This is a genomic window from Pseudomonas sp. R2-60-08W (genome assembly GCF_003852335.1).
In the GTDB taxonomy this organism is placed as follows: domain Bacteria; phylum Pseudomonadota; class Gammaproteobacteria; order Pseudomonadales; family Pseudomonadaceae; genus Aquipseudomonas.
Window position 1 is genome coordinate 5,796,726 of sequence record NZ_CP027731.1, and the last position, 42,131, is coordinate 5,838,856.

Annotated in this window: 40 protein-coding genes and 1 pseudogene (1 of these 41 only partly in view); 12 read left to right on the forward strand and 29 right to left on the reverse strand. The window is 59.7% G+C overall.

Translation table 11 applies throughout. The annotated features are described in order from the left end of the window. The 6 genes from C4J90_RS26620 to hflK (C4J90_RS26645) form a co-directional block, all read right to left on the reverse strand. On the reverse strand, positions 1 to 751 hold the 5' portion of the coding sequence (locus C4J90_RS26620; protein WP_124415967.1) for a DUF692 domain-containing protein. 95 nt of this gene lie to the left of the window's left edge; the window shows 751 of its 846 coding nt (coding positions 1-751); it begins with the start codon at positions 749 to 751; the stop codon falls past the left edge of the window. Between the two features lie 63 nt (positions 752 to 814). Next, a complete protein-coding gene (locus C4J90_RS26625; protein ID WP_124365055.1) occupies positions 815 to 1,066 on the reverse strand; it encodes a hypothetical protein in 252 nt (83 codons plus the stop codon). 116 nt (positions 1,067 to 1,182) lie between these two features. Then, positions 1,183 to 3,069 carry a cation-translocating P-type ATPase gene (locus tag C4J90_RS26630; RefSeq protein ID WP_124421157.1) on the reverse strand — a complete coding sequence of 629 codons (1,887 nt, stop codon included), beginning with the start codon at positions 3,067 to 3,069 and terminating at the stop codon, positions 1,183 to 1,185. Continuing rightward, positions 3,066 to 4,091 carry a protease modulator HflK gene (gene hflK, locus C4J90_RS26635; protein WP_124421158.1) on the reverse strand — a complete coding sequence of 342 codons (1,026 nt, stop codon included), beginning with the start codon at positions 4,089 to 4,091 and terminating at the stop codon, positions 3,066 to 3,068. The genes C4J90_RS26630 and hflK (C4J90_RS26635) overlap by 4 nt, the downstream gene beginning before the upstream one ends. Further along, on the reverse strand, positions 4,088 to 5,080 hold the full coding sequence (gene hflC, locus C4J90_RS26640; protein WP_164487628.1) for a protease modulator HflC: 993 nt from the start codon (positions 5,078 to 5,080) through the stop codon (positions 4,088 to 4,090). Before hflC ends, hflK (C4J90_RS26635) begins: the two co-directional genes overlap by 4 nt. Before the next feature lie 9 nt (positions 5,081 to 5,089). Beyond that, positions 5,090 to 6,994 (reverse strand): protease modulator HflK, encoded by a 1,905-nt coding sequence (gene hflK, locus C4J90_RS26645; protein WP_124421159.1) that lies wholly within the window; start codon positions 6,992 to 6,994, stop codon positions 5,090 to 5,092. A gap of 311 nt (positions 6,995 to 7,305) precedes the next feature. Between hflK (C4J90_RS26645) and C4J90_RS26650 the strand changes: the two genes are divergently transcribed. The 8 genes and pseudogenes from C4J90_RS26650 to C4J90_RS27275 form a co-directional block, all read left to right on the forward strand. Beyond that, on the forward strand, positions 7,306 to 7,929 hold the full coding sequence (locus C4J90_RS26650) for a CDP-alcohol phosphatidyltransferase family protein (RefSeq protein ID WP_124421160.1): 624 nt from the start codon (positions 7,306 to 7,308) through the stop codon (positions 7,927 to 7,929). 11 nt (positions 7,930 to 7,940) lie between these two features. Continuing rightward, positions 7,941 to 9,689, forward strand: coding sequence for a bifunctional alpha/beta hydrolase/class I SAM-dependent methyltransferase (locus tag C4J90_RS26655; RefSeq protein WP_124421161.1), 1,749 nt, complete (start codon positions 7,941 to 7,943; stop codon positions 9,687 to 9,689). 2 nt (positions 9,690 to 9,691) lie between these two features. Beyond that, a complete protein-coding gene (locus tag C4J90_RS26660; RefSeq protein ID WP_124421162.1) occupies positions 9,692 to 10,990 on the forward strand; it encodes a phosphatase PAP2/dual specificity phosphatase family protein in 1,299 nt (432 codons plus the stop codon). Then, complete coding sequence (locus C4J90_RS26665) at positions 10,980 to 11,423, forward strand: hypothetical protein (protein WP_124365063.1); 444 nt, start codon at positions 10,980 to 10,982, stop codon at positions 11,421 to 11,423. Before C4J90_RS26660 ends, C4J90_RS26665 begins: the two co-directional genes overlap by 11 nt. A 9-nt stretch (positions 11,424 to 11,432) precedes the next feature. Beyond that, positions 11,433 to 12,053, forward strand: a complete 621-nt coding sequence (locus C4J90_RS26670; protein ID WP_124365064.1) for a 1-acyl-sn-glycerol-3-phosphate acyltransferase — start codon at positions 11,433 to 11,435, stop codon at positions 12,051 to 12,053. A 1-nt stretch (position 12,054) separates the two neighbouring features. Continuing rightward, positions 12,055 to 12,987: a phosphatidate cytidylyltransferase gene (locus tag C4J90_RS26675; protein ID WP_124365065.1), complete on the forward strand. Its 933-nt coding sequence runs from the start codon at positions 12,055 to 12,057 to the stop codon at positions 12,985 to 12,987. A gap of 137 nt (positions 12,988 to 13,124) precedes the next feature. Further along, complete coding sequence (locus C4J90_RS26680; RefSeq protein ID WP_124421163.1) at positions 13,125 to 14,273, forward strand: DDE-type integrase/transposase/recombinase; 1,149 nt, start codon at positions 13,125 to 13,127, stop codon at positions 14,271 to 14,273. Between the two features lie 202 nt (positions 14,274 to 14,475). Continuing rightward, positions 14,476 to 14,616: pseudogene (locus tag C4J90_RS27275) on the forward strand (alpha/beta fold hydrolase); the annotation flags it as partial. 14 nt (positions 14,617 to 14,630) lie between these two features. Here C4J90_RS27275 and C4J90_RS26690 read toward each other — a convergent pair. Then, positions 14,631 to 15,203 (reverse strand): TetR/AcrR family transcriptional regulator, encoded by a 573-nt coding sequence (locus C4J90_RS26690; protein ID WP_124421164.1) that lies wholly within the window; start codon positions 15,201 to 15,203, stop codon positions 14,631 to 14,633. Between the two features lie 101 nt (positions 15,204 to 15,304). Here C4J90_RS26690 and C4J90_RS26695 point away from each other — a divergent pair, with 101 nt between their 5' ends. Further along, a complete protein-coding gene (locus tag C4J90_RS26695) occupies positions 15,305 to 16,741 on the forward strand; it encodes an amidase (RefSeq protein ID WP_124421165.1) in 1,437 nt (478 codons plus the stop codon). 106 nt (positions 16,742 to 16,847) lie between these two features. Here C4J90_RS26695 and C4J90_RS26700 read toward each other — a convergent pair whose 3' ends face one another. From C4J90_RS26700 to mnmG, 17 genes are all read right to left on the reverse strand, one after another. Next, a complete protein-coding gene (locus tag C4J90_RS26700; protein ID WP_124365068.1) occupies positions 16,848 to 17,207 on the reverse strand; it encodes a hypothetical protein in 360 nt (119 codons plus the stop codon). A gap of 85 nt (positions 17,208 to 17,292) precedes the next feature. Next, the gene (gene glmS, locus C4J90_RS26705; protein WP_124415975.1) at positions 17,293 to 19,125 is read right to left on the reverse strand and encodes a glutamine--fructose-6-phosphate transaminase (isomerizing); all 1,833 of its coding nucleotides are present in this window, start codon (positions 19,123 to 19,125) and stop codon (positions 17,293 to 17,295) included. 10 nt (positions 19,126 to 19,135) lie between these two features. Continuing rightward, positions 19,136 to 19,903 (reverse strand): DeoR/GlpR family DNA-binding transcription regulator, encoded by a 768-nt coding sequence (locus C4J90_RS26710; RefSeq protein ID WP_124365070.1) that lies wholly within the window; start codon positions 19,901 to 19,903, stop codon positions 19,136 to 19,138. A 227-nt stretch (positions 19,904 to 20,130) separates the two neighbouring features. Continuing rightward, a complete protein-coding gene (glmU, locus tag C4J90_RS26720; protein WP_124421166.1) occupies positions 20,131 to 21,498 on the reverse strand; it encodes a bifunctional UDP-N-acetylglucosamine diphosphorylase/glucosamine-1-phosphate N-acetyltransferase GlmU in 1,368 nt (455 codons plus the stop codon). Positions 21,499 to 21,620: 122 nt separating this feature from the next. Beyond that, positions 21,621 to 22,037, reverse strand: a complete 417-nt coding sequence (locus C4J90_RS26725; protein WP_015886644.1) for a F0F1 ATP synthase subunit epsilon — start codon at positions 22,035 to 22,037, stop codon at positions 21,621 to 21,623. 44 nt (positions 22,038 to 22,081) lie between these two features. Next, the gene (gene atpD / locus C4J90_RS26730; protein WP_017135118.1) at positions 22,082 to 23,458 is read right to left on the reverse strand and encodes a F0F1 ATP synthase subunit beta; all 1,377 of its coding nucleotides are present in this window, start codon (positions 23,456 to 23,458) and stop codon (positions 22,082 to 22,084) included. A gap of 27 nt (positions 23,459 to 23,485) precedes the next feature. After that, on the reverse strand, positions 23,486 to 24,346 hold the full coding sequence (gene atpG, locus C4J90_RS26735) for a F0F1 ATP synthase subunit gamma (protein WP_034139931.1): 861 nt from the start codon (positions 24,344 to 24,346) through the stop codon (positions 23,486 to 23,488). A 50-nt stretch (positions 24,347 to 24,396) separates the two neighbouring features. After that, positions 24,397 to 25,941: a F0F1 ATP synthase subunit alpha gene (gene atpA / locus C4J90_RS26740; protein WP_003177064.1), complete on the reverse strand. Its 1,545-nt coding sequence runs from the start codon at positions 25,939 to 25,941 to the stop codon at positions 24,397 to 24,399. A gap of 21 nt (positions 25,942 to 25,962) precedes the next feature. Continuing rightward, positions 25,963 to 26,499 carry a F0F1 ATP synthase subunit delta gene (locus C4J90_RS26745; RefSeq protein WP_124368914.1) on the reverse strand — a complete coding sequence of 179 codons (537 nt, stop codon included), beginning with the start codon at positions 26,497 to 26,499 and terminating at the stop codon, positions 25,963 to 25,965. Positions 26,500 to 26,511: 12 nt separating this feature from the next. Next, positions 26,512 to 26,982 carry a F0F1 ATP synthase subunit B gene (locus tag C4J90_RS26750; protein WP_003177066.1) on the reverse strand — a complete coding sequence of 157 codons (471 nt, stop codon included), beginning with the start codon at positions 26,980 to 26,982 and terminating at the stop codon, positions 26,512 to 26,514. 56 nt (positions 26,983 to 27,038) lie between these two features. After that, positions 27,039 to 27,296: a F0F1 ATP synthase subunit C gene (gene atpE, locus C4J90_RS26755; RefSeq protein ID WP_002555987.1), complete on the reverse strand. Its 258-nt coding sequence runs from the start codon at positions 27,294 to 27,296 to the stop codon at positions 27,039 to 27,041. A 133-nt stretch (positions 27,297 to 27,429) separates the two neighbouring features. Continuing rightward, positions 27,430 to 28,299: a F0F1 ATP synthase subunit A gene (atpB, locus tag C4J90_RS26760; RefSeq protein WP_057725770.1), complete on the reverse strand. Its 870-nt coding sequence runs from the start codon at positions 28,297 to 28,299 to the stop codon at positions 27,430 to 27,432. A gap of 16 nt (positions 28,300 to 28,315) precedes the next feature. After that, positions 28,316 to 28,723, reverse strand: a complete 408-nt coding sequence (locus tag C4J90_RS26765) for a F0F1 ATP synthase subunit I (RefSeq protein ID WP_043048220.1) — start codon at positions 28,721 to 28,723, stop codon at positions 28,316 to 28,318. Between the two features lie 160 nt (positions 28,724 to 28,883). Continuing rightward, the gene (locus C4J90_RS26770; protein ID WP_124365074.1) at positions 28,884 to 29,756 is read right to left on the reverse strand and encodes a ParB/RepB/Spo0J family partition protein; all 873 of its coding nucleotides are present in this window, start codon (positions 29,754 to 29,756) and stop codon (positions 28,884 to 28,886) included. Positions 29,757 to 29,765: 9 nt separating this feature from the next. Beyond that, the gene (locus C4J90_RS26775; RefSeq protein ID WP_057725767.1) at positions 29,766 to 30,563 is read right to left on the reverse strand and encodes a ParA family protein; all 798 of its coding nucleotides are present in this window, start codon (positions 30,561 to 30,563) and stop codon (positions 29,766 to 29,768) included. A gap of 18 nt (positions 30,564 to 30,581) precedes the next feature. Further along, entirely contained in the window at positions 30,582 to 31,226 is a 645-nt protein-coding gene (rsmG, locus tag C4J90_RS26780) for a 16S rRNA (guanine(527)-N(7))-methyltransferase RsmG (protein WP_124365075.1), read from the reverse strand. Further along, complete coding sequence (mnmG, locus tag C4J90_RS26785; RefSeq protein ID WP_124421167.1) at positions 31,223 to 33,115, reverse strand: tRNA uridine-5-carboxymethylaminomethyl(34) synthesis enzyme MnmG; 1,893 nt, start codon at positions 33,113 to 33,115, stop codon at positions 31,223 to 31,225. The genes rsmG and mnmG overlap by 4 nt, the downstream gene beginning before the upstream one ends. Positions 33,116 to 33,634: 519 nt before the next feature. Here mnmG and C4J90_RS26790 point away from each other — a divergent pair. From C4J90_RS26790 to C4J90_RS26800, 3 genes are all read left to right on the forward strand, one after another. Then, positions 33,635 to 34,141 carry a sigma-70 family RNA polymerase sigma factor gene (locus tag C4J90_RS26790; RefSeq protein ID WP_124421168.1) on the forward strand — a complete coding sequence of 169 codons (507 nt, stop codon included), beginning with the start codon at positions 33,635 to 33,637 and terminating at the stop codon, positions 34,139 to 34,141. Then, positions 34,141 to 35,085, forward strand: coding sequence for a FecR domain-containing protein (locus tag C4J90_RS26795; RefSeq protein WP_124421169.1), 945 nt, complete (start codon positions 34,141 to 34,143; stop codon positions 35,083 to 35,085). The genes C4J90_RS26790 and C4J90_RS26795 overlap by 1 nt, the downstream gene beginning before the upstream one ends. Positions 35,086 to 35,278: 193 nt before the next feature. Then, positions 35,279 to 37,609, forward strand: a complete 2,331-nt coding sequence (locus C4J90_RS26800; RefSeq protein WP_372237512.1) for a TonB-dependent siderophore receptor — start codon at positions 35,279 to 35,281, stop codon at positions 37,607 to 37,609. An 8-nt stretch (positions 37,610 to 37,617) separates the two neighbouring features. Here C4J90_RS26800 and mnmE read toward each other — a convergent pair whose 3' ends face one another. The 5 genes from mnmE to rpmH all read right to left on the reverse strand — a co-directional run bounded on the left by mnmE (position 37,618) and on the right by rpmH (position 41,546). Further along, complete coding sequence (gene mnmE / locus C4J90_RS26805; RefSeq protein WP_124421171.1) at positions 37,618 to 38,988, reverse strand: tRNA uridine-5-carboxymethylaminomethyl(34) synthesis GTPase MnmE; 1,371 nt, start codon at positions 38,986 to 38,988, stop codon at positions 37,618 to 37,620. Positions 38,989 to 39,067: 79 nt separating this feature from the next. Next, on the reverse strand, positions 39,068 to 40,750 hold the full coding sequence (gene yidC, locus C4J90_RS26810; RefSeq protein WP_124421172.1) for a membrane protein insertase YidC: 1,683 nt from the start codon (positions 40,748 to 40,750) through the stop codon (positions 39,068 to 39,070). A 2-nt stretch (positions 40,751 to 40,752) separates the two neighbouring features. Continuing rightward, positions 40,753 to 40,998 carry a membrane protein insertion efficiency factor YidD gene (yidD, locus tag C4J90_RS26815; protein WP_003213574.1) on the reverse strand — a complete coding sequence of 82 codons (246 nt, stop codon included), beginning with the start codon at positions 40,996 to 40,998 and terminating at the stop codon, positions 40,753 to 40,755. Further along, positions 40,991 to 41,398, reverse strand: a complete 408-nt coding sequence (gene rnpA, locus C4J90_RS26820; RefSeq protein WP_372237513.1) for a ribonuclease P protein component — start codon at positions 41,396 to 41,398, stop codon at positions 40,991 to 40,993. Before rnpA ends, yidD begins: the two co-directional genes overlap by 8 nt. A gap of 13 nt (positions 41,399 to 41,411) precedes the next feature. After that, on the reverse strand, positions 41,412 to 41,546 hold the full coding sequence (gene rpmH / locus C4J90_RS26825; RefSeq protein WP_003213577.1) for a 50S ribosomal protein L34: 135 nt from the start codon (positions 41,544 to 41,546) through the stop codon (positions 41,412 to 41,414). Positions 41,547 to 42,131 lie beyond the last annotated feature (585 nt).

Consider the following 42,131-nt stretch of genomic DNA (forward strand, 5'->3'; position numbering starts at 1 on the left):
CGTCGCGCTCCAACAGCGTCGAGACCGGCCCCAGATGTTCCAGCGTGCGCTGATAGAGCGCCCACACCGGATCGCACACCGGCTGATCGTGGGTATCGACCACGTAGTCGCCGTAGTCCCTATGCCCCGCCAGATGCAGCTGGCGAATGCTTTCAGGCGGCAGGTTGCGAATGAACGTCCAGGCATCGAATCCGTGATTACGCGAGCTGACGTACACATTGTTCACGTCCAGCAGCAATTGGCATCCGGTCAGATGCGCCAGGGCATTGAGAAATTGCCACTCAGTGAATTCATCGGCCTTGGAGCGCACATAGCTGGAGACGTTTTCCAGCACCAGCGGGCGTTGCAACACGTCCTGCACCTGAAGCACGCGACCGGCCACGTGGTACAGGCTTTCTTCGGTGTACGGCAGGGGCAGCAGGTCATGCAACTGGTGTGCGCTGCCACGGCTCCAGCACAGGTGATCGGAAATCCAGGCTGGCTGGATGCGCTCGGCCAGGGCCTTTATCTGCTTGAGATAAGCGGTGTCGATGGCATGGGGCCCGCCGATCGATAACGACACGCCGTGCATCACCAAGGGGTAGCGTTCGGCTATGGCGTCCAGGTAATACAAGGCCTTGCCGCCCTGCACCAGATAATTCTCGGAGATCACTTCGAACCAATCCACTGCAGGGGATTGGGCAAGGATCTGTTCATAGTATTCGTGACGCAAACCCAGGCCGTAACCCAGGGAGGGAAGAGAACGGGTCATCATGCGCTCCTGGAAAGTGTCCGCAGCGGCGCGAGGTCCGCTGCGGTTGCACTCGCGTGTCGGTTACTCGCCGACTTTGCCACCGGCCTTGTCGCACTCAGCCTTGGTCATGGCCTTGAAGCCGTGGCCCTTGCACTCCGCCTGGCCTTTGCAGGCGTTTTCAGCGGTTTTGCAATCGTTCATGCCTTTGCAGGACGTGACACCGTAGCAATGAACCGGAGCGTCGGCGGCCTGTACCTGGGTGGCGACGCCGGCAAACATGGAGGCCGCAGCGATAGCCAGGGCAGCACCGGAAACGGCGTGTTTGATATTCATTGTGTAGTCCTCATCGGTCAGTGGTGATGCCGGTCTGAGCGGATTGCCCAGTCTCGACACACCACTAGAGTGAGGCGCCCTTTTAGCGTTACAGCCCGGTACGAAGTTTTCTGAAATTATTCGTCAAGCTTCAACAGCGGCTCCTGAAAACGCAGCAATCGCCCGGCGTTACCCAGTACCAGCAAGGTGCTGAGGTTATGCAACACCGCTGCGATCATGGCCCCGGCGGCGCCCAGCCAGCCGAAGGCGGCGAACACCACGATGGCCAGCGTCCAGCCGAGGCCGATGATCACATTCACCTGCAAGGTGTGTCGGCACTGGCGGCTCAAGCGCACGCAGGTGCCCAGGCGGCGCAGGTCGCTGCCGATCAACACCACGTCTGCCGAGGCCAGCGCGATATCGGCACCGCCCGCGCCCATCGCCACGCCGACCACACCGGCTTTGAGGGCAAGGGAGTCGTTGATGCCATCCCCCACCACCATCGGCCGGAAACCGCTGCCGATCTCCCCCAGCACACGGTTGAGTTTGTCTTCCGGCAGCGCTTGGGCCTGGACCTCAGCGATGCCCACATTCACGGCCAGGCTGTCGGCCACGCTCTGGCGGTCGCCGGTGAGCAGCAACTGGCGACCCAGCCCCAGCTCGCGCAGTTCCTGCAGGGCCTGGCGCGCCTCGGGTTTGACGCTATCGGCCAGCAGCAGCCAGGCCAGGAACTGTCCGTTCAGCGCCAGCCCGGCAATCGGGCCGTCATGGTTGGGCACGGCGGTCGTGGCGATAGCCAGTTGCTCGAACAGTTCGGGACGGCCCAGCGCCGCTTCGCCCTGTTCAGTGTGCGCAACGACACCGAGTCCCTGGCGCTCGCGAATATCGGTCAGCACCACGCGCTGTTGCTGTGTCGCCAACCCCGCCAATGCACGGCTGACCGGATGGCTGCTGGCCGCACCGAGGCTGGCCGCCAGGTTGAGCAAGGCCTGGCGATCGGTAGACGCGGTTTCGATGGACTGCAGGCGCAAGGTGCCGAAGGTCAAGGTACCGGTCTTATCGATAACCAGTGAAGTAAGGTCCGCCAGCTCTTCCAGAAACGCCGAGCTGCGAATCAGAATGCCGTGCCGTGCGGCGACCGCGATCCCGGCAATTGCGGTAGCCGGCGCCGACAACACCAACGCACACGGGCACGCCGCCACCAGCACGGCCAGCATCGCCTGGGCGTCGTTGGTGACGAACCAGGTGACCGCCGCCAACAACAGCACCAACACCATGTAGCTACCGGCATAACGCTCCAGCAACCGGGTGATCGGTGGCTTGGAACGTTCGGCGTTCTGCATCAGCGCAATCACTTTGCCCAGGGTCGACTCATTGCCCGTGCGCGTCACTTCAAGGCGCAGCAGGCCGTCCAGGTTGATCGCCCCGCCAAACACCTGCACGCCCACGCTGGCTTCCAACGGTACCGATTCACCGGTGATCGGCGCCGTGTCCAGGCTGGCCTGGCCCAACAGCACCACGCCGTCGGCCGGCACGCGGTCGCCGGCGCGCACTTCGACCACATCGCCGGTGTTCAACGTGCCGTTATCCACTTCCACAATGCTGCCGTCAGCCTGCACCCGGCGCGCATGGCTGCGCGTGAGTTTACCCAGCGCGTGGATCGCTTCCTGGGAACCGATCACGCTGCGCTCTTCAAGCACATGCCCGAAAATCATGATGATCGGCAGCAGCGCTGCGGTCAGCAGATCGCCGGTGGCCCAGGCGCCGATCATCGCCAGCGCGATCAATTGGTCAGTGATGCCATGCAGGCTGGGATAGCGCAGGCTGTACCAGGCCGAACGCATCACCGGCACGGCCACCAGCAGCGAGGCCACACCGAGCAGCAGTTGGCTGACCCCGCTCTGGTCCGCCGCCAGCCAGCGCCATACCAGGCCCAATACCAGTAAACCCAGGGCCAGCATGGCCAGGGTCAATTGCCGGGCGGCGCTGCGCTGCTCGGCGGAGGTCAGCATGGGTGCGCTCATTGCTCGGCTCCCTGAATGATCAGACGGGAGTCGTCTTTAGGATCGACGGTGGTCACCGAGCCGGCCTGGCCCAGAATCTTCGGCAGGCGCTCGCGGTACAGGCGCAGCAACAGGCCCGGGTCTCGGACTTGCGCCAGGCTGGTGACGGCAGCGGTCTGCGCCTGGGCATTGGCCAGGCGTTCACTGGCTTGGGCATGGGCGACTTGCACCTGGCGGTCAGCCTCCTGGTTGGCGGTCTGGGTGAGTTTTTCCGCATCGGTACGCGCGTTGGCCACCGCCTTGTCGGCTTGTTGACTGGCGGTGAGTACCGCATTGAAAGCGTTCACCGCCGGGCCCGGCAGGCTCGATTGCACATCGACCCGTGTCACTTCGATGCCCAGGCCCAACCCGCTGGCAGTCAACTGCGCCAAGCGCTTATTGATGCCTTGCACCAGGTCGCCGCGCAGTTTTTCGCGGCGCTCGGCGGCGCCGTTGTCGGCGCCGATCAGCTCGGGGCGCGCGACCAGGATGGTGTCCAGGTCCCGCGCCGCCGTCAGGGCCACCGCGCTGCGGGTCACCAAGCGGTCCAACGCCGGCAGCACATGCTCGCCCTGCAACACAAAGGCATAGGGCTCGGTGACCTTGTAGAACACCCGCACATCCAACTGCACGATCCCGGCATCGCCGGTCAGCAAATAGCCAGAACCGGCCAGCGTATCGCTCAGGGGTGTGGCGAAACTGGCCACGCGGTCAGCCTGCACGGCCGCCTCAGAACGCAACAGGTTCTCCACCCGACGCTCGATCACCCGGTCTGCCGCCGGCAACAGCACCACCTGCTCGAACGGTTGCGGCCAGGCCAGCAGCAGCCCGGCGTTCTGAATCCGGTCGAGGGCGCCGAAGTGCAGCACCATGGCGCGGTTCTGCGGGTCGATCTGGCGCACATTGGAAAACGCCCAGGCCAGCGCCGCCAACACGGTGACCGCGTACAGCGCCAGGAACGTCAGGCGCCCGGCTTGGATCCAGGGGCTGTCACGCTCGCTCATGGCTGCACATCCTTGGGTCCATCCACCAGCGCGCGGAACGGCGCGGCATCGGTGCGCAGGATGATTTTGGTGCCCGGCGTCACCACGGTGCCCAAGGTATCCAGCGAGCGCAGCAGGTTGTACAGCTGCGGATTACCCGCGTAGGCGCGTCCATAAATCTGCGCTGCTTCAACCCGCGATTGCGCTTCGATATCAGCGGCTTTCACCGTGGCATCGGCTTGCATGATCCGTGCATCACGTTCGGCCGCCGAGCGGATCTGCGCCGCCTCACGCTTGCCCACGGCGGTGCGCTCGGTGGCGATGGTTTCACGTTCGGCGCGCATGCGGTCGACCGTGGCGGTGAGGGTCACCGACGGCAACGTCAGCCGTTCGACACCGACCTGGGCGACGCGTACGCCATAGGTGGCCAGCAATTGCTGATCGATCTGCTGGCGCAGTTGGGCTTCGAAATCGGCGATGCGCACCTGGTTGGCGTCGGTATTGATCAGGCTGGACAGGTCAAAACTGGCCGCCGTGGTTTCCAGCGCCGAACCGACGAAGGTACGGATCTGCCGCGCCGCTTCATCCGGCTGGTTCTGCACCGCGCGCATGAAGCGTTGCACATTGTCGGTATCGCCCTGCACCTGCCACGCTACGTAGGCCTGCACGATGATCCGCAGGCCATCGCGGGTGCCCACATCCTGCAACCCGCTGGAGGTGGTGCGCAGGCGCAGGTCAACCGGAATCGCCGCTTCAAACGGCGCCGGCCAGCGCCAGCCCAGGCCCGGTTTCAGCAGCACCCGCACAGGGTTGCCGAAACGGGTAATCACCGTGGCCTCGCCGGAGCGCACCTGCACCAGGCTCGCCGCCGCGATGGCAAACAGCACCAGCACTGCCGCCCAGGCCATACGCCGCCAGGGGAAAGGGCTGTCTGCCTGTTCATCGCCATGATGGTGATGGTGGCCGTGATGATGGTGATGACCGTGATCGTGAGAATGAGCGCTCAACAGACAGACTCCTTATTGAACGGCTTTACGCGGCACCGAGGGATCGGCCGGTAAGGTAAAAGATCGCAGATCGATCGTCGGCGCACTGTCGGCGCCCAGGCGATGATCCAGAATAAGCAGTTTGGCGTGGGCCAGGCCCTGGCTGAGCTGGCCCAGGTACTGTTCCAACACGAAAGCCCGGCCCGCTGCGGCGTAGGCTTTTTGTTCGGCAACGAAGCGCAGGTTGGCCGCCTGGGCACCGGCATTCACTTCGCGCGCGGTGGCCTGGGCCTGGTTGCGGGCGGTGCTGGCCTGCAGCAACGCCTGGTTGGTCTGCTCGCTGGCCGCGCCACGCTCGCGAGCGATCAATGCCTGGGCACCGATCTGCGCGGCTTGCACGCCGTGATAGGCGTTGGCGGCGCCGGCCGGTGGGTGGATCGCTTCGACGACCGTGGCGAGAATTTCAACACCGCTGTCGAGCTTTTGCAGGTCTGCTTGTACGCTGCGGCCGATTTCGTCGGCAAGGCGGGTGCGTTGTTCGCCGAGCAATTCATCGAGGGTGCGTGAGGCAAAGTCATGCACCAGGATGCGGCTGGCGGTGCTGCGGATCAGGGTCGGGACATCGGCGCTGTTGTAGGTGGCAGCCAGTGCGGCCTGGTCCGTCAGGCCGATGCGGTAGACGAACCGCACGTCCATGTTGACGATCTGGAAGCTCTGTTTGTCGCCACTGCTGCTGGCGATGACTTGGGACTTGTCATTCACATGGCTGGCGTCCCACAAGCGATTGGCGATCAGCGGCGCCGGGCCTTCGGCGGCGGCCAGCTCGGGCGCGGCGCTTTCGCTGACGCTGGTCGCCAGCTCGTGCACCACGCCGTTCTCCACGTTCAACACGCGGCCCAGGGGCCAGGGCAACCCAACGTGCAAGCCCGGGCCGAACACTTCGACCGGTTTACCGAAACGCTCATAAATCCCACGGCCCTGCAGAGGGACTTCATGCACGCCGGTCAGCGCCCAGCCTACCGCCAGCACCACCAGCAGCACCGGCAGGAACGCGCGACGCATGTAGGTAAATGCCCAAATCTGGCGCAGGTCGATGCCGAAACGATTGTGCAGTTCATGCTGCAAAGCTTGCAGCGGCTGCGGCGGCCAGCGCAGCAGGCCTGCGACCACACTCTGCGCCATCAGGCGCGGTTCCAGACGCGGCTGGCGTGGGCTGAACAGTGACAGCACGCCGCGCAGCACAAATTCCAGCGCCACCAGCGCAGGCAACAGGCCGATCAGCGTCGCCAGCCGCAGCGGCCACACCGATTGCGCGCCAGCAAACAACAGGCACAGCGCACTGATCACCAGGCAGGTGATCGCCACCCGGCTCAATTGCGCCAGTTGCGCAGCTTCCGGCCATTGCACGGCGGTTTCCTGGGCCATGCGCCGCTCGAACACCAGCAAACCGAACGCCAGCGCCAAGCCCAGCGCCGCGCCGATGCTGGCGGATTGACCGACGGCGGCAGCGGGCAGCGCCAGGTTCCAGAATTCGATAACGCTGACCAGCGCCAGCAACGACCAACCGCACAGCCACAACACAGGCGCGCCGATCTGCTTGCCAATGCGCTCCACCAGACGACCGTAGCGGCCCGTATCGGCCACCGCCGCTTCAACCGCAGGTTCTTCCAACGCCTGGGCACGCCAGTCGGCGACCCACCACGCCGACTGCAACCCGGCGACCAGGACGAGCAAGGCCGACGAGCAATTGATCAACACCACCGGCCAGATCGAGACCGGTGCAAACAGCGCCACAAATAACGCCAGCACCCAACCGGTGACGGCCAAGGCTGTCAGGCTGATACCGGCTTGGCGCAATCGACGGGCATGGAACAGCCCCTGCTGAAAACGCGGCAGGCCCTCAACCGAAGCGCCGTCAGCTTCTAGATCCACTTGCATCCACTCAACGCCCGCTTGTACATAATTCGTTACGATATAACACGCGGCGTGAAATTTTTGTTCGCTTTTGGCTACAACGCAGATCCCCTGTGGCAGGGGGCTTGCTCCCGATAACGGTGGGTCAGCAGTACATGTATCAACTGACCCAAAGCCATCGGGAGCAAGCCCCCTCCCACATTTGATCTTTGTTGTTCCAAAGATCGTGACTAAACCCCCATAAACAGGCGGCATCACTGGTACGCGCCCAAATTAATCGGCACACTCCAGAACAGTTTTTTCGCGGCTCCACGGACAGGGAAGCGCCCTCCTTCATGATCTCCATCTATCAGCTCAAACCGCGGTTCCAAAACCTGCTGCGGCCCCTCGTGCAGCGCCTTTATGACAACGGCACCACCGCCAACCAGATCACCGTGCTGGCCGGCGTGATTTCCGTGTTAGTGGGCCTGCTGATTGCCAGCTTCGCCCAGCACTTGTGGCTGTTCGCGCTGATCCCGCTGTGGATGATTGCGCGCATGGGCCTGAATGCCGTCGACGGCATGCTCGCGCGCGAGTTCGGCCAGCAATCACGCCTGGGCGCATACCTCAATGAACTGTGCGACGTGATCGCCGACAGCGCGCTGATCCTGCCGTTTGCGCTGATCCCCGACGTCAGCCTGGCGCCCGTGCTGTTGGTGACGCTGCTCGCAGTGTTCAGCGAATACGCCGGTGTGCTGGGGCCGATGGTGGGCGCATCGCGCCGCTATGACGGGCCGATGGGCAAAAGCGATCGGGCGTTCGTACTCGGGGTGTTGGCCACCGGCGTGGCGTTGGGCTGGTTCGGCGCCGGCTGGGTCGACACGGTGATGTGGCTGGTCGCCGCGCTGCTGGCCTACACCCTGGTCAACCGGGTGCGTCAGGGCCTCAAGGAACACTCAGACACCTCACCGATTGCATAAGGATGCTTGCGATGCGCGAACAGCAACCACACAGCTTCAGCACCCATGACGGCGTCGAGCTGTTTTACCGGCACTGGCCGGCCACGGCAGGCGCCGGGCCGCGCAAGGCGATTATGTTGTTCCATCGCGGTCATGAGCACTCAGGGCGTATCGCGCACTTGGTGGACGAACTGAACCTGCCGGACGTTGACTTCTTCGCCTGGGACGCCCGTGGTCACGGCCAATCCCCCGGCGAGCGCGGTGACAGCCCCAGCTTCGCCACCAGCGCCCGCGATGTGCAGACTTTCTGCGACCACATCGGCGCCACCTACGGCATCGAAGAGGAAAACGTCGCGGTCATCGCCCAAAGCGTCGGCGCGGTGATCGCGGCCACCTGGGTGCATGACTACGCACCGAAGATCCGCGCCCTGGTACTCGCCTCCCCTGCCTTCAAGGTCAAGCTGTACGTGCCCTTCGCACGCCCGGGCCTGGCCCTGATGCGCAAGTTTCGCGGCAACTTTTTCGTCAACAGCTACGTCAAGGCCAAGTTTCTCAGCCATGACCCGGAGCGCGTGGCGTCCTACGACAGCGATCCGCTGATCACCAAAGCCATCTCGGTAAATGTGCTGCTGGGCCTGTACGAAGCGGCCGACCGGGTGGTCGCCGATGCCCAGGCCATCCAGGTGCCGACCCAGTTGCTGGTCTCCGGCTCCGACTTCGTGGTGCACCGTAAGCCCCAGCAGCAGTTTTTCGACCGTCTCGGCAGCCTGAAAAAAGAGCTGCATATTCTCCCGGGTTTCTTTCACGACACCCTTGGCGAACGTGACCGCGCCCTGGCCATCAACAGCGCCAGGCGCTTTATCCTGCAAAACTTTGCGCAGCCGCTGGACCGCGCCTCGCTGCTGGACGCCGACAAACTGGGCGCCACCTGCGCCGAATCCGAAGCCCTCGCCGCACCACTGCCGCGCAATTCCCTGCGCGATCTGTACTGGCGCATGACCCGCGCCAGCATGGGCCTGGGCAAGAACCTGTCGGAGGGGGTGAAACTGGGCTTCGACACCGGCTTCGATTCCGGCAGCACTCTGGATTACGTATACCGCAACACGCCCACTGGCAAAGGCGCGCTGGGGCGGATGATCGACACCAATTACCTCAACTCCATCGGCTGGCGCGGCATTCGCCAGCGCAAGCTGAACGTCGAAGAACTGCTACGCCTGGCCATGGCCAGGTTGCGTGCCGATGAGCGCGAAGTGCGCATCGTCGATATCGCTGCTGGCCATGGTCGTTACATTCTGGAAGCTTTGCAGGGTGTGTCGCCGCTACCGGAATCGATCCTGCTGCGCGACTACAGCGACATCAACGTGCGCGACGGTGGCGCCTTGATCCGTGAAAAGGGCCTGGACGATATCGCCCAGTTCATCAAAGCCGATGCATTCGATCGGGCGAACCTGGCCGCGCTGGAGCCGAAACCGACGCTGGCGGTGGTGTCCGGGCTGTATGAATTGTTTGCCGATAACGCCATGGTCGGCGGTTCGCTGGCGGGCCTCGCCGAAGCGGTGGAGCCGGGCGGTTATCTGGTCTACACCGGCCAGCCGTGGCACCCGCAGCTGGAGCTGATCGCCCGCGCCTTGACCAGCCACCGCCAGGGCCAGGCCTGGGTGATGCGTCGACGCAGCCAGGCGGAAATGGACCAACTGGTGGAGGCTGCGGGCTTTCGCAAGATCACCCAGCGTGTGGATGAGTGGGGTATTTTCACCGTGTCCCTGGCACAGAAGATCTGAGCATGCGCGAACCCGGCTTGTTCAAACCGGCGCTGCTGTGGCTGCTGCTGTTGGCGCCGCTGTTTTTCAGCACCTACGGCTTCGCTACTTGGGTCACCAACCAGCGCAGCGATGTGGGCACGCTGGTGTTCGGCTGGGAAACCCATATGCCGTTTTGGGCCTGGACCATCGTGCCCTATTGGTCCATCGACTTGCTCTACGGGTTCTCGCTGTTGCTGCCGAGCACCCGCCACGAACTCAAGCAGCATGCCCTGCGCCTGCTGACGGCCCAGGTGATAGCTGTCAGTTGCTTCCTGATCTGGCCGCTGCGCTTCACCTTCGAACGGCCGGAACTGGATGGCGTGTTCGGCTGGTTGTTTGCCGTGCTGGCCGGCTTCGACAAGCCCTTCAACCAGGCGCCCTCACTGCATATCGCGCTGCTGGTGATCCTGTGGGTGATGTACCAGCGGCATACCCAAGGTTTTTGGCGCTGGGTGGTGCACGGCTGGTTTGCGCTGATCGGTATTTCCGTACTGACCACTTATCAACATCACTTTGTCGACTTACCCACAGGCGCCCTCGCGGGGTGGTTGTGCGTGTGGTTATGGCCGCTGGAACACGCCAGCCCGCTGCTCAATGCCCGACTTACGCGCGACTCTAAACGCCGTTGGCTGGGTGCGCGCTACGCCCTTGGCGCGCTGGCGCTGATGCTGCTCGCGCTGGCTTTGGGCGGTTGGGGGTTATGGTTGCTATGGCCGGCGGTGTCCCTCGCGCTGGTCGCAGCCAATTACTGGCTGCTGGGTGCCGAGGGCTTTCAGAAACGCAACAATGGCCAGCTGACGCCTGCTGCGCGTTGGCTGTATGCGCCTTATCTGGTCGCCGCCTGGATCAATTCGCGGCTGTGGACACGCCGGCATCCACAGCCTGAGCTGATTGTGGATAACGTCTGGCTGGGGCGAATTCCTACATCGAGCGAGCAGCAGTCTTTCAAGGCCATCGTCGATCTCTGCGCCGAATTGCCGATTAATCCACAGGGTCGTAGCTATCACTGCATTCCTGTTGTGGACTTGATCGCGCCCACCTCCGCCGAATGCCTGCAAGCCGCCAAGGCCATCGAACGCCTGCGCTTGGACGGCCCGTTGCTGGTGTGCTGCGCCCTGGGCTACTCGCGCAGCGCCACGGCCATTGCCGCCTGGCTGTTGCACAGCGGACGCGCGACGACGGTGGATCAAGCGCTGGCTATTATTCGTACAGCGCGGGCCCGTGTGGTCCTGCATCCCGCACATCGTCTCGCCTTGGAGGGTTTGCCCCATGCCTGCTGATATGGAACTGCAAGTCGTCGCCAGCCTGCTGCGCCGTGGCCGTTCGCTGGATCAGTTATCCACAGGCCTCACAGTGGCCGGCGTGTTGTTCGGTGTGGCCCAACTGTTGATGGCGAGTGTTTCCACGGTCTGCCTGCTGCTGGCCTTGTGGATGATCATCCTGGGCCTTGTGCAAAAATACTGGGCCCTGCGCGTTGCGTTCGACGCCGATCTGTTTGCCCTGCTCGCTCGCGACGTCGAGCGCACCGCAGACCTTGACCAAGCCCTGCAGACCCTTGGCCTGCAATCGGCCAAGCGCGCCGGCCGGCCTTGGGCCGAACGCCGTCGTGGCGCCCTCAAATTGCTGCGCAAACAGGCCTGGCTGCTCGGCGCGCAAGCGCTGCTGACCCTGGCCGTGCTGCTTGCCAGCCCTTGGCTACCTTTCGCCGAATAAGGAATTCCCATGTTCGAACCCGTGGTCGCCACACTGATTACTTCCATGGCCCGCACCGTCACCGGCGCCCGCAGCCTGTGGTTGGGCTGCGCGCCCGTGCCGGTGCAGCGCATCTACTTCGCCAACCACAGCAGCCACGGCGACTTCGTGCTGGTGTGGGCGTCGCTACCGCAAAACCTGCGCAAATTCACCCGCCCTGTGGCCGGCAGCGATTACTGGAATAAAAGCGCGCTGCGCCGCTACATCATCAACCGCGTGTTCAACGGCGTACTGATTGATCGCGAGCGCAAAGAGCCTGTGGATAACCCTTTGCAGCCAATGCTTGCTGCGTTGGAAGGCGGCGACTCGCTGATCATCTTTCCTGAAGGCACGCGCAATCTGGAGGACGGCTTGCTGCCGTTCAAGAGCGGTCTCTACCACTTGGCAAACAGTTACCCACAGGCCGAGCTGATCCCGGTATGGATAGCCAACCTTAACCGCGTCATGCCCAAGGGCCGTGTGTTGCCATTGCCATTGTTATGCACAACTAGCTTCGGCGCTCCGCTGCAATTGGAAGAAGGCGAAGACAAAGCCGCGTTCCTTGCCCGTACCCGCGACGCCCTGCTCGCCCTTGCCCCGGAGCATTCCTGAGATGGATAGCCAGACCTTGATGTTATTCGGCGGGATCGGCGCAATTCTGGTCACCGCCTCGCTGATCGGCCTGATCCTGAAGTTGCGCACCCGTGGCAATCCCAACGCGGTGATCGACAACCTCAACGCCCGCATCAACGCCTGGTGGGTGATGGTGGTGGTGATCGGTGTCGCCTTCTGGCTCGGCACCGGCGCAGTGATCCTGCTGTTCTATGCGGTGTCCTTCTATGCCTTGCGCGAATTTCTCACCCTCACTCCGACCCGGCGCAGCGACTACCCGGCCCTGGTAGCGGCGTTCTACCTCGCCCTCCCGCTGCAGTACGTGCTGATCTACGCCGACTGGTACGGACTATTCTCGATCTTCATCCCGGTCTACGTGTTCCTGCTGCTGCCGATACTCGCCTCCCTGGGCGGCGACAGCACTCACTTCCTGGAGCGCGCATCCAAGGTGCAATGGGGCCTGATGATCGCGGTGTTCTGCGTGTCGTTCGTGCCGGCGTTGCTGACCCTGGACATCCCCGGCTATGAAGGCCGCAACCTGCTGCTGATCGCCTACCTGGTGATCGTGGTGCAACTGTCGGACGTGTTGCAGTACGTGTGCGGCAAGCTGTTCGGCAAACACAAGATCGCGCCCAACCTCTCGCCGTCCAAAACCGTGGAAGGTTTTGTCGGCGGCATCCTGCTGTCCTCTCTGATCGGTGCCGCGCTGTGGTGGACCACGCCGTTCAATCCCTGGCAGTCGTTTTTGATCGCGCTGTTGATCAACCTGCTGGGCTTTGCCGGCGGGATCGTGATGTCGGCGATCAAGCGCGATCGCGGCGTGAAGGATTGGGGGCACATGATCGAAGGGCACGGCGGCATGCTGGATCGGCTGGATTCGGTGTGCTTTGCGGCGCCGATCTTCTTCCACCTGGTGCGGTACTGGTGGACCTGACCTACCCCTTTCTCAAAACCAATGAAGATCAAACTGTGGGAGGGGGCTTGCCCCGGTACAAACCGGGGACATCGTTTACATTTCTAACCGGGGACATGGTTTACAGGTTAATACGCATGATCAGGAGGTAACTGATCATGCCCTGGAACCAAGAGTCTCCGATGAATCAACGAATCAGACTGGTCGCTGACTGGCTTTCTGGTAATTACACCAAAAGCCAGCTGGCGCGCCGCTTTAACGTAAGTCGGCCTACCGTCGACAAATGGATCGGCCGGCACAATGGCGATTTAAAGTCGTTAGCCGAACTGTCCCGACGCCCTCACAACAGCCCCAATAAAACCGACGATGAAATCCTGGCCCGTGTGGTGGCGATGAAGGAGGCGCACGATAAATGGGGTCCGAAGAAGCTTCTCGAGCTATTGCGACTTGAAGATCCCTCCATCGCCTGGCCTTCCCCAAGTACAGCAGGCCAATGGCTTGATCGACTTGGGCTCGTCCAAAAGCGGCGCTTCAAGCGCAGACACGGTACTTCCCCTGTAGTAATGCGCGAGGCCAACGAACCTAACCAGACGTGGTGCGCCGACTACAAAGGGCAATTCAAAATGCATAACGCGCAGATGTGCTTCCCTTTGACCATCACAGACCACGCTTCCCGGATGATTTTGGCGTGCAGGGCTCATTCAAAGATCAAGACTGAACCTGTTAAACAAGCCTTTGAGAGACTGTTTCAGGAGTACGGCATGCCCGAAGTTATTCGGTCGGACAACGGTGTTCCGTTTGCCTCTCCTGGCCTGGCAAGAATATCCACGCTGGCAGTTTGGTGGATACGTCTGGGCATCTATCCGGAGCGCACCATGCCAGGAAGACCGGCCCAAAATGGTCGCCATGAGCGGATGCACCGTAGCTTGAAACTGGAGCTGCCCTTAGGAGAAAACCTAATCGAGCAGCAGCTTTTGCTAGAGCACTTCAGGCATGAGTTCAATTACGTGCGCCCTCATGAAGCGCTCAGTATGAAGCGTCCAGGGGACGTGTATGTGCCGTCTACCCGGATTTACCCAGGATGCTTGCCGGATGTGGAGTATCCGTCCGAAATGAAGGTTCGAAGCGTCAGACAGGACGGGTCGATCAAGTGGAACGGCAAGTTGGTATTTATCAGCGAGGCGCTGTCAGGGGAGCAGATAGGGCTTAAAGAGGCTGAGGATGATGTTTGGGATTTGTACTTGTGTGATTATCCCCTGGGAAGGCTTGGGCGAGGTATGACCCGCGTCCAAGCCTCAAATGTGTAAACGATGTCCCCGGTTTCAGATGTAAACGATGTCTACGGTTCTACACCCTCCCACATTGGTTTTGTGGTGCTTTCCGGGTTTAGGCAAAGTCGGATCCTGGTCACTTGAAACACAGTTCATAAACCGTGCTTCCATGCTTGGCCTATTGCGGCTGGGTTCGGTTGATCCCAGGATTCAGCCAGCACCCTTATGGAGTCGAATCATGTTTGCTGGTTTCCAGAAACAACAGCGCCAGGTCAATGGCCTGAACATCAGCTTTCGCGTCGGTGGATCCGGCCCCGCGCTGTTGCTGTTGAATGGTCACCCTCAGACCCACGTTATCTGGCACAAGGTCGCCGAACGTACCTATCGCCTCCGTCACGATCCCAGGCGCCGGTTGACCATTTCGGTCAAGCGCTCGCCGACTCGCTCAATCCCTTTGTTTTGCGCCACCACCTGGGCACCCTCCATGAGCAAGGTCAGTTCCTCGGCCACCTGCTCCGGCTCGCTCAATGCCATGGCGGTGCAGAGGGCAAGCAGCCGCGCGAATTGCCGTTGCTTGTGCGCCTGGATCAGCAACCGGGGGGGGTGCTCAGCCTCGGGCAACTCGGCCAGGGTGTTGGTGAACGGGCAGCCCCGGTAATCCGAGCATTGCAGGTCAGTCACGATGAACTCAACAAAGCCCAGCAGTTGCTTGCGCGGTGAATCCGGGTGCTCCGATGCCAGTCGGTCGAAGACATCGCCATAGCTTTCAGTAAGCTGCTCAAGCCATTCCAGCACCAGCGCATCCTTGTTCTCGAAATGCCGGTAGACGGTCATTTTCGTCGAGGCCGCCCGCTCGGCGATGGCGTCCATGCTGACCCGCGTAATCCCTTGCTCCCTGAACAACACCGTCGCAGCATCGATGATGCGTTCCCGGGGCGGCAGTTGGGGTGTCCGTTGTGGGCGCATGAATAATCTCCGCTTGACATCGATACCTGTAAGTATCGCATGATACTGATAGGTATCGTCAGATACCATCCAGTATCGATCATACTCAATGGGAGACTGCCATGCACCTGTCCGACTACGCTGTTCACGATGCCACGGGCCTGAGTCAACTGATCCAGGCCAAACAGGTCAGCCCAAGCGAGGTGCGTGCGGCGGCCTTCCACGCCATCGAGGCCCTCAATCCGCAAATTAATGCACTGGTTGAAACCTGGAACAATGAGCCTGCCCCCCACGCCGGTGTGTTTTCAGGCGTGCCGGTGGTGATCAAGGACCTGGGCATTACTGCCAAGGGGCGTCGCAACGAACTGGGCAGCGCGTTGGCACTCGGCTGCACCGCCGAAGGCGATTCACAGCTCATGAGCCGCTTGCGTTTCGCCGGACTTGTGCCGCTTGGCCGAACCACCACACCGGAGTTCGCTGCAAGCACCACCACCGAAAGCCGACTTTATGGACCCACCCGTAATCCCTGGAATGTAGAACGAAGCGCCGGAGGCTCAAGTGGCGGTTCGGCAGCCGCCGTCGCGGCCGGCATGGTACCCATCGCTCACGCAACCGATGGCGGCGGCTCCATCCGGGTACCTGCCTCGCTGTGTGGCCTGTTCGGCTTGAAACCCAGCCGCGGGCGAGTGCCCATGGGGCCGGACGTGGATGAAGTCTGGAGCGGCCTTGCGGTGCACGGCGTACTGACACGCTCGGTGCGTGACAGTGCGGCCCTGCTGGACGCTGTGCATGGCAGCGCAGTCGGTGACCCGTTCCACATTGCGTCGCCGCCGACCAGCTTTCTGGAACAATCCCGGCTTGAGCCCCACGCATTGCGTATCGGTGTGCACACTCGCCCGCTCAATGGTCAAGCGCTGCACCCAGCGGTGCAAATCGCATTGGAGCAGACGATGCGACATCTCGAGGCGCTTGGGCACCAGGTCGAGGAAGTCGAGCCGGATATTGGCGTGAGCTGGGAGGCTTTTGTCGAGCTGAATGGGCGCTTCTGGTCGTCCAATACCGCCGCCTGGATCGACGCCATTGCAGCCGCAACCGGACGTAGTATCGATGCTGAACACCTTGAGCCCGCTACCTTGGCGCTGTACCGATACGGCAAGACGCTAAGTGCCACCGAACTGTTGGGTGCGTTGCACGAACGCAATATTGTCGCCCGAACGCTCGGCGGCTTTTTCGAGGATTACGATCTGCTGCTGTCACCGACCTTGCCAGGCTTGGCACCGATGATCGGTCAATACAATGCACAGCAAGCGCATCTGGACGGACGAGGCTGGATGAACCATGTGTTCAACCAGTCACCGTTCACCGCGCTGGCGAATGTCACCGGCGCGCCGGCTATGTCGGTTCCGCTGTCACAAGACCCTCAAACCGGTTTGCCTATTGGCATGCAGTTCATGGGCAAGTTCGGCGCTGAGGGCGTGTTGCTGGGGTTGGCTGGGCAGCTTGAACGTGAGTGTGCGTGGGCCGGTCGGCGGCCGGGCGTGTGGGCGGGTAAGCTCTGATAGAGGCTCGAACGGGCGCGGTAATAGGTGGCGTTCTCAGGTTTTTCGCGAGCAAGCTCGCTCCTACAGTAAATGCGGTGCAGCCTAGCCGTGTACTACGGGCTCTTTAAGCAGTGATCTCGACATAGCTAGACTCTCCGCCTCCTGTCGCACCCGATAGCCAGCCCCAAACAAAACTCAGCGTCGTGCGCCCGGCGTGATCCACGCCTACCGTGCCACGAGACCACCCAGCAAGCAGTTCCCCTTCCAGGGTCAGGCACTGATACAGCAGCTCGATGGTATCTGGACCGGTCACCCGTCCGACTTGAGTACCCAGGCGAATCCGGCCCCCCTGGTAAGTGCTCGAAATCGCGTCATCTTCGACTTGGTAGTGAAATACGGTGCCGGTGCCGGACAGTCCCTGAGCGTTGTCGGCGACTACAAACCGGCGATTGTGCAGACGTGCGTAGACAGTAGGATTTTGCATCAGTCGACATCCTTGAATTGAGCGAATTCAAAACGTAAAAAAGGGGCTGTTGAAAACAGCCCCTTTTTGGGTACGTCAGTGAGGCTTACTCCACCGTCACCGACTTCGCCAGGTTGCGCGGCTGGTCAACGTCGGTGCCTTTAAGCACAGCAACGTAGTACGACAGCAACTGCAGCGGGATGGTGTAGAGGATCGGCGACAGGGTGTCGTGGATGTGCGGCATGTTGATCACGTGAGTGCCTTCACCGTTGGTCATGCCTGCCTTTTCGTCGGCAAACACGATCAGTTGGCCGCCGCGGGCGCGGACTTCCTGCAGATTGGACTTGAGCTTTTCCAGCAGTTCGTTGTTCGGCGCCACGGTGACCACCGGCATGTCGTCATCCACCAGGGCCAACGGGCCGTGTTTCAGCTCGCCAGCTGGATAGGCTTCGGCGTGGATGTACGAGATTTCCTTGAGTTTGAGCGAACCTTCCATCGCTACCGGGTACTGCGCGCCACGGCCGAGGAACAGGGTGTGGTTTTTGTCGGCAAACAGCTCGGCGACTTTTTCCACGGTGCTGTCCATGGCCAGGGCTTCACCCAGGCGGGTCGGCAGGCGGCGCAGTTCTTCCACCAGGGTGGCTTCAATGCCTTCGGCCAGGGTGCCGCGCACTTGGCCGAGGGACAAGGTCAGCAGCAACAGGCCAACCAGCTGGGTGGTGAAGGCTTTGGTCGACGCTACGCCGATTTCGCGACCGGCCTGGGTCAGCAGGGTCAGGTCGGATTCACGCACAAGGGAGCTGATGCTGACGTTGCAGATTGCCAGGCTGGCGAGGAAGCCTAGCTCTTTGGCATTGCGCAGGGCAGCCAGAGTGTCGGCGGTTTCGCCGGACTGGGAGATGGTCACGAACAGGGTGTCTGGCTGCACCACCACCTTGCGGTAGCGGAATTCGCTGGCGACTTCGACCTGGCACGGGATGCCGGCCAGTTCTTCCAGCCAGTAACGCGCAACCATGCCGGCGTGGTAGCTGGTGCCGCAGGCGACGATCTGCACGTTGCGCACTTTGGCGAACAGCTCGGCGGCTTGTGGGCCGAAGGCGTTGACCAATACTTGGTTCTGGCTCAGGCGACCTTCCAGGGTGCGCTGCACCACAGACGGCTGCTCGTGGATTTCCTTGAGCATGAAGTGGCGGAACTCGCCCTTGTCGGCGGCTTCGGCACCGTCGCGGTATTGCACAGCTTCGCGCTCGACGGACTGACCGTTCACGTCCCAGATCTGCACGCTTTCACGGCGGATGTCGGCGATGTCGCCTTCTTCCAGGTACATGAAGCGGTCGGTGACCTGGCGCAGGGCGAGTTGGTCGGAGGCCAGGAAGTTTTCCCCCAGGCCCAGGCCGATCACCAATGGGCTGCCGCTGCGTGCGGCAACCAGGCGGTCAGGCTGGCTGGCGCTGATCACGGCCAGGCCGTAGGCGCCGTGCAGTTCCTTGACCGTGGCCTTGAGGGCGGTGGTCAGGTCGCTGTGGTCCTTGAGCTTGTGGTTGAGCAGATGGGCGATAACTTCAGTGTCGGTGTCCGACGTGAACACATAGCCCAGGCCCTTGAGTTGTTCGCGCAGCACTTCGTGGTTTTCGATGATGCCGTTGTGCACCACCGCCAGGTCACCCGAGAAGTGTGGGTGAGCGTTACGCTCGCACGGCGCACCGTGGGTGGCCCAACGGGTGTGGGCGATGCCCAGGCGCCCAACCAGCGGCTCGCCGGCCAGGGCCTGGTCCAACTCGCTGACTTTGCCCGGACGGCGCATGCGCTCAAGCTTGCCAGCATTGGTGAAGACGGCCACACCGGCGCTGTCATAGCCGCGGTACTCCAGGCGCTTGAGGCCTTCGAGCAGGATGGGAGTTACGTTACGTTCGGCGACTGCGCCAACAATTCCACACATGGTATTTCTCCTAGATGACTGCCGCGCATATCAGCGTAATGCCGCGGGCTTGGATCTGGTCGCGGGCCTCAAGCGGCAGGCGATCATCGGTGATAAGGGTATGGACGCTGCTCCAGGGCAGTTCCAGGTTGGGAATCTTGCGGCCGATCTTGTCGGATTCGACCATCACCACCACTTCGCGGGCGACCTCGGCCATGACGCGGCTCAGGCCCAATAACTCGTTGAACGTGGTGGTACCGCGCTGCAGATCGATGCCGTCGGCGCCGATGAACAGTTGGTCGAAATCGTAGGAGCGCAGCACCTGCTCGGCGACCTGGCCCTGGAACGAATCCGAATGCGGGTCCCAGGTGCCGCCGGTCATCAGCAGCACCGGTTCATGCTCCAGCTCGCTCAAGGCGCGGGCCACGTTCAGGGAATTGGTCATGACCACCAGGCCGGGTTGATGGCCCAGTTCAGGGATCATCGCGGCGGTGGTGCTGCCGCTGTCGATGATGATGCGCGCGTGCTCACGCAACCGCGCCACGGCCGCACGGGCGATGGCGCGCTTGTAGGCAGAGACCGGTTGAGCCGCGTCGCCCACCAGCTCATGAGGCATGGTGATCGCGCCACCGTAGCGGCGCAGAAGCAGGCCATTGCTTTCGAGGGCGGCCAGGTCCTTGCGGATGGTCACCTCCGAAGTTTCGAAACGCTTGGCCAGTTCGTCCACGCTGACTTCGCCCTGTTCATTGAGCAAGGTCAGGATATTGTGGCGACGTTGGGGGGTATTTCGTTTCGACATGGCGATGGTAAGTTTCGGTTCGAAAGATAACGAAGGCAATCAAAACCTATTCGGAACTCATCGTCAAGCGTTTGGAAGAGATTCTTCAGACGACACGAGCAAATGTGGGAGGGGGCTTGCTCCCGATTGCGGCAGATCAGTCAACTTTTACATCGACTGGACCACCGCTATCGGGGGCAAGCCCCCTCCCACATTTGGATATCACTGCTGAGGGAGCAGTGGATAACTCAGGTCTTGTTGATTTTGACCGGGCGCTTCCAGCCGTCGATGTTGCGTTGGCGGGCGCGGGCGACTGCCAGTTGGGACTTATCCACATCCTGATTGATGGTTGAGCCCGCAGCGGTGTTGGAACCATCACGGATAGTGACGGGTGCGACCAGCGAGTTGTTGGAGCCGATAAATACGTCTTCACCAATGGTGGTCTGGTGCTTATTGGCGCCGTCGTAGTTACAGGTAATCGTGCCCGCGCCAACGTTGGTGCGTGCACCGATCACTGCATCGCCCAAGTAGGTAAGGTGCCCGGCCTTGGCGCCTTCGCCCAGGTGAGCATTTTTCAGCTCCACGAAGTTACCCACATGGGCCTTGGCTTCCAGCACGCTGCCAGGACGCAGCCGCGCAAACGGACCCGCATCGCTGCCCTCGCCCATTACCGCGCCGTCGATATGGCTGTTGGCCTTGACCACGACACCTTTGCGCAGCGTGCTGTCCTTGATCACGCAGTTCGGGCCGATCACTACGTCGTCTTCGATGATCACACGGCCTTCGAGGATCACATTGATGTCGATCAGTACGTCGCGGCCCACCGTCACTTCACCGCGTACGTCGAAACGCGCCGGGTCACGCAGGGTCACGCCCTGGGCCATCAGGCGGCGCCCTTCACGCAGCTGATAGTGGCGCTCCAACTCGGCCAATTGCTTACGGTCATTGGCGCCCTGCACTTCCATCGGGTCGTGGGGCTGCTCGGTGGCGACCACCAGGCCGTCACTGACCGCCATCTCGATGACGTCAGTAAGGTAGTACTCGCCTTGGGCATTGTTGTTGGACAGGCGGCTCATCCAGTCGGCGAGGCGATTGGCTGGCACCGCGAGAATCCCGGTGTTGCCTTCGGTGATGGCGCGCTGGGCTTCACTGGCGTCCTTGTGCTCGACGATGGCCGCGACCTTGCCCTCGGCGTCACGCACGATGCGCCCGTAGCCGGTGGGGTCGTCCAGCTCGACGGTGAGCAGGCCCATCTGGCCAGGCACCACATGCTTGAGCAGGCGTTGCAGGGTTTCCACTTCGATCAGCGGCACATCACCGTACAGGATCAGCACGGTGTCAGCGGTAATGAACGGCGCCGCTTGCGCGGTGGCGTGGCCGGTGCCCAGTTGCTTGTCCTGCAAGACGAAATTCAAGTCGTCTGCGGCCAGACGCTCACGTACCACATCCGCACCGTGCCCGATGACGACGTGAATGCGCTGCGGGTCCAACTGCCGGGCACTGTGGATAACATGGCCAAGCATGGAATTGCCTGCGACCGGGTGCAGTACCTTGGGCAAGGCCGAACGCATGCGGGTGCCCTGGCCAGCGGCGAGAATTACGATTTCAAGAGACATGAATGGCTACCAATCCTGGGCGGTCCGGCTTCAGACCAAAGAAGTGTTTTGCAAAAAAGAAAAAGGGTAGCCGAGGCTACCCTTTTTAATCAATCACGCGTGAAGCGTAACGGCAACGCCGCTTACTTCTTGCGGATCTGCTGGAGCGTCCGCAGCTGGGCTGCGGCCTCGGCCAGACGGACTGCAGCAGCGCTGTAGTCGAAGTCTGCGCCTTTTTCGTTCAGCGCCTTCTCGGCAGCCTTTACGGCTTCCTGAGCGGAGGCTTCATCCAGGTCGCCAGCACGTTGCACGGTATCGGCAAGTACCTTGACCATGTTCGGCTGAACCTCGAGGAAACCGCCAGAGATGTAGAACACCTCCTTTTCCCCGCCTTGCTTGGTCAGAGTGATCGGACCTGGCTTCAAGCTGGTGATCAACGGCGCGTGGCCCATGGCAATACCCAGGTCACCCAGGTCGCCGTGTGCAATCACCATTTCTACCAGACCGGAGAAGATTTCCCCTTCCGCGCTGACGATATCGCAATGGACTGTCATAGCCATCTGATTGCCTCAACCTGATGAGCGCCCGTTTCCGGGCGCCAGGATTACAGTTTCTTGGCTTTCTCGATCGCTTCTTCGATGCCGCCGACCATGTAGAACGCTTGTTCTGGCAGGTGGTCGTAGTCACCGTTGAGGATGCCTTTGAAGCCAGCAATGGTGTCTTTCAGGGAAACGTATTTACCCGAGGCACCGGTGAAGACTTCAGCCACGAAGAACGGCTGCGACAAGAAACGCTGGATCTTACGAGCACGGTTTACCAACTGCTTGTCGGCTTCCGACAGCTCGTCCATACCCAGGATCGCAATGATGTCCTTCAATTCTTTGTAGCGCTGCAGCACGTACTGAACGCCGCGAGCGGTGTCGTAGTGCTCCTGGCCGATCACGTTCGGGTCCAGCTGGCGCGAAGTCGAGTCGAGTGGATCGACCGCTGGGTAGATACCCAGGGAAGCGATGTCACGGGACAGAACGACGGTGGCGTCCAAGTGGGCGAAGGTGGTGGCTGGCGACGGGTCGGTCAAGTCATCCGCAGGTACGTATACCGCTTGGATCGAAGTGATCGAACCTTCCTTGGTCGAAGTGATACGTTCTTGCAGAACGCCCATCTCTTCAGCCAGGGTCGGCTGGTAACCTACTGCCGACGGCATACGGCCGAGCAGTGCGGATACTTCAGTACCGGCCAGGGTGTAACGATAGATGTTGTCGACGAACAGCAGAACGTCGTTACCTTCGTCACGGAACTTCTCGGCCATGGTCAGGCCGGTCAGGGCTACGCGCAGACGGTTACCCGGCGGCTCGTTCATCTGACCGTAAACCAGTGCCACTTTGTCCAGAACGTTGGAGTCCTTCATCTCGTGGTAGAAGTCGTTACCCTCACGGGTACGCTCACCCACACCGGCGAACACGGAGTAACCGCTGTGCTCGATGGCGATGTTACGGATCAGTTCCATCATGTTTACGGTCTTGCCTACACCGGCACCACCGAACAGACCGACTTTACCGCCCTTGGCGAACGGGCAAACCAGGTCGATAACCTTGATGCCGGTTTCCAGCAGGTCGTTGCCGCCCGCTTGCTCGGCGAACGAAGGTGCTGGACGGTGAATGCCCCAGCGCTCTTCGGTGTCGATCGGGCCAGCTTCGTCGATCGGGTTGCCCAGTACGTCCATGATCCGGCCCAGGGTCGCTTTACCGACCGGTACGGAGATGGCTGCGCCAGTGTCGACAACGTCCAGACCGCGCTTCAAGCCTTCGGTGGAACCCATCGCAATGGTACGAACTACGCCGTCGCCCAGCTGCTGCTGAACTTCCAGAGTAGTTTCCGCGCCTTGTACTTTCAGCGCGTTGTAGATGCTCGGTACGCTGTCGCGTGGGAATTCCACGTCGATAACGGCGCCGATGATTTGAACGATACGTCCGCTACTCATAGCTGGATCCTCTGAATATTTGAACCGTTAAACCGCGGCAGCGCCGCCGACGATTTCCGAGATCTCTTGGGTGATCGCAGCCTGACGCGCCTTGTTGTAGATCAGCTGCAAATCGCTGATCAGATCACCGGCGTTATCGGTAGCGTTTTTCATCGCGATCATCCGCGCCGCTTGTTCAGCTGCGTTGTTCTCGACCACCGCCTGGTACACCTGCGACTCCACGTAGCGCACCATCAAGCCGTCAAGCAGCTCTTTGGCGTCTGGTTCGTAGAGGTAGTCCCAGTGGTGCTTGAGTTCCTGATCCGGAGTCGCCACCAGGGGAATCAATTGCTCCACGGTTGGCTGCTGGGTCATGGTGTTGATGAACTTGTTGGATACCACGGACAGGCGGTCAATCCGGCCTTCCAGGTACGCATCCAGCATCACCTTCACACTGCCAATCAAATCATTGATCGACGGCTCTTCACCCAGGTGGCTGATAGCTGCAACGACGTTACCGCCGAAGTTGCGGAAAAAGGCCGCACCCTTGCTACCAACAACACACAGATCGATCTCGACGCCTTTTTCGCGGTTTACCGCCATGTCCTTGACCAGGGCCTTGAACAGGTTGGTATTCAGGCCACCGCACAGACCACGGTCACTGCTCACTACCACATAACCCACGCGCTTGACTTCGCGCTCGATCATGAACGGGTGGCGGTATTCCGGGTTGGCGTTGGCCAGATGCCCAATTACCTGGCGGATACGTTCCGCATAAGGACGGCTGGCTGCCATGCGCATTTGTGCCTTGCGCATTTTGCTGACCGCCACTTTTTCCATGGCGCTGGTAATCTTTTGCGTGCTTTTGATGCTCGCAATCTTACTGCGAATCTCTTTTGCGCCTGCCATGTAACACCTATCAGGTTAGCAAGCGGGAGCCTTGCGGCTCCCGCTGCGGCTTACCAGGTTTGGGTGGCCTTGAACTTCTCGATACCGGCTTTCATGCCAGCGTCGATATCGTCATTGAAGTCACCCTTCACGTTGATCTTCGCCATCAATTCGGCGTGATCGCGGTTGAAGTAAGCAATCAGCGCTTGTTCAAAGCTGCCGACCTTGGCGATTTCAACGTCGGTCAGGAACCCACGCTCAGCGGCATACAGCGACAACGCCATGTCAGCGATCGACATCGGGGCGTATTGCTTCTGCTTCATCAGCTCGGTAACGCGCTGACCATGCTCAAGTTGCTTACGGGTCGCTTCGTCCAGGTCAGACGCGAACTGGGCGAATGCCGCCAGTTCACGGTACTGAGCCAGAGCGGTACGGATACCACCGGAGAGCTTCTTGATGATCTTGGTCTGAGCGGCACCACCCACACGGGATACCGAAACACCGGCGTTCACTGCAGGACGGATGCCTGAGTTGAACATGGCCGATTCCAGGAAGATCTGACCGTCGGTGATGGAAATCACGTTGGTCGGAACGAACGCGGAAACGTCGCCAGCCTGGGTTTCGATGATCGGCAGTGCGGTCAGGGAACCGGTTTTGCCGGTCACTGCGCCGTTGGTGAACTTCTCTACGTACTCTTCGGAAACGCGGGATGCGCGCTCCAGCAGACGGGAGTGGAGATAGAACACGTCGCCTGGGTAGGCTTCACGGCCTGGTGGACGGCGCAGCAGCAGGGAAATCTGGCGGTAAGCCACTGCTTGCTTGGACAGATCGTCATAAACGATCAGCGCGTCTTCACCGCGGTCGCGGAAGAATTCACCCATGGTGCAACCGGAGTACGGTGCCAGGAATTGCAGCGCAGGAGATTCCGAAGCACTGGCAGCCACGATGATCGTGTTGGCCAGGGCGCCGTTTTCTTCCAGCTTGCGAACCACGTTGGCGATGGTCGATTGCTTCTGACCGATCGCTACGTAGACGCAGAAAATGCCGCTGTTCTTCTGGTTGATGATCGCGTCGATCGCCAGAGCGGTTTTACCGATCTGACGGTCACCGATGATCAGCTCACGCTGGCCACGGCCGACCGGAATCATGGCATCGACAGCCTTGTAGCCAGTCTGTACAGGCTGGTCTACCGACTTACGCCAGATCACGCCTGGAGCAACTTTCTCGACCGCGTCGGTCTCGGTGTTGCCCAGTGGACCTTTACCGTCAACAGGGTTACCCAGTGCGTCGACGACGCGGCCCAGCAGTTCCTTACCTACCGGAACTTCCAGGATGCGGCCTGTGCACTTGGCGCTCATGCCTTCGGCCAGACTGGTGTAGGCGCCCAATACAACGGCACCTACGGAGTCTTGCTCCAGGTTGAGGGCCATACCGTAGACGCCGCCCGGAAACTCGATCATCTCGCCGTACATAACGTCGGCCAGACCGTGAATCCGCACGATGCCGTCAGATACGCTGACGACAGTGCCTTCGTTACGGGCTTGGGAGGTCACATCGAGCTTGTCGATGCGGCCCTTGATAATTTCACTTATTTCGGAAGGATTGAGTTGCTGCATTGCTCTGCTGCCCCTTCAAACTCAAGATTTCAATGCTTCGGCAAGTTTCGCGATTTTGCCGCGAATCGAGCCATCGATAACCAGGTCGCCGGCACGGATAACGACACCACCAATCAGGGATGCGTCCTCCGAAGCTTGCAGGCGCACTTCCCGATTGAGTCGTGCACTGAGAACCTTGGCGAGTTTGTCTTGCTGTTCTTGGTTCAATGCAAAAGCACTGGTCACTTCAACGTCTACCGATTTCTCTGCATCGGCCTTGTACAGGTCGAACAGAGCGGCGATCTCCGGCAATAGCGGGAGACGGTCGTTTTCGGCAACGACGTGGATGAAGTTCTGCACCTTCACATCAAACTTGTCGCCGCACACTTCAATAAAAGTGGCGGCCTTGTCTGCGCTCGTCAGGCGCGGGGCCTTGAGCACGCGCTGCATGGTGTCGTCTTGCGACACTGCTGCAGCCAGGCCGAGCATGGCTGACCAAGAGGCCAGCTGCTGGTGGGCCTGGGCGTGCTCGAAGGCTGCCTTAGCGTAAGGTCGGGCCAACGTGGTCAGTTCTGCCATGATCGCCCTCGCTTAAATTTCAGCAGCCAGTTTATTAACCAGCTCCGCGTGCGCGTTTTGATCGATTGTGGCACCAAGGATCTTCTCGGCACCGCCGACCGCCAGAGCACCCAGTTGGGCACGCAGCGCGTCTTTGACGCCATTCAGTTCCTGTTCGATCTCGGCATGAGCCGAAGCCTTGACACGGTCAGCTTCGACGCGGGCTTTTTCAACAGCCTCTTCGACGATCTGGTTACCGCGCTTCTTGGCTTGCTCAATGATCTCAGCTGCCTGTGCTTTAGCTTCGCGCAGTTGATGACCCACTTTCTCTTGGGCCAACTCCAGGTCGCGAGCTGCACGGCTGGCAGCGTCCAAACCATCCGCGATCTTCTTCTGACGTTCGTGCAAAGCCGCGATGACCGGAGGCCACACGAACTTCATGCAAAACACTACAAAAATGAAGAACGCAACGGATTGGCCAATCAGGGTTGCATTAATGTTCACGCCAACACCTCGCTCATTCGTTGTCCATCACCCTAATCACTCGAAACGTCGAGTGATTAGCCAGCGAGTTGACCAACGAAGGGGTTCGCGAAGGTGAAGAACAGGGCAATACCAACGCCGATCATGGTTACGGCGTCGAGCAGGCCGGCAACGATGAACATTTTAACTTGCAGCATTGGAACCATTTCTGGCTGACGCGCTGCGCCTTCCAGGAATTTGCCGCCCAGCAGGCCGAAACCAATGGCAGTACCCAGGGCGCCCAGGCCGATCAACAGTGCAACAGCGATAGCGGTTAGACCAACTACAGTTTCCATCTTTCCTCCCGACTTTTACGTCGTATGGTTTAGGTTTTTTAGATTTTAAAGCGGTAAAACAAATCGTTTCATAGCCCTGGAGGGCCACCTTCCCGTTTCACCGGGAAGGACATCAGACTAGTCGAGACTGGCCTTAATGGTTCTCTTCGTGCGCCATCGACAGGTAGACGATGGTCAGCATCATGAAGATGAAGGCCTGCAGGGTGATGATCAGGATGTGGAACACAGCCCACGCCCACTGCAGAACGATGCCCAGGCCGCTAAGCCAGAGCAGACCGCTGCCGAACATCACAGCGATCAGAATGAACACCAGCTCGCCGGCATACATGTTGCCGAACAGTCGCAAGGCCAGGGAAATCGGCTTGGCGACCAGGGTCACGAATTCCAGCAGGAAGTTCACCGGGATCAGCAGGGCTTGAACGAAGATGTTCTTGCTGCCGAACGGGTGCAGGGTCAGCTCGCCGATGAAACCGCCGATGCCCTTGACCTTGATGCTGTAGAAAATGATCAACGCGAATACCGACAGGGCCATGCCCAGGGTAGCGTTCGGGTCTGTGGTCGATACGGCACGGAATGGAATGTGCGCGTCGCCGGAGATCAGGATGGCCAGCTGAGGAATCCAGTCCACCGGGATCAGGTCGACGGCGTTCATCAGGAACACCCAGACGAAGATGGTCAGTGCCAACGGTGCAATCACCGGGCTACGGCCATGGAAGCTGTCTTTCACGCTGCCATCGACGAATTCGACCAATACTTCAACGAAGTTCTGCAAAGCACCTGGCTGACCGGAAGTCGCCTTTTTTGCCGCCATGCGGAAAATCAGGACGAAGATCAGGCCCAATGCGACCGACCAGCCCAGAGTATCCAGGTGGAAAGCCCAGAAGCCCATTTCCTTGGCCTCTGCTGCGGTGTGAGCAAAGCCCCAGCCGCCGTTGGGAAGCTGACCGAAGGTCAGGTTCTGCAAGTGGTGCTGGATATAGCCCGAAGCGGTTGTTTCTGCCATGGTTGCCTCAAACGCCCTAAGGTTTCGAAAGTCTTGTTTTCATTAGCAGGGGAGCGAACCAGCTGACCAATTGGGTCAACACGAAGACGCCAAATACAGCCAGCGGCGCCAATGGCTTCACACCTGCAAAGGTCAGTGCAAACAGCACTGCCGTCAAAATCAGTTTCCCCGCCTCGCCGGCATAAAAAGACCGGACGATAGCCTGGGCTGCTCGGGCGCCGGAAAACCGAAAGGCCCTGTGAGCAAAATACATATTGGGCAGCAAGGCTATCAGGCCTCCGCAGAGTCCTGAATATCCGGCTACGACTCCATGCCAGTACCAAAGCGCCAATGCGGCGATCAGCAAAATGACAAGTTGAGCCAATAGAACCGGAAAAACGGCCAAGCGATGGAACGGCAACGTGTTTGGCGTGCGGGTTTCCATCACTCTTGCTCCTCAATGGTCGGCTGCCGGAAATCAATAACTTGGCATACTTTGTGCCGACAAAATGCGCGCAGAGTATAGGGGCGGTTCTGCCCCTATTCAACTGCCGGGTAGTGATTTCCGATCACGCGCTACATGAGCAATTGTTTCAGCGAATGTTTCAACGGATATGGGCAAGCACACCTTGAAGCTCGTCGAGGGAGTTATATCCGATAACCAATTGCCCTTTACCTTTCTTGCCGTGGCGAATTTGCACCGCAGAGCCTAGCCGTTCGGCCAGGCGCTGCTCGAGGCGCGCGATATCCGGATCAGGTTTGGCGGTTTCGACCGGTGCAGGTTTGCCGCTCAACCATTGGCGAACCAACGCTTCGGTCTGACGAACGGTAAGCCCGCGTGCGACAACGTGACGCGCCCCTTCAACCTGTTGATTTTCCGGCAAACCGAGCAAAGCACGGGCGTGACCCATTTCCAGGTCGCCGTGGGACAACATGGTCTTGATGACTTCCGGCAGCGCGATCAAACGCAGCAGGTTGGACACAGTCACGCGGGATTTACCCACCGCATCGGCCACTTGTTGCTGGGTCAGCTGGAATTCGTGCTGCAACCGCTGCAACGCGATGGCTTCCTCGATCGGGTTGAGGTCTTCACGCTGGATGTTTTCGATCAATGCCATGGCGATGGCCGTTTCATCGGGTACGTCGCGCACCATCGCCGGGATGGTTTCCTTGCCTGCCTGCTGGCTGGCGCGCCAGCGACGTTCGCCGGCGATGATTTCAAAGCGGCCGCTGCCAATGGGGCGCACCACGATCGGCTGCATCACGCCCTGGGCCTTGATCGAGTTGGCCAGCTCTTCCAGCGCCTGCGGGTCCATGTCCCGGCGCGGCTGGTATTTGCCGCGCTGGATCAGGTCCAGGGGCAAGTGCTGCAGCTCACGTTCGTCGGCCTGCACCGCTTGCTCTTCCAGCGAAGTGACGGTCGGACCACTCAGGAGTGCATCCAGTCCACGTCCGAGACCTCGTTTTTTGACGGCCATGGGGATTCCTTAAGTTGGCTGGGCTGCAGCGGTGCGTGAATTGCGACGTTGGCGACGCACCATCTCACCGGCCAGCGCCAGGTAGGCAATGGCGCCACGGGATGATTTGTCGTAGGCCAGCGCCGGCATGCCGTAGCTTGGCGCTTCGGCCAGGCGAATGTTGCGTGGAATCACCGTGTCGTAGAGCTGGTCGCCGAAATGTTCCTTGAGCTGCGCCGACACATCGTTCATCAGGCTCAGGCGCGGGTCATACATGGTCCGCAGCAGGCCTTCGACTTTCAGGTTCGGGTTGAGCAATTCGGCGATACGCTTGATGTTATCCACAAGGTCGCTCAGGCCTTCGAGCGCAAAGTACTCGCACTGCATGGGGATGATCACCCCATCGGCGGCAACCAGAGCGTTGAGCGTGAGCATCGACAGCGACGGCGGGCAGTCGATCAGGATGTAGTCGTAATTCTCGCGGATCGGCGCCAAGGCGCTGCGCAGACGGCTTTCCTTCATCTGCATTTCCAGCAGCACCACTTCCGCCGCAGTCAGGTCGCGGTTGGCCGGCAGCAGTTGATAACCGCCATGCTCGGAATAGTGCATGGCCTGGCCCAGGTCGCACTCGCCGATCAGCAAGTCGTAGACCGAGTTTTCCAGGCCGTGTTTATCCACACCGCTACCCATGGTGGCGTTGCCCTGTGGATCGAGATCGATCAACAGCACCCGGCGCTTGGTCGCGACCAGGGATGCTGCGAGGTTGATGCAGGTGGTGGTTTTGCCCACGCCACCTTTCTGGTTCGCTATCGCGAATACCTTAGCCATTCTTGCTTGTGTTCCCAATCATGCCGTGCGGCGCAGTATCAGCAGATGGCGTTGGCCTTGGCAACCGGGTACGGCCAAGGCGTGTTCGCTATCGAGGTGGAAGTCTGCCGGCAATGCTAACAGCTCGTCGCTTGGATGGACGCCCTTCATTGCCAGCCAGCGGGTATCGCGGTCGCCAAGGTGGCGAGTCCAGTTGCTGAAGTTCTCCATGCTGCTGAACGCCCGGGAAACAATTCCGTTGAAGGGCTGCTCAGGCGTAAAGGCTTCGACGCGACTGTGGATAACCTGCAGATTGTCCAGCTTGAGTTCGAGTTTGACCTGGGTCAGGAAACGGGTTTTCTTGCCGTTGCTGTCCAGGCAGGTGACCTGTGACTCCGGAAATAGGATGGCCAGCGGTATGCCAGGCATGCCGCCGCCGCTGCCGACGTCCAACCAGCGACCGTTTTCGATAAACGGCATCACGCTCAAGCTGTCGAGCAAATGGCGCGAGACCATTTCGTCCGGATCACGCACTGCGGTCAGGTTGTAAGCCTTGTTCCATTTGATCAACAGGGCCAGGTAGCCCAACAGCAGGGCGTGCTGGGCTTCGGTCAGGCCGACACCCAACTGGCGCGCACCTGTGGATAACTCTTCGGCGTGTTGCGAGGTGACCAACGAACTCAAGCGCTTTGCTCCAACTGACGGCCCGCGCCGCGTTTTTTCAAATGAATCATCAACAGTGAAATCGCTGCCGGCGTCACGCCAGGTATACGCGAAGCCTGGCCGAGAGTTTCCGGCCGAGTTATCCCCAGCTTGCTTTGAATTTCCTTCGACAGCCCGGAAATTCCGGTGTAGTCGATATCCACAGGCAGCTTGGTGTTTTCACTGGCGCGCAGGCGAGCGATCTCGTCCTGCTGGCGATCAATGTAACCGGCGTATTTGGTCTTGATTTCCACCTGTTCGGCGACCTGTGGATCGTCTGCGCCGCCGCCGGTCACTTCGACCAGGCCAGCGTAATCGATTTCCGGACGCGACAGCAGGTTCAGCAAGTTGTATTCGTGAGTCAGCGGTGTGCCAAATTTTTCGGCTATCGCATCGCCCTGTTCAGTGCCGGGGCGGACCCAGGTGCTTTTCAGGCGCTGCTCTTCGAGAGTGATGCTCTCGCGTTTTTTGCAAAAGGCCGCCCAGCGCGCGTCATCGACCAAACCCAGCTCGCGACCTTTTTCGGTCAAGCGCAGATCGGCGTTGTCTTCGCGCAGGATCAGGCGATATTCGGCCCTGGACGTGAACATCCGGTACGGTTCCTGGGTGCCCAGGGTAATCAGGTCGTCGACCAATACGCCGATGTACGCTTCATCGCGACGCGGGCACCAGCTGTCTTTGCCCTGGGCACGCAATGCAGCGTTGGTGCCGGCGAGCAAACCCTGGGCGCCGGCTTCTTCGTAACCGGTGGTGCCATTGATTTGCCCGGCGAAGAACAGGCCGCCGATCACCTTGGTTTCCAGGCTGTACTTCAGGTCACGCGGATCGAAGTAGTCGTACTCGATGGCGTAGCCAGGGCGAACGATGTGGGCGTTTTCCATGCCGCGAATCGATTGCACGATCTGGATTTGCACGTCGAACGGCAGGGACGTGGAAATCCCGTTCGGGTACAGCTCGTGGGTGGTCAGGCCTTCGGGCTCGATGAAGACCTGGTGACTTTCCTTGTCGGCAAAGCGGTGGATCTTGTCTTCGATCGACGGGCAATAACGCGGGCCGATCCCTTCGATCACCCCGGAATACATCGGCGAACGGTCGAGGTTCGCGGCAATGATTTCGTGGGTACGGGCATTGGTGTGGGTAATCCAGCAACTGACTTGTTTCGGGTGCTGCTCCTTGGAACCCATGAACGACATGACCGGGATCGGTGTATCGCCGGCTTGTTCGGTCATCACCGAAAAATCCACAGAACGCCCGTCGATTCGCGGCGGGGTCCCGGTTTTCAAGCGGCCCACACGCAGCGGCAATTCACGCAAGCGTTTTGCCAGGGCAATCGACGGCGGATCGCCAGCGCGCCCGCCGGAATAGTTCTGCATGCCAATGTGGATAAGCCCGCCGAGGAAGGTACCGGTGGTCAACACCACGGATTCTGCGAAGAAACGCAGGCCCATTTGGGTGACAACGCCGCGTACCTGGTCCTGCTCGACGATCAGGTCGTCCGCTGCTTGTTGAAATATCCACAGGTTCGGCTGGTTTTCCAGAGTTTCACGTACCGCTGCCTTGTACAGAATGCGGTCGGCTTGTGCGCGGGTAGCACGCACGGCCGGGCCTTTGCGGCTGTTCAGCACGCGAAATTGAATACCACCTTTGTCGGTAGCCGTTGCCATCACGCCGCCAAGGGCATCGATTTCCTTGACCAGATGGCTTTTGCCGATGCCTCCGATGGCAGGGTTGCAACTCATGGCGCCGAGGGTTTCCACGTTATGCGTCAGCAACAGGGTTTTTACGCCCATGCGCGCTGACGCCAGTGCTGCCTCGGTACCGGCATGACCGCCGCCGATGACGATCACTTCAAAACGGGAAGGGAAATCCACCACGCACCTCGTGCCTGCTTATGTAGGTAATCAGGAATTGTTTGTTGAAAGAGTTTTAGAGCTTTGGCGGCAAGTATAGGGACTTAGCCCTGCCTAAAGAACCCTTTGCACAAAATTTAACCAGCTGTGGATGAATCACAGACAATAGAAATTAAAAGAGAGAAATATATTAAATCTTTGTTTTTATGTTTATTTCTACTGAGCACCTTTTCTGTGGATAGATCTCTACAGGCTTTGATTTACGTTGTGTACAGCGATTCAAAAGGTTGTGGTCATGTGCCAATGAGGGGGTTGGATAAGTGGCTTAAGCCTGTGGATTAAAGTGATGGTTATCCACAGAGCGGTTTTTGCTCAGGTTTCAGGCGTGGTTATCAACTGGGCCCAAGGGCGGTTATTCACAGGGCTTAAATCACGGAAACCACCGGCTCCAACCGCAAATTTGGCCTCAAGACATCTATTGTGGGAAAACACGAGGACGGTTAATAATAGCGATTATCATTAACCTACCTTGTCGCGCCTATGTCCCCTCCTTCACACACGACAGCTGTGCAGCACATCTATGAGCAACACCATTCGTGGTTGCATGGGTGGCTCAAAGGCAAGCTGCATAACGCCTGCGATGCGGCCGATGTGGCCCACGATACGTTCGTGCGTATTCTGGGTGGGCGCGACGCTGTGCAGATCCTCGAACCACGGGATTACCTGGCGACCATCGCGAGAGGCCTGGTGATTGATCGCTATCGCCGGCACGCCATCGAGCAGGCCTATAAACAAACCCTGGCTGAGCGCCCTGAAGCCACCGCCATCAGTGAAGAAGACAAGGCAATCATCATTGAAACCCTGGTGTCTGTTGACAAGGCGCTGGCCGGTTTGGGCGAACGTGCACGGCGGATCTTCATGCTGTCGCAGATTGAAGGGCTGACTTATCAACAGATCGCCGATGATCTGCAGGTGTCATTGACCACGGTGAAGAAACACGTGATTCGTGCGCTGACCGAGTGTTCACTGATCATGGCCAGTCTGTAATGCCCGCGCCTGATCGCAAGACATTCGAGGCTGCAGCCGGCTGGTATGTGCAGTTTCAAGCGCAATCGCCGACGCCCGCCGAACGGCAAGCCTGGCAGCAATGGCTCAACGGGGATCCTTCCCATCAAGCGGCGTGGAGCCAACTGGAGCAGTTGCAGCGCAGCCTCGGCGCCCTGCCCCAGGACTTCACGCGGCGCGCCTTGACCACCACGCAACAACGCCGCCAGGTACTCAAGTGGATGCTGGTACTCGGCGGTACCGGGTATCTGGGCTGGAATGTTCAACGCCATACATCCCTGGGTAACGTATGGGCCGACTACCGAACGCCTGTGGGTAAACATCGGCGAATCGAACTGGCCGATGGCACTCAAGTTGATCTCAACACCAACACGGCCATCGATGTGATGTTCGACACGCGCCAGCGCTTGATCCGGCTGCGCGAGGGTGAGGTACTTATCCACAGCGGGAAGCGGGCCGGGTACCCGCCGTTATACGTGGAGACGCATCACGGCCGCGTGCAGGCGTTGGGCACTCGATTTACCGTGCGTCAGTTCCCAGATTCCACACGGGTAGGCGTTCTGGAAGATCGGGTCAACCTGTCCCCCGGCGACCAGCCCGACCGCAGCCGAACGCTGGGTGCGGGTGAATGCGCGGAATTTGACCGACACGCCATAAGGCCCACCCAGCACTATGGCCGCACACAAGCAGCTTGGACCGACGGTCAATTGATCGTGCTCGACGCCAGACTTGGCGATGTTATTGCTGAACTGGCGCGCTATCGGCCGGGCCTGATGCAGTGTGACCAGGCCTGCGCTGGCCTGCGTGTTTCCGGAGCGTTCCGCCTGGACTCGACAGACGCGGTACTGACCAACCTGCAGGCCACCCTGCCGATTCAGGTGAAGTACTTCACGCGCTATTGGGTGTCAGTCAACCGAATCGGCTGATTGAAAAAATAATCCACAGGGGGGTTATCTTTTTTTTATCTGGCGCGGCCCTTCAGGTAATCACGACGCTACCTTCAGGGCTTACCCATTTATGTGCCTTCCTACCCCGCTACGCCAGCGACTTTCCTGCCGCGCCCTTACCTACGGCCTGCTGCTCGCCACCTCCTGCGGTACGTTGTTATCCACAGGGGTCATGGCCGCCAGTACGACGCAACATTACGTCATCGCTGCCGGCCCACTGGACAGTGCACTGAGCCAGTTTGCCGCCAGGGCCAATGTGATTCTGTCGTTCTCGCCCCAACAGACTTCGCGTCTGACCACTTCCGGTCTGGATGGCGATTATTCGGTAGATCAAGGTTTCGCGCTGCTGCTGCAAAACTCGGGGTTGCAGGCCGTCGCCCAGGCGCCCGGCAGCTATGGCTTGCAAGCAATACCTATCGGCCAGCTCACTCTCGCACCGACGACCGTAAGCGCGTATCAATCGGATGGATTCGGTCAGGAACTGGCGCCGGATGTTGGCTACAAGGCGCAAAACAGCCGTATCGGCACCAAGACCAGTACGCCTCTGTCACAGACGCCTCGTTCGGTATCGGTGGTGACCGGGCAACGTATCAAGGATCAAAAATCGCAAACACTGACCGAAGTGCTCGGTTACGTACCCGGTATTTTCGCGCCGCCTTTTGCCGCAGGCGACGGGCTGGCGGGCGATCTGTTTTTCATTCGAGGCTTCAACGCTACGGACTATGGCTACGGCCTGCTCAGGGATGGACTACGCGTGCAAGGCAATCGGTACGACACCACCAGTGAGCCTTATGGCCTGGAGCGGGTCGAGGTTTTCCGCGGCCCTTCTTCGCTGCTCTACGGTGAAAACGCGCCGGGCGGCTTGGTCAACCTGGTCAGCAAACATCCGACCGCCAACCCCCAGGGCGAAGTGCAATTGGGGTACGGCTCGAACAACCGGCGCCAGATGGGTGTGGATATCTCCGGGCCGCTCAATGACAGTGACAATGTCCTCGGTCGCCTGGTGATGCTTGGCCGAAAATCCGATACCCAGACCGACCACGTACCGGACGATCGTATCTACATCGCCCCGTCCCTGACCCTGAATTTTGACGACTACAACACCCTGACCCTGTTGGCCAACTACCAGAAAGACCACACCAATCTGGAACTTGGCCTACCCGCTGCGGGCACCTTACTCACTAATCCCAACGGTAAGCTGTCCAAGCACACCATGCTCGGCGACCCGGATTGGAACACCTTTGAGCGTGAAGCCTGGAGCACTGGCTACGAGTTCAGCCATAGCTTCAACGACGATTGGCAGTTCCGCCAGAACTCGCGGTACATGCAGTCACGTATCGACCGCCATGAAACCTGGCCGAGCGCGCTGAATAACCGGGGCTTCGGCACCCAACTGAACATGACCGCCTACGACCGCTACAACAAATCCATGGTCTATTCCCTGGATAACCAGCTCGAAGGCAAATTCCAGGTCGGCGGGTTGGAAAACACTGTGTTGGTCGGCGCCAGCTACGACCGCACCTCGTTCAACCAGGATTGGGATGCCGGTTTCGCCGGTACCATCAATGTGTATAACCCCGTGTACCTGAGGGACCCGCTCACGCCGATCGCTGTGCAGAACACCTTGCTCGAGCAGCAAATGAAAGGCGTGTACGCCCAGATCCAAAGCAAGTACGACCACTGGCTGTTCCTGCTCGGTGGGCGGCAGGACTGGGTCGACAGCGATTTCCGCGACAAAGTGAACAAGGCCAGCAACATCAGCACCCAAGACCGCAAGTTCACCTACCAGGGTGGCGTGATGTACCAGTTCGACAACGGCCTGACGCCGTATGTCAGCTATTCCACCGCGTTCGTTCCGGTGCAGCAGATTTCCAACGCCGGCGCACCGTTGAAGCCGATCACCAGCAGCCAATATGAAGTGGGCGTGAAGTACGAGCCGATCGGCTGGGACACGGCGATGACACTCTCGGTGTACGACTTGCGCAAACAGGACGACACCTACCTCGATGCCACCACCAACAGTTATCGCCAGGTAGGTGAGAGCCGCGCCAAAGGTGTGGAAGTTGAAATCAACAGCGACCTTACGCCAAACCTGAATGTGACCGCGGCCTACACCTACACTGACGCACGGATTACCAAGGATTCCGCCACTTCCTTGGTAGAAGGGCATCAGATGACCGGCGTTCCGCGCAACCAGGCTTCGGTGTGGAGCAAATACCGCTTCCTCGACGGTCACCTTAAAGGCCTGTCTGTGGGCGGTGGCGTGCGTTATTTCGACAGCACCTTTTCCTACACGGCGCCTACGCTGTACGGGAAGCTGGATGCTGGAAGTGTCACGCTGGTGGATGCAGCGGTGGGGTATCAGATCGATTCGCACTGGTCAGTGGATGTGAACGCCAAGAACCTGTTCGACAAGGAGTATGTAGCCGGTTGCAACGACGCGGGGCGCTGCTATTGGGGCGACAGCCGTACCTTGCTGGGTACGGTGTCCTACAACTGGTAAGCGCGTGACTATTTGCCGATACAGAAGCTGGAAAAGATTCGCCCGAGCAAATCATCGGAACTGAACGCGCCGGTGATCTCCCCCAACAGCTGCTGCGCCTGACGCAAATCCTCAGCCAGCAGCTCCCCTGCCCCTGCCAGGGTCAGCTGTGCTCGCCCGTGCTCCAACGCCGCGCTGGCGTGGCGAAGCGCCTCCAGATGCCTGCGGCGTGCACTGAAGCTGCTCTCCGAGGTCTGCTCATAGCCCATGCACGCCTTGAGATGGTCACGGAGCAACTCCAGGCCATCCCCTGCCGATTTGGCACTGAGGCTGATAGTCACATGGCCATCGTCGCTGGTTTGCATCGCAATGGCCTCACCGGTCAAGTCGGCCTTGTTACGGATCAAGGTGACTTTAGCCGGGTCTGGTCGCTGCTCGAGGAATTCGGGCCACAACGCAAAAGGATCCACAGCCTCGGGGGCCGTCGCATCCACCACCAATAAAACTCGATCTGCTTCGCCGATGGCTTTGAGCGCGCGTTCTACGCCGATTTTTTCCACCTGGTCGTCGGTATCGCGCAATCCGGCCGTATCGACCACGTGCAACGGCATACCGTCGATGTGGATATGTTCGCGCAGGATATCCCGAGTGGTACCGGCAATTTCGGTGACGATGGCCGCCTCGCGCCCCGCCAAAGCATTAAGCAGGCTGGATTTGCCGGCGTTGGGACGACCCGCGATCACCACGGTCATACCGTCACGCAGCAATGCGCCCTGCCCGGCTTCGCGCAACACTGTGGATAACTCCTCGCGGACTTTATCCAGCATCGCCAGGACGTGGCCATCGGCCAGGAAGTCAATTTCCTCTTCAGGGAAATCAATGGCCGCTTCGACATAGATGCGCAGGCTGATCAACTGCTCAGTCAAGTTATGCACACGTAACGAAAAAGCCCCCTGCAACGAACGCAATGCGTTGCGCGCTGCCTGTGCAGAACTGGCCTCGATCAGGTCGGCAATGGCTTCGGCCTGTGCCAGGTCGAGTTTGTCATTCAGGAAGGCGCGCTCGCTGAACTCCCCCGGACGGGCCAGGCGGCAGCCCAATTGCAGACAACGCTGCAGCAACATATCCAATACGACCGGGCCGCCGTGCCCCTGCAGTTCCAGCACATCTTCGCCGGTGAAGGAGTTGGGTCCCGGGAAATACAGCGCCAAGCCCTCATCCAGCACGCTTTCGTCCCCATCCAGAAACGGGCCGTAATGGGCATACCGCGGCTTCAACTCCCGCCCACTGATCGCCTTGGCGGCCACGCCTGCGAGCGGCCCGGAAATTCGAACGATACCGACGCCGCCGCGACCTTGAGCGGTTGCGACAGCAGCGATGGTTTCACGAGGAGCGCTCATCAGCAGGTTCCAGAATTAAAGTGGCAGAAAGCAAAACGCCCCACTAGGGGGCGTCTTGAGTGGTTATCCACAGAGTAAATTACGCCTCGGCTTTTTTGGTAGCCGCTTCGATTTTACGTGTGATGTACCACTGTTGGGAGATCGACAAGACGTTGTTGACTACCCAGTACAGCACCAGACCTGCCGGGAACCACAGGAAGAAGAAGGTGAAGATGATTGGCATCATTTTCATCACCTTGGCCTGCATCGGATCCGGCGGAGTCGGGTTCAGGCGCTGCTGGATAAACATGGTCGCGCCCATGATGATCGGCAGGATAAAGAACGGGTCTTTGATCGACAGGTCAGTTATCCACAGCATGAACGGCGCCTGGCGCATTTCCACGCTTTCCAGGAGTACCCAGTAAAGCGACAGGAATACCGGCATCTGCACCAGAATCGGCAAGCAACCACCCAACGGGTTGATCTTCTCTTTCTTGTACAGCTCCATCATGGCCTGCGACATTTTCTGCCGGTCGTCACCATGCTGCTCTTTCAGCGCGGCCAGCTTCGGCGCCACGGCACGCATGCGCGCCATCGACTTGTAGCTGGCGGCTGACAGCGGGAAGAAGATCCCCTTGATCAGCATGGTCAGGAAAATGATCGAGAAGCCCCAGTTACCCACAATGCTGTGGATATGTTGCAGCAGCCAGAAAATCGGCTGGGCAATGAACCAGAGGAAGCCGTAGTCCACAGTCAGTTCCAGACCTGGGGACAACTCTTTCAGCACTGCCTGGCTTTTCGGGCCAGCGTACAAGGTAGCGCTGGTTTCAGCCTTGGCGCCGGGTGCGACGGTCAACGCCGGGCCAGTAAAGCCAATGATGTAGTTGCCCTGGCTGTCCTTGCGGGTTTGAACCAGGTTCGCATCACCCTTGTTCGGGATCCATGCGGTCACGAAGTAGTGCTGCAGCCAGGCTACCCAGCCACCTTGAACGGTTTCCTTCAGCGCGCCCTTGTCGATATCTTTCATCGACACTTTTTTGTACGGCTCGTTACTTGTCCACAGGGCAGCGCCCAGGTAAGTCGCGGTGCCGGTGGCGGTGCTGGAAGAAGGATCGGAGCTGGCGTCACGCTTGAGCTGGGCAAACAGGTTGCCGCTCCAGGCTTTGTCGCTGGTGTTGTCGATCAGGTAAGTGACCTTCAGATCGTACAAACCACGGGTAAAGCTGAAACGCTTGATGTAATTGACGCCGTCGAGGCTGAATTTCAGGTCGACGTTCAGCTGGTTCTGGCCATCAGCCAGTTGATAGCTTTTCTGCTCGGTCGCATAAATCGGACGACCGGTAGCACGCGCATCCGGACCATTGGTGCCGGTCAGGCCGCTTTGCGCCAGATAGGTACGTTCACCGCCGTTATCGAACAGCTGGAACGGAACATCCGGGTGGTCCTGGCGACGTGGATAAAGCGGCAGCTTCAGCTGTGCGATATCACCGCCCTGCGGGTCGATAGCCAGGTCGAGCACATCCGTTTTCACGTGGATGAGGTCTTTGTTGGTGACCACTGGCGTTTCTAACGGGGCACTTGTCTCGCCATTCGCGCTGGGAACATCGGCACTCGCGGACGCATTGTTACCCAGCGGGGTGTCCGGAATAGCCGGCGCAGCCTGATTGGTAGCAACATTCTGAGTCGGCAGGGCAGCCTGGCCATAGTCTTGGTTCCATTTCAGGACCATGACGTAGGACACGATTGCCAGGGCGACGATCAGGATCGTGCGTTTAATATCCATGATTACTCGGCCATCGAAGAGGAACGGGAGGTAGGGATAGGCGGAACCGGGTCATAACCACCGGGATTCCACGGATGACAGCGACCTAAACGACGAAAGGTCAGCCAGCCACCGCGCAGAAGGCCATGATTTTCTATGGCCTCTAACGCGTAGCAGGAACAACTGGGGTAGAAGCGACAGTGGTTGGCCATCAGAGGACTAATGGCATAGCGATAAAACTGGATCGGAACGAGTGCCAGTTTACGCATCGGTACTGTCTACCCCTACAGTTTCGGTGCTGACTGCTGGTGCTGGTTTGTGGGTACGCGCCAGACGTTTCCAGAGCTTGCCGAAATGCTGAATCAATTCGGGGTTTTCTACATCCCCCAAGCCTTTGCGCGCGACGATAACAATATCCCAACCAACCAGAGTGTCCTGGTGGAGGCGAAACGATTCGCGCATCAGACGCTTGAGGCGATTGCGCTCAACGGAGAGCTTTACGCTCTTCTTGCCGATCACCAACCCGAGACGGGGGTGACCAAGATCGTTGTTACGCGCAAGGAGCAGGAGATTTTTCCCCGGAACCTTGCCGGTGGGGGAGTCAAAGACTGCCTTGAAATGCCGGGGGGTTAGCAGACGCTTTTCCCGACTGAAGTCCTGACTCACCACCAGTACCGGATTATCAAACTGCCAGACGCGCACGACCTTTGGCGCGGCGACGCGACAGGACAGCACGGCCGTTCTTGGTAGCCATGCGAGCACGGAAGCCGTGAGTACGGGCGCGTTTGATGGTGCTTGGTTGGAAAGTACGTTTCATGGCGTTGTTACCTGGTTCGTCCACAACGGGCCGGAATGGCCCCCGTTTTAAGAGACCGGCGATTCTAGAGAAAGCAAGCCTCTAGGTCAATTTCCAACCAGCTTTTCCTTTAATTAGATCTCTGGCGGCCACGTCAGCCTTTCTGCCTGCTTCTCTTCCATGAGCGATGGCATAGATATAAAAATAAAGAAGGAAGTTATTTAAAGCTTTTCTGTAAAGCTTATAAAAGCTAGGGAAGCGATCTGCTGTGGATAACTGCCTTTAGGCCTTATTCCACCTGATGTACAGAGAATGACAACACGGGGGAGAAACGGTGCTCTGCCTGTGCTGCGCTGTCGGATAAGCTGTGTGTGGAATGGCTTGTTATCCACAGGCCAGTTACCCACAGACTTTCGGCCCCACTTGTGCAATGGGCTCAGGGGCGGTTATCCACAGAGCTTATTCACAGACCGTCGGTCGCCTTTTTCAAGGTTAAGACGTTGATTTTGGGTGGCCTGTGCGCAACCTTCATGTGGATAAGTGGGCGGCTGGTCGCTACAATGGCGGCTGTTTTTGCCTCACCGGCTTTCAACTTAGGGGATATCC

Bases quoted from the DNA above. Each gene is read 5' to 3' on its own strand.
- C4J90_RS26625 (WP_124365055.1), bottom strand. From the start codon at position 1,066: ATGAATATCAAACACGCCGTTTCCGGTGCTGCCCTGGCTATCGCTGCG.
- C4J90_RS26630 (WP_124421157.1), bottom strand. From the start codon at position 3,069: ATGAGCGCACCCATGCTGACCTCCGCCGAGCAGCGCAGCGCCGCCCGG.
- hflK (WP_124421158.1), bottom strand. From the start codon at position 4,091: ATGAGCGAGCGTGACAGCCCCTGGATCCAAGCCGGGCGCCTGACGTTC.
- hflK (WP_124421159.1), bottom strand. From the start codon at position 6,994: ATGCAAGTGGATCTAGAAGCTGACGGCGCTTCGGTTGAGGGCCTGCCG.
- C4J90_RS26650 (WP_124421160.1), top strand. From the start codon at position 7,306: ATGATCTCCATCTATCAGCTCAAACCGCGGTTCCAAAACCTGCTGCGG.
- C4J90_RS26655 (WP_124421161.1), top strand. From the start codon at position 7,941: ATGCGCGAACAGCAACCACACAGCTTCAGCACCCATGACGGCGTCGAG.
- C4J90_RS26660 (WP_124421162.1), top strand. From the start codon at position 9,692: ATGCGCGAACCCGGCTTGTTCAAACCGGCGCTGCTGTGGCTGCTGCTG.
- C4J90_RS26665 (WP_124365063.1), top strand. From the start codon at position 10,980: ATGCCTGCTGATATGGAACTGCAAGTCGTCGCCAGCCTGCTGCGCCGT.
- C4J90_RS26670 (WP_124365064.1), top strand. From the start codon at position 11,433: ATGTTCGAACCCGTGGTCGCCACACTGATTACTTCCATGGCCCGCACC.
- C4J90_RS26675 (WP_124365065.1), top strand. From the start codon at position 12,055: ATGGATAGCCAGACCTTGATGTTATTCGGCGGGATCGGCGCAATTCTG.
- C4J90_RS26680 (WP_124421163.1), top strand. From the start codon at position 13,125: ATGCCCTGGAACCAAGAGTCTCCGATGAATCAACGAATCAGACTGGTC.
- C4J90_RS26690 (WP_124421164.1), bottom strand. From the start codon at position 15,203: ATGCGCCCACAACGGACACCCCAACTGCCGCCCCGGGAACGCATCATC.
- C4J90_RS26695 (WP_124421165.1), top strand. From the start codon at position 15,305: ATGCACCTGTCCGACTACGCTGTTCACGATGCCACGGGCCTGAGTCAA.
- C4J90_RS26700 (WP_124365068.1), bottom strand. From the start codon at position 17,207: ATGCAAAATCCTACTGTCTACGCACGTCTGCACAATCGCCGGTTTGTA.
- glmS (WP_124415975.1), bottom strand. From the start codon at position 19,125: ATGTGTGGAATTGTTGGCGCAGTCGCCGAACGTAACGTAACTCCCATC.
- C4J90_RS26710 (WP_124365070.1), bottom strand. From the start codon at position 19,903: ATGTCGAAACGAAATACCCCCCAACGTCGCCACAATATCCTGACCTTG.
- glmU (WP_124421166.1), bottom strand. From the start codon at position 21,498: ATGTCTCTTGAAATCGTAATTCTCGCCGCTGGCCAGGGCACCCGCATG.
- C4J90_RS26725 (WP_015886644.1), bottom strand. From the start codon at position 22,037: ATGGCTATGACAGTCCATTGCGATATCGTCAGCGCGGAAGGGGAAATC.
- atpD (WP_017135118.1), bottom strand. From the start codon at position 23,458: ATGAGTAGCGGACGTATCGTTCAAATCATCGGCGCCGTTATCGACGTG.
- atpG (WP_034139931.1), bottom strand. From the start codon at position 24,346: ATGGCAGGCGCAAAAGAGATTCGCAGTAAGATTGCGAGCATCAAAAGC.
- atpA (WP_003177064.1), bottom strand. From the start codon at position 25,941: ATGCAGCAACTCAATCCTTCCGAAATAAGTGAAATTATCAAGGGCCGC.
- C4J90_RS26745 (WP_124368914.1), bottom strand. From the start codon at position 26,499: ATGGCAGAACTGACCACGTTGGCCCGACCTTACGCTAAGGCAGCCTTC.
- atpE (WP_002555987.1), bottom strand. From the start codon at position 27,296: ATGGAAACTGTAGTTGGTCTAACCGCTATCGCTGTTGCACTGTTGATC.
- atpB (WP_057725770.1), bottom strand. From the start codon at position 28,299: ATGGCAGAAACAACCGCTTCGGGCTATATCCAGCACCACTTGCAGAAC.
- C4J90_RS26765 (WP_043048220.1), bottom strand. From the start codon at position 28,723: ATGGAAACCCGCACGCCAAACACGTTGCCGTTCCATCGCTTGGCCGTT.
- C4J90_RS26770 (WP_124365074.1), bottom strand. From the start codon at position 29,756: ATGGCCGTCAAAAAACGAGGTCTCGGACGTGGACTGGATGCACTCCTG.
- C4J90_RS26775 (WP_057725767.1), bottom strand. From the start codon at position 30,563: ATGGCTAAGGTATTCGCGATAGCGAACCAGAAAGGTGGCGTGGGCAAA.
- C4J90_RS26790 (WP_124421168.1), top strand. From the start codon at position 33,635: ATGTCCCCTCCTTCACACACGACAGCTGTGCAGCACATCTATGAGCAA.
- C4J90_RS26795 (WP_124421169.1), top strand. From the start codon at position 34,141: ATGCCCGCGCCTGATCGCAAGACATTCGAGGCTGCAGCCGGCTGGTAT.
- C4J90_RS26800 (WP_372237512.1), top strand. From the start codon at position 35,279: ATGGCCGCCAGTACGACGCAACATTACGTCATCGCTGCCGGCCCACTG.
- mnmE (WP_124421171.1), bottom strand. From the start codon at position 38,988: ATGAGCGCTCCTCGTGAAACCATCGCTGCTGTCGCAACCGCTCAAGGT.
- yidC (WP_124421172.1), bottom strand. From the start codon at position 40,750: ATGGATATTAAACGCACGATCCTGATCGTCGCCCTGGCAATCGTGTCC.
- yidD (WP_003213574.1), bottom strand. From the start codon at position 40,998: ATGCGTAAACTGGCACTCGTTCCGATCCAGTTTTATCGCTATGCCATT.
- rpmH (WP_003213577.1), bottom strand. From the start codon at position 41,546: ATGAAACGTACTTTCCAACCAAGCACCATCAAACGCGCCCGTACTCAC.